Annotated in this window: 59 protein-coding genes, 1 tRNA gene and 4 pseudogenes (1 of these 64 running past the window's edge); 22 read left to right on the forward strand and 42 right to left on the reverse strand. The window is 70.5% G+C overall.

What is annotated here, in order from left to right; all coding sequences use genetic code 11:
• Nucleotides 1-27: 27 nt before the first annotated feature.
• Nucleotides 28-342, reverse strand: a pseudogene (locus QMZ92_RS36030) (GNAT family N-acetyltransferase); the annotation flags it as partial.
• 43 nt (nucleotides 343-385) lie between these two features.
• Between QMZ92_RS36030 and QMZ92_RS16075 the strand changes: the two are divergent.
• Nucleotides 386-937, forward strand: a pseudogene (locus QMZ92_RS16075) (aldo/keto reductase); the annotation flags it as partial.
• Between the two features lie 33 nt (nucleotides 938-970).
• Here QMZ92_RS16075 and QMZ92_RS16080 read toward each other — a convergent pair.
• The 6 genes from QMZ92_RS16080 to QMZ92_RS16105 all read right to left on the reverse strand — a co-directional run bounded on the left by QMZ92_RS16080 (nucleotide 971) and on the right by QMZ92_RS16105 (nucleotide 7968).
• Nucleotides 971-2173 (reverse strand): acyltransferase family protein, encoded by a 1203-nt coding sequence (locus tag QMZ92_RS16080; protein WP_283298062.1) that lies wholly within the window; start codon nucleotides 2171-2173, stop codon nucleotides 971-973.
• Nucleotides 2170-3285 carry an alpha/beta hydrolase gene (locus QMZ92_RS16085; protein ID WP_283298063.1) on the reverse strand — a complete coding sequence of 372 codons (1116 nt, stop codon included), beginning with the start codon at nucleotides 3283-3285 and terminating at the stop codon, nucleotides 2170-2172. The genes QMZ92_RS16080 and QMZ92_RS16085 overlap by 4 nt, the downstream gene beginning before the upstream one ends.
• Nucleotides 3286-3499: 214 nt before the next feature.
• The gene (locus tag QMZ92_RS16090) at nucleotides 3500-4180 is read right to left on the reverse strand and encodes a response regulator (RefSeq protein ID WP_283298064.1); all 681 of its coding nucleotides are present in this window, start codon (nucleotides 4178-4180) and stop codon (nucleotides 3500-3502) included.
• Nucleotides 4177-5616, reverse strand: a complete 1440-nt coding sequence (locus tag QMZ92_RS16095; RefSeq protein ID WP_283298065.1) for a sensor histidine kinase — start codon at nucleotides 5614-5616, stop codon at nucleotides 4177-4179. Before QMZ92_RS16095 ends, QMZ92_RS16090 begins: the two co-directional genes overlap by 4 nt.
• A gap of 172 nt (nucleotides 5617-5788) precedes the next feature.
• Nucleotides 5789-6670, reverse strand: coding sequence for a DUF4429 domain-containing protein (locus QMZ92_RS16100; protein WP_283298066.1), 882 nt, complete (start codon nucleotides 6668-6670; stop codon nucleotides 5789-5791).
• Between the two features lie 86 nt (nucleotides 6671-6756).
• A complete protein-coding gene (locus QMZ92_RS16105) occupies nucleotides 6757-7968 on the reverse strand; it encodes an alpha/beta hydrolase (protein ID WP_283298067.1) in 1212 nt (403 codons plus the stop codon).
• 403 nt (nucleotides 7969-8371) lie between these two features.
• Here QMZ92_RS16105 and QMZ92_RS16110 point away from each other — a divergent pair, with 403 nt between their 5' ends.
• Nucleotides 8372-8812 (forward strand): hypothetical protein, encoded by a 441-nt coding sequence (locus QMZ92_RS16110; RefSeq protein ID WP_349307730.1) that lies wholly within the window; start codon nucleotides 8372-8374, stop codon nucleotides 8810-8812.
• Nucleotides 8813-9095: 283 nt separating this feature from the next.
• Nucleotides 9096-9548, forward strand: a complete 453-nt coding sequence (locus tag QMZ92_RS16115; protein WP_283298156.1) for a peptidase inhibitor family I36 protein — start codon at nucleotides 9096-9098, stop codon at nucleotides 9546-9548.
• On the opposite strand, the gene QMZ92_RS16120 is transcribed toward QMZ92_RS16115, so the two are convergent.
• On the reverse strand, nucleotides 9529-10335 hold the full coding sequence (locus tag QMZ92_RS16120; RefSeq protein ID WP_283298068.1) for a potassium channel family protein: 807 nt from the start codon (nucleotides 10333-10335) through the stop codon (nucleotides 9529-9531). The two genes, QMZ92_RS16115 and QMZ92_RS16120, sit on opposite strands and share 20 nt — an antisense overlap.
• Nucleotides 10336-10604: 269 nt before the next feature.
• Nucleotides 10605-13352 (reverse strand): pyruvate dehydrogenase (acetyl-transferring), homodimeric type, encoded by a 2748-nt coding sequence (aceE, locus tag QMZ92_RS16125; RefSeq protein WP_283298069.1) that lies wholly within the window; start codon nucleotides 13350-13352, stop codon nucleotides 10605-10607.
• 338 nt (nucleotides 13353-13690) lie between these two features.
• Between aceE and QMZ92_RS16130 the strand changes: the two genes are divergently transcribed.
• From QMZ92_RS16130 to QMZ92_RS16155, 6 genes are all read left to right on the forward strand, one after another.
• A complete protein-coding gene (locus QMZ92_RS16130) occupies nucleotides 13691-14119 on the forward strand; it encodes a DUF3052 domain-containing protein (protein WP_138055493.1) in 429 nt (142 codons plus the stop codon).
• Nucleotides 14120-14264: 145 nt separating this feature from the next.
• On the forward strand, nucleotides 14265-14723 hold the full coding sequence (locus QMZ92_RS16135) for a peroxiredoxin (protein ID WP_283298070.1): 459 nt from the start codon (nucleotides 14265-14267) through the stop codon (nucleotides 14721-14723).
• A gap of 133 nt (nucleotides 14724-14856) precedes the next feature.
• Nucleotides 14857-15432: a TerD family protein gene (locus tag QMZ92_RS16140; RefSeq protein WP_138055495.1), complete on the forward strand. Its 576-nt coding sequence runs from the start codon at nucleotides 14857-14859 to the stop codon at nucleotides 15430-15432.
• Between the two features lie 89 nt (nucleotides 15433-15521).
• A complete protein-coding gene (locus QMZ92_RS16145; protein WP_283298071.1) occupies nucleotides 15522-16097 on the forward strand; it encodes a TerD family protein in 576 nt (191 codons plus the stop codon).
• 160 nt (nucleotides 16098-16257) lie between these two features.
• On the forward strand, nucleotides 16258-17394 hold the full coding sequence (locus QMZ92_RS16150) for a DUF475 domain-containing protein (RefSeq protein WP_283298072.1): 1137 nt from the start codon (nucleotides 16258-16260) through the stop codon (nucleotides 17392-17394).
• Between the two features lie 153 nt (nucleotides 17395-17547).
• Nucleotides 17548-18285, forward strand: coding sequence for a TerD family protein (locus QMZ92_RS16155; protein WP_283298073.1), 738 nt, complete (start codon nucleotides 17548-17550; stop codon nucleotides 18283-18285).
• 170 nt (nucleotides 18286-18455) lie between these two features.
• Here the strand turns inward: QMZ92_RS16155 and QMZ92_RS16160 are convergent, their stop codons facing one another.
• On the reverse strand, nucleotides 18456-19334 hold the full coding sequence (locus tag QMZ92_RS16160; RefSeq protein WP_283298074.1) for a TerD family protein: 879 nt from the start codon (nucleotides 19332-19334) through the stop codon (nucleotides 18456-18458).
• A gap of 329 nt (nucleotides 19335-19663) precedes the next feature.
• Here QMZ92_RS16160 and QMZ92_RS16165 point away from each other — a divergent pair, with 329 nt between their 5' ends.
• The 4 genes and pseudogenes from QMZ92_RS16165 to QMZ92_RS16180 all read left to right on the forward strand — a co-directional run.
• Nucleotides 19664-20827, forward strand: a complete 1164-nt coding sequence (locus QMZ92_RS16165) for an HpcH/HpaI aldolase/citrate lyase family protein (protein ID WP_283298075.1) — start codon at nucleotides 19664-19666, stop codon at nucleotides 20825-20827.
• Nucleotides 20827-23637: a phosphoribosyltransferase gene (locus QMZ92_RS16170; RefSeq protein ID WP_283298076.1), complete on the forward strand. Its 2811-nt coding sequence runs from the start codon at nucleotides 20827-20829 to the stop codon at nucleotides 23635-23637. Before QMZ92_RS16165 ends, QMZ92_RS16170 begins: the two co-directional genes overlap by 1 nt.
• A pseudogene (locus QMZ92_RS16175) lies at nucleotides 23634-24425 on the forward strand (HAD family hydrolase); the annotation flags it as partial. The gene QMZ92_RS16170 and the pseudogene QMZ92_RS16175, both read left to right, overlap by 4 nt.
• A 339-nt stretch (nucleotides 24426-24764) precedes the next feature.
• Nucleotides 24765-24941: pseudogene (locus QMZ92_RS16180) on the forward strand (LuxR C-terminal-related transcriptional regulator); the annotation flags it as partial.
• Between the two features lie 189 nt (nucleotides 24942-25130).
• On the opposite strand, the gene QMZ92_RS16185 reads toward QMZ92_RS16180, so the two are convergent.
• The 3 genes from QMZ92_RS16185 to QMZ92_RS16195 all read right to left on the reverse strand — a co-directional run bounded on the left by QMZ92_RS16185 (nucleotide 25131) and on the right by QMZ92_RS16195 (nucleotide 27679).
• Nucleotides 25131-25346, reverse strand: coding sequence for an FmdB family zinc ribbon protein (locus QMZ92_RS16185; RefSeq protein ID WP_283298077.1), 216 nt, complete (start codon nucleotides 25344-25346; stop codon nucleotides 25131-25133).
• Between the two features lie 21 nt (nucleotides 25347-25367).
• Nucleotides 25368-25955, reverse strand: a complete 588-nt coding sequence (locus QMZ92_RS16190; protein ID WP_283298078.1) for a DUF4383 domain-containing protein — start codon at nucleotides 25953-25955, stop codon at nucleotides 25368-25370.
• 353 nt (nucleotides 25956-26308) lie between these two features.
• The gene (locus QMZ92_RS16195) at nucleotides 26309-27679 is read right to left on the reverse strand and encodes a hypothetical protein (protein ID WP_502962066.1); all 1371 of its coding nucleotides are present in this window, start codon (nucleotides 27677-27679) and stop codon (nucleotides 26309-26311) included.
• A gap of 475 nt (nucleotides 27680-28154) precedes the next feature.
• Here QMZ92_RS16195 and QMZ92_RS16200 point away from each other — a divergent pair.
• The 4 genes from QMZ92_RS16200 to QMZ92_RS16215 all read left to right on the forward strand — a co-directional run bounded on the left by QMZ92_RS16200 (nucleotide 28155) and on the right by QMZ92_RS16215 (nucleotide 30184).
• A tRNA-Val gene (locus QMZ92_RS16200) sits at nucleotides 28155-28226 on the forward strand.
• A gap of 501 nt (nucleotides 28227-28727) precedes the next feature.
• Nucleotides 28728-28955, forward strand: a complete 228-nt coding sequence (locus QMZ92_RS16205) for a helix-turn-helix domain-containing protein (protein ID WP_283298080.1) — start codon at nucleotides 28728-28730, stop codon at nucleotides 28953-28955.
• Between the two features lie 204 nt (nucleotides 28956-29159).
• Nucleotides 29160-29573, forward strand: a complete 414-nt coding sequence (locus QMZ92_RS16210; protein ID WP_283298081.1) for an XRE family transcriptional regulator — start codon at nucleotides 29160-29162, stop codon at nucleotides 29571-29573.
• Nucleotides 29574-29734: 161 nt separating this feature from the next.
• The gene (locus tag QMZ92_RS16215; protein ID WP_283298082.1) at nucleotides 29735-30184 is read left to right on the forward strand and encodes a hypothetical protein; all 450 of its coding nucleotides are present in this window, start codon (nucleotides 29735-29737) and stop codon (nucleotides 30182-30184) included.
• Between the two features lie 46 nt (nucleotides 30185-30230).
• Here the strand turns inward: QMZ92_RS16215 and QMZ92_RS16220 are convergent, their stop codons facing one another.
• Nucleotides 30231-30455: a hypothetical protein gene (locus tag QMZ92_RS16220; RefSeq protein WP_283298083.1), complete on the reverse strand. Its 225-nt coding sequence runs from the start codon at nucleotides 30453-30455 to the stop codon at nucleotides 30231-30233.
• Between the two features lie 139 nt (nucleotides 30456-30594).
• Between QMZ92_RS16220 and QMZ92_RS16225 the strand changes: the two genes are divergently transcribed.
• Together QMZ92_RS16225 and QMZ92_RS16230 are read left to right on the forward strand one after the other, a co-directional pair.
• Complete coding sequence (locus QMZ92_RS16225) at nucleotides 30595-30849, forward strand: GntR family transcriptional regulator (RefSeq protein ID WP_283298084.1); 255 nt, start codon at nucleotides 30595-30597, stop codon at nucleotides 30847-30849.
• A 9-nt stretch (nucleotides 30850-30858) separates the two neighbouring features.
• Nucleotides 30859-31026: a hypothetical protein gene (locus tag QMZ92_RS16230; RefSeq protein ID WP_283298085.1), complete on the forward strand. Its 168-nt coding sequence runs from the start codon at nucleotides 30859-30861 to the stop codon at nucleotides 31024-31026.
• Nucleotides 31027-31062: 36 nt separating this feature from the next.
• On the opposite strand, the gene QMZ92_RS16235 is transcribed toward QMZ92_RS16230, so the two are convergent.
• Complete coding sequence (locus QMZ92_RS16235) at nucleotides 31063-31275, reverse strand: hypothetical protein (protein WP_283298086.1); 213 nt, start codon at nucleotides 31273-31275, stop codon at nucleotides 31063-31065.
• 67 nt (nucleotides 31276-31342) lie between these two features.
• On the opposite strand from QMZ92_RS16235, the gene QMZ92_RS16240 reads away from it, so the two are divergent.
• Nucleotides 31343-31534 (forward strand): hypothetical protein, encoded by a 192-nt coding sequence (locus QMZ92_RS16240; protein ID WP_283298087.1) that lies wholly within the window; start codon nucleotides 31343-31345, stop codon nucleotides 31532-31534.
• Here the strand turns inward: QMZ92_RS16240 and QMZ92_RS16245 are convergent.
• Entirely contained in the window at nucleotides 31518-31745 is a 228-nt protein-coding gene (locus tag QMZ92_RS16245; protein WP_283298088.1) for a hypothetical protein, read from the reverse strand. The two genes, QMZ92_RS16240 and QMZ92_RS16245, sit on opposite strands and share 17 nt — an antisense overlap.
• Before the next feature lie 315 nt (nucleotides 31746-32060).
• Here QMZ92_RS16245 and QMZ92_RS16250 point away from each other — a divergent pair, with 315 nt between their 5' ends.
• Complete coding sequence (locus tag QMZ92_RS16250; RefSeq protein WP_283298089.1) at nucleotides 32061-32492, forward strand: excalibur calcium-binding domain-containing protein; 432 nt, start codon at nucleotides 32061-32063, stop codon at nucleotides 32490-32492.
• A gap of 99 nt (nucleotides 32493-32591) precedes the next feature.
• Here QMZ92_RS16250 and QMZ92_RS16255 read toward each other — a convergent pair whose 3' ends face one another.
• Nucleotides 32592-33623: a tyrosine-type recombinase/integrase gene (locus tag QMZ92_RS16255; protein WP_283298090.1), complete on the reverse strand. Its 1032-nt coding sequence runs from the start codon at nucleotides 33621-33623 to the stop codon at nucleotides 32592-32594.
• Entirely contained in the window at nucleotides 33620-34018 is a 399-nt protein-coding gene (locus tag QMZ92_RS16260; protein ID WP_283298091.1) for a DUF6197 family protein, read from the reverse strand. Before QMZ92_RS16260 ends, QMZ92_RS16255 begins: the two co-directional genes overlap by 4 nt.
• A 139-nt stretch (nucleotides 34019-34157) precedes the next feature.
• On the opposite strand from QMZ92_RS16260, the gene QMZ92_RS16265 reads away from it, so the two are divergent.
• Nucleotides 34158-34448, forward strand: a complete 291-nt coding sequence (locus QMZ92_RS16265) for a hypothetical protein (protein WP_283298092.1) — start codon at nucleotides 34158-34160, stop codon at nucleotides 34446-34448.
• 48 nt (nucleotides 34449-34496) lie between these two features.
• Here the strand turns inward: QMZ92_RS16265 and QMZ92_RS16270 are convergent, their stop codons facing one another.
• The 24 genes from QMZ92_RS16270 to QMZ92_RS16385 form a co-directional block, all read right to left on the reverse strand.
• A complete protein-coding gene (locus tag QMZ92_RS16270) occupies nucleotides 34497-34631 on the reverse strand; it encodes a hypothetical protein (protein ID WP_283298093.1) in 135 nt (44 codons plus the stop codon).
• Between the two features lie 661 nt (nucleotides 34632-35292).
• Nucleotides 35293-35640: a hypothetical protein gene (locus tag QMZ92_RS16275; RefSeq protein ID WP_283298094.1), complete on the reverse strand. Its 348-nt coding sequence runs from the start codon at nucleotides 35638-35640 to the stop codon at nucleotides 35293-35295.
• 13 nt (nucleotides 35641-35653) lie between these two features.
• Nucleotides 35654-36001: a hypothetical protein gene (locus QMZ92_RS16280; RefSeq protein ID WP_283298095.1), complete on the reverse strand. Its 348-nt coding sequence runs from the start codon at nucleotides 35999-36001 to the stop codon at nucleotides 35654-35656.
• A 23-nt stretch (nucleotides 36002-36024) separates the two neighbouring features.
• On the reverse strand, nucleotides 36025-36984 hold the full coding sequence (locus tag QMZ92_RS16285; RefSeq protein ID WP_283298096.1) for a peptidoglycan recognition protein family protein: 960 nt from the start codon (nucleotides 36982-36984) through the stop codon (nucleotides 36025-36027).
• A gap of 19 nt (nucleotides 36985-37003) precedes the next feature.
• A complete protein-coding gene (locus tag QMZ92_RS16290) occupies nucleotides 37004-38338 on the reverse strand; it encodes a D-glucuronyl C5-epimerase family protein (protein WP_283298097.1) in 1335 nt (444 codons plus the stop codon).
• A gap of 147 nt (nucleotides 38339-38485) precedes the next feature.
• On the reverse strand, nucleotides 38486-39001 hold the full coding sequence (locus tag QMZ92_RS16295) for a hypothetical protein (RefSeq protein ID WP_283298098.1): 516 nt from the start codon (nucleotides 38999-39001) through the stop codon (nucleotides 38486-38488).
• Between the two features lie 4 nt (nucleotides 39002-39005).
• Entirely contained in the window at nucleotides 39006-39515 is a 510-nt protein-coding gene (locus QMZ92_RS16300) for a hypothetical protein (protein WP_283298099.1), read from the reverse strand.
• 12 nt (nucleotides 39516-39527) lie between these two features.
• Nucleotides 39528-41843 (reverse strand): phage head spike fiber domain-containing protein, encoded by a 2316-nt coding sequence (locus tag QMZ92_RS16305; protein WP_283298100.1) that lies wholly within the window; start codon nucleotides 41841-41843, stop codon nucleotides 39528-39530.
• Nucleotides 41844-41846: 3 nt separating this feature from the next.
• Complete coding sequence (locus tag QMZ92_RS16310; RefSeq protein ID WP_283298101.1) at nucleotides 41847-44279, reverse strand: hypothetical protein; 2433 nt, start codon at nucleotides 44277-44279, stop codon at nucleotides 41847-41849.
• Nucleotides 44280-44556: 277 nt separating this feature from the next.
• The gene (locus tag QMZ92_RS16315) at nucleotides 44557-45099 is read right to left on the reverse strand and encodes a hypothetical protein (protein WP_283298102.1); all 543 of its coding nucleotides are present in this window, start codon (nucleotides 45097-45099) and stop codon (nucleotides 44557-44559) included.
• A gap of 9 nt (nucleotides 45100-45108) precedes the next feature.
• Nucleotides 45109-45624 (reverse strand): hypothetical protein, encoded by a 516-nt coding sequence (locus tag QMZ92_RS16320; protein ID WP_283298103.1) that lies wholly within the window; start codon nucleotides 45622-45624, stop codon nucleotides 45109-45111.
• A 6-nt stretch (nucleotides 45625-45630) separates the two neighbouring features.
• A complete protein-coding gene (locus QMZ92_RS16325) occupies nucleotides 45631-46617 on the reverse strand; it encodes a phage tail tube protein (RefSeq protein WP_283298104.1) in 987 nt (328 codons plus the stop codon).
• Nucleotides 46617-46835, reverse strand: coding sequence for a hypothetical protein (locus tag QMZ92_RS16330; protein ID WP_283298105.1), 219 nt, complete (start codon nucleotides 46833-46835; stop codon nucleotides 46617-46619). Before QMZ92_RS16330 ends, QMZ92_RS16325 begins: the two co-directional genes overlap by 1 nt.
• A 29-nt stretch (nucleotides 46836-46864) precedes the next feature.
• Nucleotides 46865-47332 (reverse strand): hypothetical protein, encoded by a 468-nt coding sequence (locus QMZ92_RS16335; protein ID WP_283298106.1) that lies wholly within the window; start codon nucleotides 47330-47332, stop codon nucleotides 46865-46867.
• Nucleotides 47332-48129 carry a head-tail connector protein gene (locus QMZ92_RS16340; RefSeq protein WP_283298107.1) on the reverse strand — a complete coding sequence of 266 codons (798 nt, stop codon included), beginning with the start codon at nucleotides 48127-48129 and terminating at the stop codon, nucleotides 47332-47334. Before QMZ92_RS16340 ends, QMZ92_RS16335 begins: the two co-directional genes overlap by 1 nt.
• A gap of 22 nt (nucleotides 48130-48151) precedes the next feature.
• Nucleotides 48152-48799, reverse strand: a complete 648-nt coding sequence (locus QMZ92_RS16345; RefSeq protein WP_283298108.1) for a DUF1349 domain-containing protein — start codon at nucleotides 48797-48799, stop codon at nucleotides 48152-48154.
• Nucleotides 48800-48810: 11 nt separating this feature from the next.
• Complete coding sequence (locus QMZ92_RS16350) at nucleotides 48811-49092, reverse strand: hypothetical protein (protein WP_283298109.1); 282 nt, start codon at nucleotides 49090-49092, stop codon at nucleotides 48811-48813.
• A gap of 11 nt (nucleotides 49093-49103) precedes the next feature.
• Nucleotides 49104-49535: a hypothetical protein gene (locus tag QMZ92_RS16355; protein ID WP_283298110.1), complete on the reverse strand. Its 432-nt coding sequence runs from the start codon at nucleotides 49533-49535 to the stop codon at nucleotides 49104-49106.
• Between the two features lie 71 nt (nucleotides 49536-49606).
• On the reverse strand, nucleotides 49607-50872 hold the full coding sequence (locus tag QMZ92_RS16360; protein WP_283298111.1) for a phage major capsid protein: 1266 nt from the start codon (nucleotides 50870-50872) through the stop codon (nucleotides 49607-49609).
• Between the two features lie 10 nt (nucleotides 50873-50882).
• Nucleotides 50883-52046, reverse strand: a complete 1164-nt coding sequence (locus tag QMZ92_RS16365) for an HK97 family phage prohead protease (protein ID WP_283298112.1) — start codon at nucleotides 52044-52046, stop codon at nucleotides 50883-50885.
• A complete protein-coding gene (locus tag QMZ92_RS16370) occupies nucleotides 52046-53470 on the reverse strand; it encodes a phage portal protein (RefSeq protein WP_283298113.1) in 1425 nt (474 codons plus the stop codon). The genes QMZ92_RS16365 and QMZ92_RS16370 overlap by 1 nt, the downstream gene beginning before the upstream one ends.
• Complete coding sequence (locus tag QMZ92_RS16375; RefSeq protein WP_283298114.1) at nucleotides 53470-53688, reverse strand: roadblock/LC7 domain-containing protein; 219 nt, start codon at nucleotides 53686-53688, stop codon at nucleotides 53470-53472. Before QMZ92_RS16375 ends, QMZ92_RS16370 begins: the two co-directional genes overlap by 1 nt.
• Nucleotides 53675-53908, reverse strand: coding sequence for a hypothetical protein (locus QMZ92_RS16380; protein ID WP_283298115.1), 234 nt, complete (start codon nucleotides 53906-53908; stop codon nucleotides 53675-53677). Before QMZ92_RS16380 ends, QMZ92_RS16375 begins: the two co-directional genes overlap by 14 nt.
• Before the next feature lie 11 nt (nucleotides 53909-53919).
• A protein-coding gene (locus tag QMZ92_RS16385; protein WP_283298116.1) for a terminase large subunit domain-containing protein crosses the window boundary here: on the reverse strand, nucleotides 53920-55357 show its 3' portion. 80 nt of this gene lie beyond the right edge of the window; only the last 1438 of its 1518 coding nucleotides appear in the window; its start codon lies beyond the right edge, outside the window; it ends in the stop codon at nucleotides 53920-53922.

Below are 55357 nucleotides of genomic sequence, written 5' to 3' on the forward strand. Positions count from 1 at the left end.
GAGCAGTCCCTCCACGCACGCGCGCGAGTGGTCTCGGCGGCGCCGGTCGGGATCGGTGGCGACACCGAAGACGTAGCCGGTCCTGCCGGTGGGATCGGCAGGACCTCCGATGCGGTGCTCGATCGTGCCGACGGCACAGGCCGCGAGCCCTCCGGGGCGCTCGACCACGAAGGCGGCCATGTCCCCCTCGGGGTCGGCCGGACGCCTGCGCAGGGTCTCGACGGCGGCGGGTTGCCGGCCCGCGTCGGAGGAGTCGTGCCGCTCCGTCGACCCGAGCATGACGGAGCGGAGGCGTACGAGTTCTTCGGCGTCGGCGGGGAGCGCGAGGCGTGCGAGGCTCATGCAGGGAGGCCGGCGCCGTGCCGCGAAAGCCCGTCCGGGCGCCCGTCATCTCGGCCTCAGCGAGGTGACCGGCGCGGAACTGCGCGAGGCGCACGCCGTCCACCCCGTCGCCGCGCTGCAGTCGGAGTGGTCCCTCTTCAGCCGCTCCGTCGAGCAGAGCGCGGTGGGCGCGGCGGCCGAGCTGGGCGTGGCGCTGGTGCCGTACTCTCCCCTCGGCCGCGGTTTCCTGACCGGCTCGTTCGCGAACGCCGCCGAGCTCTCGGAGAACGACTTCCGGCGCCACCAGCCGCGGTTCACCGGTGACGCGGCCGCGGTGAACGCGGCGCTGCTGGAGCCCGTCCGCAGGATCGCGGCCGCTCACGGCGCGACACCGGCGCAGATCGCCCTGGCCTGGGTCCAGCAGCGGGCCGCCGTCCACGGCCTCCCGGTCGTCCCCATCCCGGGCACCCGCAGGCGCGGCCGCCTGGAGGAGAACGCCGCGGCCACGCGGATCACGCTCACACAGGACGAACTGGCGCTGCTGGAGCCGATGGCGGGACGGGTGGTGGGGGACAGGTACCCGGACATGTCCTCGACGTCGGACTCCCGCGAGTAGCGCGCTCGCGCGGGCCGGGTCCGGCCCGACCGCCTACGTCAGGCCCAGGGCGAACGCCGTGAAGCCCAGCGCGAGGACCCCGGCCGTCGCGCGGCGGGCGGCGCTCGCATCGCGCCACGGAGGCTCGAAGACCCGTGCGTACCGGCCGATCACGCCCAGCAGCACGGCGAACACCGGCAGCCAGGCGGTGCGCGCGGCCACCCAGCCCAGTGGGTCGGGCGCCGTCGTCAGCCCGGGGACCGCCCCCGCGTACGACGCCGGTACCGCGGCGGCCAGCATCGCGCTCTGGTGCCAGCAGAGGATCGTCATCGCCGAGAGGTTGACGACCACGACCGGCGCCCACAGCGCGGGCCGCGCCAGCAGCCGGCCGAGGCGTTCGCGGAGGAGGATCGCCGCGCCGCTCTGCGCCGCGGCGAGGGCGAGGACGAGCAGGGACGGCGGATGGGAGTTGGTGCGGGCCTCGCCGGGAACGCCGACCATCGACGCCGGGTAGTGGAAGACGGCGAGCAGCACGGCGAACAGGACCACCCCGCCCGCCGCCAGCAGCAACGCGCCGCGCCGGCCGATGCGCCCCTCGCCCCAGGAGACGCCGAGTTGGTAGGCGAAGAGCCAGCCGGGGAGGACGTTCAGCACGCTCAGCCAGGACGGCACGGCGTCGGCGTACGGCCCGTACCGCAGGAGGTCGACGGCGGCGACGGACAGCAGCAGAGGTGCGGCGGCCCAGCCGCCGAGGCGCCGGGCGGCCCGTGCGCAGAGCGGCGTGAGAGCGGTGACGACGACGTACACGCCCACGAACCACAGCGGTTGCACGACGAGCGTCGCCCCGGTCCGCAGGGTTTCCTCCGGCACGCCCGCCGCCGTCAGCACCGCGATCAGCGCCGCCCACACGGCGGTCACGCCCAGCACGGGGCGTCCGAGCCGAGCCACGCGGCCCTTCAGCCATGCGGCGGTACCGCCCGGACGGCGGCGGTAGGAGAGGGCCGACGCGTAGCCGCCCACCAGGAAGAAGATCCCCAGCATCTGCAGCACCCAGCTGACGGGCGCGAACGCGCCGAAGGCCGACAGCGGGCTCGCGTTGTGGAGCGCGCCGTCCGCGTCGAGGACGAAGCCCCCGAGCATCCAGTGCCCGGTCGGCACCGCCAGCAGGGCGAGGGCGCGCAGTCCGTCGATCGCGCGGTCGCGGTGGTGGGGAGTCGACGCCTCGACCTTCGCGACGAGCGGGGCGAGCGCCCTCATCGGGCTTCTCCCCGGGCGATCGAGGCGAACGCGCGCAGCGACGAGGTGCCGGGCGCGAAGTAGCCGGCGTGGCCGGGGGTGTCGTCGGCCGGTACCCGCCGGGCGCCGAACTCCGGTGCGGTGGGGTCGGTTCCGTGGCCGAGGCCGGCGAACGCGACGTTCGGCACCTTGGAGATCCAGTCGGACGGGGCCTTGGCGGCCCAGACACGCGCGCCGGTGTGCAGGTCGGCGACGCTGCCCGCGCGCATCCCGGGCGAGCCGAGCACGACGACGTCCGTGGCGCCGGCCCGTTCCGCGGCGAGGCCGCAGACGACGGATCCGTAGCTGTGGCAGAACAGGGCGGGCCGGACCGTGCCGGCCGCGGCGATGCCGCGGGTGAACCCCGCCAGCCGCTCGGCCCCGGCCTCGGCCAGGTCTCCGGTGGCGGCGTCGAGGCCCACCCCGACGGGAGTGGTGTAACCGGCCCAGGCGATCACGGCGACGCTCCCCGCACGCTCGTTCCCGGCGCCCTCGCTCCCCACGCCTTCGTTCCCGGCGCGGTCGTCCGTGCCGCCGCTCCCCGTGGCGCCGTGCGGGGGGACGTTCCCGGCGGCGTCCCCGTCGCTGTCGTTCGCCGCCTCGTACAGCGACCGGGCCATCTCGCGCGTACGGTCGAAGGTTCCGGCGTCGATGTCCGAGCCCGGGACGACGACGGCGACACGGCGGGCGCCGGGGAGGTCCCCGAAGACCTCGGCGAGCTGGCCGCGGCCACGCGGGTCGTACGCGAGGATCTGCCGGCCGTCCGTACCGGCCCCCAGCGCAAGGGCGTTGGCCCGGTACCGCAGGGGGACCGGCGCGCCGTCCAGATTGCCGACCACCAACGGGTGCCGCTCAACCAGTCGTTGCTTCTGGGTCTCCGTCAGACCGGCGAAGAACAACGCGACTTCACGCGGCGTTGCGCTGCCGGGGTCGGGCAGGGCGCGGCCGAGTGAGCGGTCCGCCCGCCATTCCGCCGTACCCGGCGGCGGCCCGGTGACGGGTGTCCGGGCGGTGCCCGACACCCACCCCGCCGTTCCGGTGACGACGGCCGTCGCGACCGCCGCTGCGACCAGAGTCCTCCTGAACCGTCGCATGTTCCCCTCTTCCTCGTCCGTCCTGCCGACGGCGAGCAAGGTAGGGACGGGGAGGGCGGGGGAGCGTCACACCCGGGAGCCAACTCCGGGGTGATACCGGGGTACTCCGGAGTGGTACCGGGGTAGGGGGACGGGACGGGACGGGACGGGCGCGCGTCGGCGACGGATGCCGGCCGGACCGCAGCGAGGCGCGCCGCCCCGCGGTCCCGTGCGGCTACCGGTCGCCCGGTGTCACCAGCCCCGACTCGTAGGCGAAGACCACCGCTTGGGCGCGGTCGCGCAGCCCGAGCTTCGACAGCACCCGGCCGACGTGGGTCTTGACCGTCTGCTCGGCGAGGACGAGCCGGCCGGCGATCTCCTGGTTGGACAGCCCGCGGGCGATCAGCTCCAGGACCTCCGTCTCGCGCGGGGTGAGCCCGGCCAGCCGCAGCGAGGCGCCGTCCTTGCGGGGAGCGGGGCGCTGGGCCGCGAAGTCGGCGATGAGCCGACGGGTCACGGACGGCGCCAGCAGCGCCTCGCCCGCCGCCACCACCCGGACCGCGGAGATCAGATCAGCCGGCGGGGCGTCCTTCAGCAGGAAGCCGGACGCGCCCGCGCGCAGCGCCTCGTAGACGTAGTCGTCCACGTCGAAGGTGGTCAGCATCAGCACCTTCGGCACCCGCACCACGCCCCGCGGCGGGGCCAGGATCTCGCGGGCCGCGGCGAGCCCGTCCAGCTCCGGCATCCGTACGTCCATCAGGACCACGTCGGGGAGCGCGGCGCGGGCGACCTCGACGCCCCGGCGGCCGTCCGGGGCCTCGCCGACGACGTCGATGTCCGACTGCGCGGCCAGCAGCGCGGCGAATCCCGCGCGCACCATGGCCTGGTCGTCGACGATGATCACGCGGATGGTCAACGGGATTCCTTCTCGGTCGTGCCGCCGGTGCCGGTCGTGTCGCCGGTGCCGGTCGTCCCGGGCGGGCTCGCGGGCGCCAGGGGCATGCGGGCGGCGACCCGGAAGCCGCCGTCCGGCAGCGGCCCGGTGTCCAGGGTGCCGCCGGTCAACCGTACGCGTTCGCGCATCCCGACCAGCCCGTGTCCGGTCCCGGAGGTCTCCAGCGGTGAAACGGGTTCCGCGGCGGGGCCGTTGACGACGAGCACCGTGAGATGGGCGCCGTCCGCGCCGACCGACACCCGCGTCGCCGCACCGGGCGCGTGCCGTACCACGTTCGCCAGTGCCTCCTGCACGATGCGGTACGCGGACAGGTCCAGGGCCTGCGGTACGTCGCCCAGGTCCGCCGGGAGCGACAGTTCGGCCGGCACCCCGGCCCGAACCGTCGCCTCCACCAGCTGCTGCAGCCGGCCGAGGCCCGGCTGCGGGGCGCGCTCGCCCTCGGAGCCCTCGCTGCGCAGCACCGCGAGCAGCCGCCTCATCTCGGTCAGGGACTCCCGTGCTCCGGCCGCGATGGTGGCGAACTCCTCCTGGGCGGCACCGGGCAGTCCGCCGATCCGGTACGGTGCCGAGTCGGCCTGCACGGTGATCACCGACATGTGGTGGGCGACCACGTCGTGCAGTTCGCGGGCGATGCGGGCCCGTTCCTCCAGCAGGGTGCGCCGGGCTCGCTCCGCCTCGCTGATGGTCTCCTGCTCGGCGAGTCTGCGCTGCACCTCGCCGCGGGTCCGGAGGGTGTCGGCGACCAGCAGGACGATGCCGCCCAGCACGAACAGCAGTACGTGGACGCCGTCGCTGAGCCGCTGCGAGACCAGCTCGAAGAGGAAGCCCGCCGCGCCCGTCACCAGCCAGACGGCCACGAGGGTGCGGCGGCGTTCGCGCAGCCCCAGGCACAGCATCAGCAGCAGGTAGCCGACGACGGTCATCGGCGGCCACGGCCAGCTCCTTCCCTCCGTGCCGTCCGCGCCCAGCAGGACGATCGCACCGAGCACATCGGCGGCGAGGACGATCCACCAGGCCTGCAGCGGCCGGGTCACGGCCAGCAGCAGTGGCGCGGTCTGAGCCGTGGCAAGGGCTCCGGCGACGGCGCCGCCCAGCCGGTAGTCCTGGGCCAGGACGTTGATCGTGACGGGCAGCAGGGAGCTCACGGCGGCCACCCCCAGCACGTGGGGCAGCCACTGCCGGAAGCGCGAGGACGTCCCCGGCGGCGGGAGACCGGACGACGGGGCGGGCGTGGTCAGCGCGGTGCCGACCGTACGCAGCGACTCCCGCGCGGCGGAGCGGACGTGCCGGGCGGCAGCCGAGCGGGCGGCGTCGCGCAGCAGGGTCCGTGGCCGGGACGCCCTGGCCGGGCCCGGCTGGGGACCGCCGTTCTCGGCGGCGGGGGGCGTGGTGGTCATGGCCGCTTCAGCGTAGGCATTCCGGAGAGCCGCCGCGTCATATCTGAGGGCCGGGCGGGATGTCATACCCCGGTATGACATCCCGCGGTGCGCCGGCCTGTTGCCTGTTGCCCGGTCCGGCCCGGTGCGCCGGTCCGTCGTCCCGCGGTGCCGACGGCCCGGCGCGGTGGCTCTACAGCTCCGCCAGGAGCTCGGCCTTCTTGGAGCGGAACTCCTCGTCCGTCACCAGCCCCGCGTTGTGCAGTTCGCCGAGGTGCCGTATCCGCTCCGCGACGCCCGCCGGGTCGCGCGGGGGCGCGGTTGCGGCCGGCAGCGCGGGCGCGGCCTCGCGGACCGCCTCCAGGACCGCCGCCGCGAACGGCAGCGACTCGTGCACCGGTCCGTAGCCCAGGCCGAAGACGACCGCTGCCGGGTCCTGGTCGGCCCGCGCGGGCCGGGCCCCGGCCCCGCCCGGACCGGCGCCCGGGGTGCCACCGCGGAGCAGCAGGCGCAGATAGCCGTCGAAGACCTCGGGGGAGCGCCACTCGACCCCGGCCAGCTCCGACACGGAGTAGGTCTGGTCGCCGGCCTTCCACTTCGCGGAGGAGGCACCCGTCCAGGACCAGCGGAAGGACACCTTGTCCCCGTCGAACACGGCCTTGCCGTCGTACGCCTTGAACTGGAGCGGTGCGCCGACGGACGAGACCAGGTACCGGGCGGGGGGCCCGGTGTCCGGGCCGGGCAGGACGGCGCGCAGTTCGTCGGCGTAGTACTCGGCCAGCGTCTCGAGTTCGGCGGGCAGCACCAGCCGGTACGGGTCCGCGCCCTCCTTCAGTTGGCCCGCCGCCGCGTCCATCAGCGGATCGGCGCCCGGTCTCGGCACCGCGTGCAGCACCACGGTGCCGCGTTTGCCCGGGGAGAGGGTCACCGACTCGATCGCTTCGAGGGGGACGTGCCGTTCGTCCAGCACCTGGAACAGCTTTGGCGTACCGCGGTTCCCCCGGGTGAAGCGGATGAGCACGGAGTCGGGTTCGAACTCCCAGGTGGCTTGAATTCCGGCCAGCACATCACCCATGCGCATCATCGTATGCGGCGTGCGCCCGCGCGTCGCCCCCGCAAACAAGACGGTCATATGCACCGCGCCACAGTGCTCTACGCGCGTCAGGTCACGTCCGCGCCGTAAATTCCACTGCGGCACGCGGAGTTGCCGCCGGAGCAGGTGACCGTCCGGTACGAACCGACGCCTATCTCGGCGAAGTTGCTGAGGCTCTCCGTACCCGGCTCGAAATAGCCGGTGTGGCCGGCCGCTCCCGCCGAGGACAGCACCCGTGCCCCGAAGTCGGGGGTCATCGGGTCGGCGCCGTGGCCGAGCCCGCCGACCTCCAGGTACGGCACGTCCTCGATCCAGTCGTCGCTGTCCCGCATCGCCCACACGCGCGCGTCCGTGCCCAACTGGGCCGCGGTCCCGGCCCGCATGCCGGGGCTGCCGGCGACCGCCATGTCGCGGACCCGGTCGGGCAGTTCACGCGCGGCGACCCCGCACACCACCGAGCCGTAACTGTGGCAGAAAAGCGATACCTCGGCCCGGCCGGGCAGCGCCTCCGTCAGGGCGACCAGGCGGTTCGCTCCGTTCGCGGCGAGCCGGCCGGTGGAGGCGTCCAGCCCGACGCCCGCGGGTGAGGTGTAGTCGGCCCAGGCGATGACGGCCGTTCGCACGGAGGGCGCGGCGACGCGCTCGGCCCGGTAGAGCGCCTGCGCCATGCCCACCGGGGCCGAGTACTTGCGCTTGCTCCGCTCGAAGGTCAGTACGTTGGTGTCGACGCCGGGGACGACCACGGAGACCCGCTGCGCCCGGTCGAGATCGCCGAAGACCTCGGCGACCCTGCCCTTCCCGGTCGGGTCGAAGGCGAGGATCCGACGGCCGGGGCGCAGCAGCGACTCGTACCGGTGCATGCGCCGGCCCGCCTCCTGGCGCCCGTCGGCGGAGAGCCGGCTGTCTCGCATCCGCCACTTCTCCACCCGGCGCGCCTCGGCCAGCGCGATCCGGTTGGCGTGGTAGCGCAGCGTCACCGGGGCGCCGTTGAGATTGCCCACGAGGAGCGGGTGGCGCTCCGCCAGCGAGGCCGCCTGCCCGGCGCCGAGGGAGGAGAAGAAACCGGCCAGGACGCCGGGGGACGACTCCGGGTCCGGCAGTGCGCGATGCCCGACACGGTCCTGTTGCCATGCGGCGAGCGCGGTCGTCCGAGCGTCGACGGGGCCGCGTTGGTGCCGCACAGCGGTCCAGCCGGTGGTCGCCAGCAGCACGAACACGACGGCGAGAGCAAGGAGGGCGCGCCAGACGTTCGGTGTGGGGGAGGAGTCGAAAGCAGTCACTGAGCGAACAGCCTAGGGGGAGCCCGGGGGCGCTCACGGCGACCGTGAGAGAGATCACGCGTCTGGGGGCAGATGACCGGCGTACGACTACTCCGTGTGTGCGCCGGGCTCACTTTCCGGTGCGCCGGCGGCGTCGGACCCGTCCGGCCGGTCCGTCGGCGGCGCGCGTCGGCGTAGTGCGGCCGGCCCCCTCCGCGGCGTCCGGGCGGGTCCGCTCCGTCCGCTCCGCGGGGGCGCGGCCGGCGGCCGCGCGCCGGTCCGCGGCGAGAGCTGACCCTCGGCCTGGTCGTCCTCGGGGACCACCGCGCCGAGAACGCCCCGCGGTCCTTCGGCGTCCCCGGCATCGCGCCGCTGTCCGGCGCGATGCTCGGCATGACCACTCTTTCGGCGGACACCGGTGCCGGTGCCGGTCTGGCCGGCGCTCCTCGGTCCCGGCCTGGCCCCGGTCATGGTCGGCGCCACCGAGGTCGTCGCCGGCAACGCCCCGCTGGAGCTCTCCGGTGTCTCGCCGGCGGTCTCCAGCAGGCCGCCGTGCAGGTCGCGCGGCAGTCTCGGCACGGCCGTGCCGGGCGCGGTGATGTCGGCCAAGGCCGGCTCGGACTTCGCGGAGAACTGGGCGGACGCCGAGCTGCCGCCGCTGCCGCCCGATCATCTCGGCCTGGCCGAGCAGGCGGTCGAGGTCGGCATGGCCCCGCTTGCGCCCGGCACCCCGCAGCCGGTCGCGGCGCAGATCACCGAGGTCACCCACGACACGTCCGTCTCGGGCGTGGGCACGGCCTTCACCGTCGCCGGCATCGTCGCGGTCGTGGCCGCCGCGGTGGCGCTCTTCACCCAAGCCCGGTGAGGGCGCGGAGGTGGGTGCGGGCGCGGCCCACGTCTGCCCCTGTGCCCGCGCACCGTGGGTGGCGTCAACTCCCCGGGCACGACAGCCCCGCCGGACCGTTCCGGCGGGGCTGTCGCCTATCCGGATGAACCGGTCCGGCGGGTCTTCCGGGCCGCCCGCGCCACCGGTCAGGGTGCGGACAGGTGATCCGCGACGGGGAACCGGACGGACGGCCCGGCGGGCTCGGACGGTCGCGGACTCCGCACGGGCATCTGCCGACACACCGACACGGGGGTTGATCCTCATGCGTACGACCGTCCTCACCACCGGGGCCCTGGCCGCCCTGTGCCTGCTCGCACCGGCGTCCGCGGCCCACCCGGCCTCGTCGGCCCCTCCGGCGTCCGAGGCCTTGTCTGCCTCGCCGGTCTCCCCGGCACCGGCGGTGCGGCCCGGCCGGGCCGCACCGCCGCCGCGCCTCGGCAGCTGTGCGCCCGGTGAGCTCTGCCTGTGGGCGAAACCGGGCTTCGCCGGGGCGCGCCACGTCCATGAACTGTCCGGGACCGACATCGAGTCCTGCGTCCCACTCCCGGCGGGTGGCGGAGCCCAGGCCCTCGCCAACCGCACCGGCCGCCCCGTCACCGCCTACCAGTCTGCGGAGTGCGCGGAGACCGGTGAGTTCGACACGTACCCGGGCGGCGGGACCTGGGTGCCGCAGACCCCGTACCGGGTCCGGGCGTTCAAGGTGTGGGAGAACTAGGAGACCTGGCAGAACCCGCGGCTCCGGGCGGCGGTACGGCGGGCCGCTCGGGTACGGCCACCGGGTCGGCCGACAGCCGGGACACCTCCGCCCGCAGCTCCCTGACCTCCTGGGTCAGGGCTTCCAGGAGGGCCGTCTGGCGGCGCTCCTGGGCGTCGTCGCGCTCGAAGCGGGAGATGAACCAGGCCGCGATGTTGGCGGTCACGACACCGAGCAGGGCGATCCCCGACAGCATGAGCCCGACCGCGAGCACCCGCCCCAGACCCGTCGTGGGCGCGAGGTCGCCGTAGCCGACGGTCGTCATCGTGGTGAACGACCACCACACGGCGTCACCCAGCGTCCGGATGTTCCCCCCGGGCGCGTCCCGCTCGGCGGCCAGAACGGCGAGCGAGCCGAACATCATCAGCCCGGTCACCGCTCCGGCCACGTACGTGGTGAGCGTGATCTGCGGGGCCATCCGGGCCCGCCGCCCGACCAGGAGGAGCGTGGAGACCACGCGCAGCAGCCGCAGCGGCTGCACCAGTGGCAGGAGCACCGCGAGCAGGTCCAGCGGATGCCTCCGCACGAAGAGCCACTTGTAGGGAGCCAGCCACAGCCGTACCAGGTAGTCCGCGGCGAAGGCGCTCCACACGGTCCACTCGACGACCTGGCAGCCCCGGTGGACCCACGCGGGGGCGTCCGGCAGCACGATCGGCACCGCGTACGCCACTCCGAACACCACGGCGAGAACCAGCAGCGGGCCCTGGGTGTGGGCCTCCCAGCGCACCTGCGCCGTTCGTTCCTTCATGCCCGGAATCGTAGGCGGGTGCGGAGGGAGCCCTCCCCCGCACCCGCCACGGCCGAGCGTGCGGGCCGCCTGCCTGGTGCCTCATCAGGCGACGTTCGCCCCGTCGCGGCGCGGGCACGGCGACTCGCGGCGTTGCCGAATCATCCGAGTGGGCCCACCACGAGGTCGATCCGGCGCCTTGCGCTCCTTCCCCCCGGCCCGGAGGGCCGAGGGGAGACCCCGTGCTGCGGACGCCGCTCCCTGACGGGCAGACCCTGCCTGACGCGGCGCTAGGCGTCGCCGCCCGCGGCACCCGGGTCGGCCGCCGACACGTCCAGCAGCTGGTAGCGGTCCACGGCCTGCTTCAGCGCCGAGCGGTCGACCTTGCCCTCCTGGGCGAGCTCGGTGAGGACCGCCAGCACGATCGACTGGGCGTCGATGTGGAAGTACCGGCGGGCCGCGCCCCGGGTGTCGGCGAAGCCGAAGCCGTCCGCACCCAGCGAGGTGTAGCGGCCGGGCACCCAGCGCGCGATCTGGTCCGGAACGGAACGCATCCAGTCGGACACGGCCACGAACGGTCCCTCGGTGCCGCCGAGCTTCTGCGTCACATACGGGACGCGCTGCTCCTCCTCGGGGTGGAGCAGGTTGTACTCATCGGTCGCCACGGCCTCGCGCCGCAGCTCGTTCCAGGAGGTCGCCGACCAGACCCCGGCCCTGACGTTCCAGTCCTCGGCGAGGATCCGCTGGGCCTCCAGGGCCCACGGGACGGCGACACCGGACGCCATGATCTGTGCCGGGATCTGCCCCGCCTCGCCCTCCCTGAAGCGGTGGAGGCCCTTGAGGATGCCCTCCACGTCGACGTTCTCGGGTTCCGCCGGGTGCTGGATGGGCTCGTTGTAGACGGTCAGGTAGTAGAAGACGTCCTCACCGTGCGGGTGCTCGGCGTCTCCGCCGTACATCCGGCGCAGGCCGTCCTGGACGATGTGCGCGATCTCGAAGCCGAACGCCGGGTCGTACGCGACGCAGGCCGGGTTCGTGGAGGCCAGCAGCTGGGAGTGGCCGTCCGCGTGCTGCAGACCCTCACCGGTCAGGGTCGTGCGCCCGGCGGTCGCGCCGAGAACGAATCCACGCGAGAGCTGATCGGCCATCTGCCAGAACTGATCGCCGGTCCGCTGGAAGCCGAACATCGAGTAGAAGACGTAGACCGGGATCAGCGGCTCGCCGTGGGTGGCGTAGGCGGAGCCGGCCGCGATCAGCGAGGCGGTGCAGCCCGCCTCCGAGATGCCGTCGTGCAGCATCTGCCCGGTCGGCGACTCCTTGTAGGCGAGGAGCAGCTCACGGTCCACGGCCTCGTACTGCTGGCCGAGCGGGTTGTAGATCTTCGCGCTCGGGAAGAACGAGTCCATGCCGAACGTGCGGTACTCGTCCGGCGCGATCAGCACGAACCGCTTGCCGATCTCCTTGTCCCGCATGAGGTCCTTCAGCAGCCGCACGAACGCCATGGTGGTGGCGATCGACTGCTGGCCGGAACCCTTCTTCACGGCCGCGTACGTCTTGTCGTCCGGCAGGGCCAACGGCTGGGACCGCACGACGCGGGTCGGGACGTACCCGCCCAGGCCCTTGCGGCGGTCGTGCATGTACTGGATCTCCTCCGAGTCGCGGCCCGGGTGGTAGTACGGCGGCAGGCCGGACTCCAGCTCGCCGTCGCTGATCGGGAGGTGCAGCCGGTCGCGGAAGCCCTTGAGATCGTCGACCGTCAGCTTCTTCATCTGGTGGGTCGCGTTGCGGCCCTCGAAGTTCGGGCCCAGCGTCCAGCCCTTGACCGTCTGGGCCAGGATCACCGTCGGCTGGCCCTTGTGGGCGCGGGCCGCGGAGTAGGCGGCGAAGATCTTCCGGTGGTCGTGGCCGCCGCGGCCCAGGTGGAGGATCTGGGCGTCGGTCATGTTCTCGACCATCGCGCGCAGCCGATGGTCCTCGCCGAAGAAGTGCCTCCGGATGTAGTCGCCGGTCTCCGTGGCGTACGTCTGGAACTGACCGTCCGGCGTCGTGTTCAGCTTGTTGACCAGGATGCCGTCGCGGTCCCGCGCGAGCAGCGGGTCCCAGGTGCGGTCCCAGATCAGCTTGATCACGTTCCAGCCGGCGCCGCGGAAGATCGACTCCAGCTCCTGGATGATCTTGCCGTTGCCGCGCACCGGGCCGTCGAGTCGCTGCAGGTTGCAGTTGACCACGAACGTCAGGTTGTCCAGGCCCTCACGGGCGGCGATCGACAGCTGGCCGAGCGACTCCGGCTCGTCCATCTCGCCGTCGCCGAGGAACGCCCACACGTGCGAGCGCGAGGTGTCGGCGATCCCGCGCGCCTCCATGTAGCGGTTCATCCGCGCCTGGTAGATCGCGCCGATCGGGCCGAGGCCCATCGAGACGGTCGGGAACTCCCAGAAGTCCGGCATCAGCCGCGGGTGCGGGTACGACGAGAGCCCGTTGGGGAACTTCGACTTCTCCTGGCGGAAGGCGTCGAGCTGGGTCTCGTTCAGTCGGTCCAGCAGGAACGCGCGGGCGTAGACGCCGGGCGAGGCGTGGCCCTGGAAGAAGATCTGGTCGCCGCCGTCGCCCTCGTCCTTGCCGCGGAAGAAGTGGTTGAAGCCCACGTCGTAGAGGGACGCGGAGGAGGCGAAGGTGGCGATGTGGCCGCCGACGCCGATCCCGGGGCGCTGGGCGCGGGAGACCATCACCGCGGCGTTCCAGCGGGTGGCGTTCAGGATCTTCCGCTCGATCTCCTCGTTTCCGGGGAAGAACGGCTCGTCCTTGGTCGCGATGGTGTTCACGTAGTCCGTGCTGCGCATCTCGGGCACGGCCACGCGCTTCTCGCGGGCCCGCTCGATCAGTCGCAGCATGAGGTAGCGGGCCCGCTCACGGCCGCGCTCGTCGACGGCGGCGTCGAGCGAGTCGAGCCACTCCTGGGTCTCCTCCGGATCGAAGTCCGGGACCTGGCTCGGAAGGCCGCCAATGATGATCGGGTTGCGATCTGATCCGGAAGCCACGCTGTTCCTTCGCTGGTCGGTTGGTATGTGGTTACGCGTTCCCCATCGTGTACCCCCGGGGAGCAAAACGTCATCTCTACCGAACGGTAACCAACCGGCCCCGATTGGCGAACCGTGGGCGCGGAAGCGTACAAAGGGTGCGAAGGGGTGAGTCCGACTCACCAGGGCTGACGGAAGCCCGTCCCGGAGTTGGGGCGACACGGCCGTAAACGTCACCGTTTCGGCGGTCTCGGCGGCCGGGTACTTGCGCGATCCGTCCCGCCCGTGTGGACTACGGCCAATGCCTCGCGTACGCGCGCGGCTGAAGCATTTTCCGAAACAAGATCAGGAGGCAAGCCGTGAGCGCGACCGCGGACCACGCGGAGGAGCGGACCAACCCGGCGGCGAGGCTGGGGTTCGAGCCCGGACAGGTGGTCCAGGAGATCGGCTACGACGACGACGTCGAGCACGAGCTCCGCGAGGGCATCGAATCCGCAATCGGCCAGGAAATCGTCGACGAGGACTACGACGACGTCGCTGACGTCGTGCTGCTGTGGTTCCGCGACGAGGACGGCGACCTTACGGACGCGCTCGTGGACGCCATCGGCCTCGTCGACGAGGGCGGACTCGTCTGGCTCATGACGCCGAAGACCGGCCGTGACGGCTACGTCGAGCCCAGTGACATCAATGAGGCCTCGCAGACCGCCGGCCTCTCGCAGACCAAGAGCATCAACGCGGGCAAGGACTGGACCGGCAGCAGGCTGGCCACGCCCAAGGCCAAGCGCTGATCCACAGCCGACCAGGGTCCCCGCCGGCCGACGCCGGCGGGGACCCTGTGCGTAGGCTGGGGCATCCAGCGGACCGGAGCCGCGGCGGCCCACGGCCGAGGCGGTGCTCCGGCGCCGAAGCGGCCAACGAAGGGATGCACCAGTCATGGCGATCGAGGTCGGCACCAAGGCCCCGGACTTCGAACTGAAGGACAACCACGGGCGGACCGTGACCCTCTCCGAGTTCCGCGGTGAGAAGAACGTGGTGCTGCTCTTCTACCCCTTCGCCTTCACCGGGGTGTGCACGGGCGAGCTCTGCGCGCTCCGCGACGAGCTGCCGAAGTTCGTCAACGACGACACCCAGTTGCTCGCCGTCTCCAACGACTCCATCCACACCCTGCGCGTCTTCGCCGAGCAGGAGGGCCTCGAGTACCCGCTGCTGTCGGACTTCTGGCCGCACGGCGCGACCTCGCGCGCGTACGGCGTCTTCGACGAGGACAAGGGCTGCGCGGTGCGCGGCACGTTCGTCATCGACAAGGAGGGCGTGGTGCGCTGGACCGTCGTCAACGGCCTGCCCGACGCCCGCGACCTGAACGACTACGTCAAGGCACTGGACACCCTGTGACGGCCGTCGACACCCTGTGATCCTTCGGGCCGACCACCTGTCTCGCCCGGGAACCGGTCACTAGGATCCAGTCGTTGATCCGAATGCCAACGCACGACGGGGGCGCTGCCCCTGAAACCACATGGGAGGACTCGTGGGAGTCAGCCTCAGCAAGGGCGGCAACGTCTCGCTGACCAAGGCCGCCCCCAACCTGACCGCGGTCACCGTCGGTCTGGGCTGGGACGTCCGCACCACCACCGGCACCGACTTCGACCTCGACGCCAGCGCCCTGCTGACGAACGCCGAGGGCAAGGTCGGGGCCGACGGCAACTTCGTGTTCTTCAACAACCTGAAGAGCCCCGACGGCTCGGTGGAGCACACCGGTGACAACCTCACCGGTGAGGGCGAGGGCGACGACGAGCAGATCAAGGTCAATCTGGCCGGGGTCCCCGCCGACGTCCAGAAGATCGTTTTCCCGGTGTCGATCTACGACGCCGAGACCCGTCAGCAGTCCTTCGGCCAGGTCCGCAACGCCTTCATCCGCGTGGTGAACCAGGCCAACGGCGAGGAGCTCGCCCGGTACGACCTGAGCGAGGACGCCTCGACCGAGACCGCCATGGTCTTCGGTGAGCTGTACCGCAACGGCGCGGAGTGGAAGTTCCGTGCCATCGGCCAGGGCTACGCCTCCGGTCTGCGCGGCATCGCGCAGGACTTCGGCGTCAACGTCTGAGCCGAGATCAACCGAAGTGTCCGGCGCCGCACACACCGTGCGGCGCCGGACGCGCCTGTAGTTCCGTACGTTCAGGGGAGGACACCGACATGGGCGTCACGCTCGCCAAGGGAGGCAATGTCTCCCTCTCCAAGGCCGCACCGAACCTCACCCAGGTCCTCGTGGGGCTCGGCTGGGACGCGCGCTCCACCACCGGAGCGCCCTTCGACCTCGACGCCAGCGCACTGCTCTGCCAGTCGGGCCGGGTGCTGGGCGACGAGTTCTTCGTCTTCTACAACAATCTGACGAGCCCGGAGGGTTCCGTCACACACACCGGGGACAACCTCACGGGCGAGGGTGACGGGGACGACGAGTCCCTGATCGTCGACCTGACGAAGGTGCCGGCGCACTGCGACAAGATCATCTTTCCGGTCTCGATCCATGAGGCGGACAACCGCGGCCAGGCGTTCGGCCAGGTCAGCAACGCCTTCATCCGAGTGGTGAACCAGGCCGACGGCCAGGAGCTCGCCCGGTACGACCTGAGTGAGGACGCCTCCACCGAAACGGCGATGATCTTCGGCGAGCTCTACCGGTACGGGGGCGAGTGGAAGTTCCGGGCGGTGGGCCAGGGGTACGCGTCGGGGCTCCGGGGCATCGCTCTAGACTTCGGGGTCAACGTTTCCTAAAGCGCTGCTCCGGCTTGGTCAAAAACGGGGGTAGGCGGTCCTGGGACCCTCACGGGATCCGGGAGCCCGCCCCCGGGGCGATGCAGCGCGAAGCCGCGTGCGGCGCGGGGGGAATCCCGCCGTCGGCGGGGGAGCTCCGTACACAACGATTGGGTAGCCAGTGGTACTGAAAACCTTCGGCTGGTCGTTCGCAGTCACTGCGCTCGGCCTGGTCGCTGCGGTGTTCTACGGGGGCTGGACGGCCTTCGGGCTCGTCGCGATCCTGTCCGTCCTGGAGGTCTCGCTCTCCTTCGACAACGCGGTGGTCAACGCCGGCGTGCTGAAGAAGATGAGCGAGTTCTGGCAGAAGATCTTCCTCACCATCGGCATCCTGATCGCCGTCTTCGGCATGCGGCTGGTGTTCCCCGTCGTGATCGTCTCGATCACGGCGCAGCTCGGCCCCATCGAGGCGATCGACCTCGCCCTGAACGACCACGCCCGCTACGAGGAACTGGTCACCGACGCCCACCCCGCCATCGCGGCGTTCGGCGGCATGTTCCTGCTCATGATCTTCCTCGACTTCGTCTTCCAGGACCGGGACATCAAGTGGCTCGCCTGGCTGGAGCGGCCCCTGGCCAAGCTGGGCAAGATCGACATGCTGGCGGCCTGTGTCGCACTGATCATCCTGCTGATCACCGCCACCACCTTCGCCGTCCACGCCCACCAGTACGGTGGGGTGTACGTCGACAAGTCGTCCACGGTGCTGCTCGCCGGCGTCGCCGGGCTCATCACGTACATGGTCGTGGGCGGTCTCTCCGGGTTCTTCGAGGACAAGCTCGAAGAGGAGGAGGAGCGCGAGCACGAGGCCGAGGAGGAGGCCAAGCGGGCCGGGAAGCCGGTCTCGGCCGCCAAGCTCGTCGGCAAGGCCGCGTTCTTCATGTTCATGTACCTCGAGGTGCTGGACGCGTCCTTCTCCTTCGACGGCGTCATCGGCGCCTTCGCGGTCAGCAACGACCCGGTCGTCATCGCGCTCGGCCTCGGCATCGGCGCCATGTACGTCCGGTCCCTCACGGTCTACCTGGTCCGCCAGGGCACCCTCGACGACTACGTCTACCTCGAGCACGGCGCCCACTACGCGATCGGCGCGCTGGCCGCGATCCTGCTGATCACCATCCAGTACGAGGTCCCCGAGGTCGTCACCGGCCTCATCGGTGTGGCCCTGATCGCCTGGTCCTTCTGGTCCTCCGTGCGGCGCAACCAGCGCCTGAAGGACCACGAGGAGAAGGAAGAAGAGGTACTCGCGGCAGAGGAAGTGTGACACCGCGGGGTTTGAGGAACGCTCTCAGCGGGGCGGCCGGGAGGCACATGGTCTCCGGGCCGCCCCGCGCGGCTGCCGGGCCCCCGCGGCACGGGGCCGCGCGGTGTATCCGGACCGGCTCCGGGAGGGGGCCGGCGCAGTCAGGGGTGGGACATGGCGTTCTGGGACGGTTTGTGGCGCGGCAGGGCAGCGCAGTTCGACTCGGGCAGCGCCTCGACCAACTCCATCCAGCTGACCAGGCGGCGCCCGCAGGTCTCGCTCTCCAAGCAGAGCGCCGCCACAGGCAACCTCCGCGTCAACCTCTCCTGGCGGATGCGGACCTCCGACATCGAGGGCCGGTCGCGGCAGAGCGGCCGGCTGCTGCGCAATCCGTCGAAGCTCTTCCGTCCCGAAGTGGTCCAGGCGCACACCCAGGGCGTCGTCAACGTCGACCTCGACCTCGGCTGCCTGTACGAGATGACGGACGGCAGCAAGGGCGTGGTGCAGCCGCTCGGCAGCCTCTTCGGCAGCCTGAACGAGCCGCCGTACGTCCGCCTCAGCGGTGACGACCGGTTCGGCGCACCCTCCGGGGAGACGCTGTTCGTCAACCTGGACCACCGGGAGTCGATCAGGCGCCTGCTGTTCTTCGTCTACATCTACGACAGCACTCCCGCGTTCGACCGCACGCACGCCAAGGTGACGCTCTATCCCAGCAACGGACCGCGGGTGGAGATCGAACTGGACGAGCGCGCCCCGCAGGCCCGCTCGTGCGCCGTGTTCATGGTCGAGAACGTCAAGGGCGAGCTGGTCGTGCGCCGCGAGGTGAAGTTCGTGTACGGCTTCCAGGCCGAGCTGGACCGGCTGTACGGCTGGGGCCTGCAGTGGGGTCGCGGCTACAAGACCAAGGCCTGAGGCTCCCCTGCCCGCCCACGGGTCGCGGTCCCCGTCCGGGCGCGGGCCGCCGACGGGCGAACGGCCCTGGGCGCGGCAGGACGAACGGCCCGGGGCCGGCGCACGCCGCTGACGGACGAACGTTCCGCGGAGGGCGCGGACCAGTGCCGGAGGCGTTCCCGCCGGACGGGCTACTCCCGGATGAACTGCGGCCCCATCGGAGGCAGCCGGAAGTCCGGGTCCGGCGCGGGCCCCGCTGCGGCGGCTGGCTGCGGGTAGCCGTACGCGGGCTGTGCGGCGGGCGACGCCGGCTGGGGGTAGCCGTACGCCGGCTGCGTCGCGGGGGAGTCCGGCTGGGGGTAGCCGTACGCGGGCCGCGTCGCGGGGGAGTCCGGCTGGGGGTAGCCGTACGACGGCTCGGCCTGCGGCTGCGCCTCCGTCCGGGCCGGGTCCTGGTTCTCCGCCGCCGGTTCGGGAGCGNGGTTCTCCGCCGCCGGTTCGGGAGCGGAAGCGGCGGCGGTCGGCTCGCTGTCGTCCACCGAGATGCCGAAGGCCGTGGCCAGGCCGATCAGCCCGGTCGGATAGCCCTGCCCCACCGCGCGGAACTTCCACCCGTCGCCGCGCCGGTAGAGCTCGCCGCAGATGACCGCGGTCTCCTCGCCCGTCTCCGCCCGGACGTCGAACACGGCGAGCGGCTCGCCGTCCGGCGCCGCCGCGTCGTACAGCATGATCCGCAGGTCCGGCACCCCGGAGAACGTGCCCCCGTCGGACGACGCCGCGAGCACCACCTGGTCCACGGAGGCGTCGAGCGAGCCGACGTCCGCCTGGACCGTGTCGGTGAGCCCCTCGGCGGTGCGCTTCTTGGGCAGCAGCCGCACGAACCCGGAAGGGTGCCGGGGCTGGTTGTAGAAGACGAAGTCCTCGTCGGCACGCACACGGCCGTCGGCGCCCAGCAGCAGGGCGGAGGCGTCCACGTCGGGGACTCCGGCACCGGGGGTCCAGCGCAGCACCGCCCGGACCGAGGCCGCGCCGAGCGGAACGTTGGAACCCTTCAGCATCGCGTGCGTCATGCCCGTCATCCTGCCCTCCCGCGCCCCGTGCGGACAACGCGGGGCCGACTCCCGGGCACCGTACGCGTTCGCACGGCCCGCTCAGGCCTGCTCAGGCCCGCTCACCCGCTCAGGCCTCTGGGGCACCACCTGCTGCACCCGTGGCACCGTGCGGACAACGAGGGAACGGCCGGGCATGCGCCGCGGCGGCGGAGGGCAGTCTGAGTCGGGGACCGAAGTGCACGAGTTACCTCGAGTTCATACGGCCGGGGAACTCGCGACACCTGTCCCTACGTACTATTACCGGCCACCCAAACCACAGGGCCGCACAAGCAGTACGGGGGATTCAGATGCGTCATTTCGGGCATATCCCGGCCACTGCCCGGAAGGAGCTGTTCCATCAGGAGCCTGCGGAATTCGACGCCGGCTCCCCCGCACGCATGCTCTCCATGGCGCTCGGCGCCACGCTCTACAGCCCCGCGACCCGGCCGCGACTCGCGGACGACGTGCTCAAGCAGGCCGCGCGCGGAGTGGTCTCCATGGTCCTCTGCCTGGAGGATTCCATCGACGACGCCGACGTCCCCGCCGCCGAGGAGAACCTCGTCCGCCAGTTCGCCGATCTCGACGAGCGCGGGGTCGAGCCCCCGCTGCTGTTCGTCCGGGTCCGCGAGCCCGGCCAGATCGAGCACCTCGCGCGGCGTCTCGGCGGGTCGAGCCGACTCCTGACCGGATTTGTACTTCCCAAATTCACCGAGGAGCGAGGCGGCCCCTTCCTGGAGGCGGCCACCGCCGCCGAATCCGTGATCGGCCGCACGCTCTATGTGATGCCGGTGCTCGAATCACCCGAGCTCCTTCACCTGGAGACCCGGTACGAGACCCTGACCGGCATCGCCCGCTCCGTCCGGCACCACCGGAACCGGATTCTCGCCCTCCGTCTCGGCGTCACCGACTTCTGCTCCGCCTACGGGCTGCGCCGCTCGCCCGACATGACGGCCTACGACGTCAAGATCGTCGCCAACGTCATCGCGGACGTCGTCAACGTCCTGGGCCGCTCCGACGGCACCGGCTTCACCATCACCGGACCGGTCTGGGAGTACTTCCGACTCCAGGAGCGCATGTTCAAGCCGCAGCTGCGCCGCAGCCCCTTCATGGAGCTGCGGGCCGAGAAGCTGCGCACGGCACTGATCGAGCACGACCTCGACGGACTGCTCCGCGAGATCGAGCTGGACCGCGCCAACGGGCTCCTCGGCAAGACCTGCATCCACCCCTCCCATGTGCTGCCCGTCCACGCTCTGTCGGTGGTCAGCCACGAAGAGTTCAGCGACGCGCAGGACATCCTCCGCCCCGAGCGGGGAGGGGGCGGAGTGATGCGTTCGGCCTACACGAACAAGATGAACGAGGTGAAGCCGCACCGCGCCTGGGCGGAGCGCACGCTCCAGCGCGCCGAGGCCTTCGGCGTCGCCCGGGAGGACGTCGGCTTCGTGGAGCTGCTGACCGCGGGTCTGGCAGGCTGATGAAGGAGGAAGACGAAGCAGTGGAGTGGTCGGGAAGCTGGGTCTCCCAGCGACTGGGCGTGGAGCTCGTCGGCGACGACGGGCTGAAGGAGCTGCTCGGCCTCGCGCTGCGGCGCAACCCGAAGCGCGCCCATCTGCTGGTGTCGCACGTGCTCGGCAAGCACGTGCCGCAGAAGCCGTCCGTCGTGTACGGCCACGGGTACGAGCTCGGAGTCCGCGTCCGCGAACTGCTGGGCCGCGAGGAGGCCGCGCGGGCCGTCGTCCTCGGGTACGCGGAGACGGCGACGGGCCTCGGCCACTCGGTGGCCGACGGCCTGGCCCTCGCCCCGTACCTCCACTCCACCCGCCGCCCCGTCGACGGCATCGACCCGGCCGGCGGCTTCGAGGAGTCCCACTCCCACGCCACCTCGCACCTGCTGCTGCCCGAGGACCCGAAGCTCCTGGCCGGCGAAGGGCCGCTGGTCCTCGTGGACGACGAGTTCTCCACCGGCAACACCGTCCTGAACACCATCCGCGACCTCCACGCCCGCCACCCGCGCGGCCGGTACGTGATCGTCGCCCTCGTCGACATGCGCTCGGCCCGGGACCTGGGCCGGCTGGACGCCTTCGCGAAGGAGATCGACGCCCGCATCGACCTGGTGGCGCACGCCGGCGGCACGGTCCGCCTGCCCGACGGCGTCCTCGAGAAGGGCCAGGCCCTGGTCGCGGCCCACGAGACCGCGAGCACGGCTTCCGCACCCGGCGGCAGCGGCGGTGCGCCCGGCGGCAGGCCGGACGCCGCGGCACCCCCCGTGGCGACATACCGCTCCCCTGCGGCACCGGAAGCGCCGGAAGCGCCGGAAGGCACCGACCGAGCCGACGGTGTGGACGGCACGCGGAGCGCGGACCGCGTGGACGGCACCGACGGAGCCGCGCTTGACGAGGTACGGCGCGAGGGCGAGCCAGTCGTCGACCGGGGCGGCCCGGACCGCGCGGACCGTGCCGAGCGCGCGACCGGCCCCACCGCGCACAGCCGGTACGGGCCGTACGCCCCGCACGTCGTACGCGTCGACCTGGACTGGCCCTCGGGAGTCCCCGACGGCGGCCGGCACGGCTTCACGCCCGCGCACCGCGTCGAACTGGAGGCCGCCCTGCCGGCCATGGCGCACCGCGTCGCCGAAGCCCTGGGCGACGGCCGCCCGCCGGAGACCGCCGGAGCCCCGAAACGCACGGCCGGGGCCGTCGCACCGCCGCGGACGGACGGCGCCCCGCAGGTCCTCGTCCTCGGCTTCGAGGAGCTGATGTACGCGCCGCTGCGGCTCGCGCTCGAACTGGAGCGGGCCGGCGCCGCATGCGAGGTGCGCTACTCGACGACCACGCGGTCCCCCGTGCTCGCCGTCGACGACCCCGGCTATGCGATACGGACCCGGCTGGTCTTCCCCGCCCACGACGAACCGGCCGACGGCCCGGGCGAGCGGTACGCCTACAACGTCGCCGGCGGGGGCTTCGACGCGGTCGTCGCCGTCGTGGACTCGGCCGCCGACACGGCCGCACTGCACGCCCCGGACGGACTGCTCGCACAACTCGCCGCGCACGTACCGCACGTCGTGCTCGCCGTCGTCCCCAGCTACGTACCCGCTCCCGAGAGGGAACCCATGCCGCCCGAGCCGCTCCGCGGACCCGAGTTCTCCTCCTACGCGCCCGACGAGGTCGGCTGGCTGCTCCAGGACCTCTCGGACGTCGAACTCGAGGCGCCCACCGAGGAGCGCGAGGAGGCGATACAGAGCGGTGGCGCGCACTACGCCGAGTCACTGCCCGTCGAGTACCAGCCCAGCGACGCGTACCAGGCGCTGTTCCACGCCGCCCTGGAGACCTCCGCCGCCCGGATCGCCCGCGCCGTCGGCGCCGTCACCGACACCGTCCTCGCCGAGCACCCGCAGCGCCACCGGCCCGGTACGCACCCCCGAGAGAGCCGCCCCGTCCTGGTCTCGCTGGCCCGCGCCGGCACACCCGTCGGAGTGCTGATGCGCCGCTGGGCCCGGCACCGCCACGGCCTCGACCTGCCCCACTACGCCGTCTCGATCGTCCGCGGCCGCGGCATCGACGCCAACGCGCTGCGCTGGCTCGCCGCCCACCACCACCCGGCCGACGTGGTGTTCGTCGACGGCTGGACCGGCAAGGGCGCCATCACACGCGAACTGGCCGCCGCACTCGGTGAGTTCGACGGCTTCGTCCCCGAGATCGCGGTGCTCGCCGACCCCGGCGGCTGCGTCCGCACCTACGGCACCCGCGAGGACTTCCTCATCCCCTCCGCCTGCCTCAACTCCACGGTGTCCGGGCTGGTCTCGCGCACCGTCCTGCGCACCGACCTGGTCGGGCCGCACGACTTCCACGGCGCCAAGTACTACCGCGAACTGGCCGCTGCCGATGTGTCCGGCCTCTTCCTCGACACCGTCGAGGCGCGATTCGACGAGGTGGCCGACGCCGTCGACACCGACGTGAAGGAACTGCTCTCCGCGGACCGCGCCCCGACCTGGGCCGGCTGGGCGGCGGTGGAGCGGATCAGCGAGGAGTACGGCATCCACGACGTCAACCTCGTCAAGCCCGGCGTCGGCGAGACCACCCGCGTCCTGCTCCGCCGAGTCCCCTGGAAGATCCTCGCCAAGCGCGGCGCGGGCGCCGACCTGGACCACGTACGCCTGCTCGCCGAACAGCGCGGCGTCCCCGTCGAGGAGACCGACGACCTGCCCTACAGCTGCGTCGGCCTGATCCACCCCCGGTTCACACGCGGCGCCACCGGCGCCGACGGAAAGGCGGTGGCGGCGCAGTGACCTCCCTGATCACCAGCGACCTCGACCGCACGCTCATCTACTCGGCGGCCGCCCTGCAGCTCACCGTCCCCGACGCCAGGGCGCCCCGGCTGCTGTGCGTCGAGGTGTACGAGAGCAAGCCGCTGTCGTACATGACGGAGGCCGCCGCCGCGCTGCTCACCGAACTCGCGCACAACGCCGTCTTCGTACCGACGACGACCCGCACCCGCGAGCAGTACGCCAGGATCCGGCTCCCCGGCCCCGACCCCCGGTACGCGATCTGCGCCAACGGCGGCCATCTGCTGGTCGACGGCGAGTCCGACCGCGACTGGCAGCGCGTGGTCGCCGGCAGGCTCGCCGACGAGTGCGCCCCGCTCGCCGAGATCCGCGCCCATCTGCTCGCGGCCGCGGACCCGGCCTGGCTGCTGAAGGAGCGGGTCGCCGAGGACCTCTTCGCCTACCTGGTCGTGGAGCGTTCGCTGCTCCCGGACGGCTGGACCCGGGAACTCTCCGCCTGGGCGGAGACGAAGGGCTGGACGGTCTCCCTGCAGGGCCGCAAGATCTACGCCGTGCCGAAGCCGCTCACCAAGAGCGCGGCCGTCCGCGAACTGGCGCGGCGCACCGGAGCCGAGCGCGTCCTCGCGGCCGGCGACTCCCTCCTCGACGCCGATCTGCTGCTGGCGGCGGACCACGCCTGGCGCCCGGGCCACGGTGAACTCGCGGACACCGACTGGGCGGCGCGGCATGTCACGGCGCTCGCCGAGCGGGGGGTCGAGGCGGGCGAGGAGATCCTGCGCCGGTTCACCGCGACGGTCACGGACGCGGCGGGGTACGCGGCCCGAGCCGCCGCGGGGGACGTGGTGGGGGACGTGGTCGGGAGGGTGCGTACGGTTCCGGGAGGGAAGGCCGAGGGCGCCGGGGCAGCGGAGGGCACCGGGAGTGGCGAGGGAGCCGCTGGGGCGGCCGGAGGCGCGTCCGCGGAGGCCACGGTCACGGTACGGACGACGGTACCTGCACCCGGCGGAGCGGACTCGCCGACCGCGCTGTAGGCGGGGAGCGGGGAGCGGGGAGCGGTGAGGCGGGCGGTTCGGGGACCGGGGGCCGGGGTCGCCCGCCGGGATCGGCTCCGGGGTCGGACGGTCGTGCGGCTCGGCGAGATGGCGCAGGGGCACACGAACGCAGCGATCGCGGCCCGACTCCATGTGTCGCTGAGCGCGGTCGAGAAGCACATCAACGCGATCTTCGGCAAGCTGGGTCTGACGGGGGAGTCGGCGGCGGGATACAGCCGTCGGGTGCTGGCGGTACTGCGCTACCTGGACACCTGAGGGCGTGCGCGCCCCGGCCGGGCACCGGCAAGGGCACACCGGCACCGGCATCGGAGCGGCGGCCTCGTACCGGGGGCCGCAGGTCCCTGGCACGGGGCTGAGTGCTCACATGGTTGGTGGCCGGTAGTCAGACGATGACAGATGACAAATTTCGTCATCTGTCATCTGGTGACTGTCAGTCGTGCGTCATCAGCCGCAGCAGCCGCCGCCGCAGCAGCCACCACCGCCACCGGCGGGTGCAGGGGCCGGCCCCGTGCTCGTCCCGCCCACGGCGACCGCCGACAGCAGCTTCACGGTGTCGTCATGCCCCGCAGGGCAGGACGCGGGAGCGGAGGACTCGGCCATGGGCCGACTCAGCTCGAAGGTGTCGTCGCAGGTGCGGCAGCGGTACTCGTATCGGGGCATGGGGACAGGTTAGCCCGGCCGTCAGCCCTGGCGACCGGCCTCCGGGAGCTCGCGAGCCCGCATCCGCTCGACACGTGCCTGCTCCTCCGTCGCCGCCTCGTCAGGGTGGCGGGCCTTCCAGTACGGGTTGTCGTGGGGGAGCGTGCTGCCCACCCGGCCGTACATCCCGAACCACATCAGCATGATCCCCACGACGAAGCTGAAGAGGACGTTCTGGATGCGGAAGTTGAGGAAGTTCGCACCGGTGTCCAGCAGGCCGAGGTTCACGAAGCCGCTGAGGATGAAGAGGATGCCCAGCACCATGTTCAGCGTGGAGGCGAAGTTCCCGCCGATGACCATGCCGACGAACAGCAGCAGTCCGACGCAGATGGACAGCACGCTCAGCGCGCCGTTGGTGTTCAGACCCGCGACGGTGTCGTTCCCCGTGTCGAAGAAGCCCAGGTTGTGCGTCAGCCCGAGGATCCCGAAGGCCAGCAGGATCAGGCCCATGAGTCCGGCGCCGTAGCGGTAGACCTGGTTGAGCCTGTGGTCCACGGGCAGATGCTCGTCCAGGGCGACGTGCAGGCCGCTGGGGTTCGGCGTGGCCTGCGACGAGTGCGTGGATGCCATTGCGGCCTCCTTTGGCCGTGCGTACCTCCATACAGGATCCGCCCGCTCCGGCACACGGACAAACGGGCGGCACAGGTGAGCGGGGCGGGGCGCTCCGGCCGCGTGCGGCGGTACGGACCGTTGTCCTCGGAAGGGCGCGTCCACCGAAGGCGGCGGTCGGCCGAGCCCGGGTGCGGCCCGTCGACGGAAGCTCCGACGGAGGGGCCCTTCCGGTGGCCTCAACCGCGTGGTCGAGGCCGCCGAAAAGCGGCGGGCGTACGCCCCTGCCCAAAGTCGGCGGGCGACGGATGCCGGACCAGCGGGCGACGGGGCGGCGCGGACGGACAGCGGCGGGCGGACCACTGCCGGCCGGGTCAGGCCGCCGATCCGCGCTCGCCGCGGATATGGGCCACGACGCGGGCCACACTCTGCCGTACCGCCTCCAGCTCGGCCAGGAAGTGCCAGTAGTCGGGGTGGCGCCCCTCGAGACCGGCGATCGCGCGATCGAGCCGGGCCACGGAGTCGTCCAGCGGGCGGGCATGTCGCGGATCGGGCGTGTTGCGTCCGGCCATGGCGAGGCGCTGGGCGTCGCGGATGGTGAACCGGGTGCGCTGGATCTCCTGCTCCGGGTCCTTGGCGACGGCGTCGAGACGCCGCAGCCGGTCACCGGCGGCCGAGACGGCCTCGTCAGTGCTGTTCAGCAGGGCCCGGACCGTGCCGAGCAGGGCCGTGGCATCGGGCCAGCGCTGCTCGTCGCGCGCCTTGGCCGCCTCCTTCAGCTTCTCCTCGGCCCGGCGTACGGTCTCCTTCGCCTCCGCGGGCACGGGTTGCAGGTCCTGCCAGCAGGCGGCGGTGAATCGGCGGCGCAGCTCGCTGAGGACGGGCTCGACACCCTCGGCGCGCGTGGTCAGGGCCTGAGCGCGGGTGCGGAGTGAGACCAGGCGCTTGTCGATCTCGGCCGCACGCTCCGGAAGCCGCTCGGCCTCGGCCCGAATCGCCTCGGCCTCCCTGACGACCCGGTCAGCGCGCTGCAGGGTCTCGGGCACGCCGTGGCGGCCGGCGCCCTCGTTGAGCCTGGTCAGCTCGGGGGCGAGGGCGGCGAGCCGGGCGGCGAGGTCGTCCGCGCGCACGCCCGAGGCGCGCACCGCGTCGAGGGCGTGGCTCGCGGCGAGCAGCGCCTGCCGGGCCCGCTCCACAGCGGGGGCGAGCCGGGCCAGCTGGGTCTCCGCCTTCTCGAGCAGCGGCCCGAGGCCCTGAGCGAACCGGTCCAGCTCACTCTTGACCCGTACCAGCTCGTCCTTGGCCCTGGTCAGCTCCGTGTGCGCGCGCACCGCCACCGACGGGTCCAGATCGTCCCGGTCGAGGTCGTGGGCGTCGACCGCGGTGATGTACGCGTGGCTGACGTCGTCGATCCGCCGCCCGAGCGCGGCGAACTCCTCGACGGCGCGCCGGGCACCGGGAGAGCTGTCCACAGCCGTGATCGTCTCGATGGTGATCCGCAGGTCGCGCTGGGCGGTGTCCAGTTCGTAGAAAGCCGCGGCGGCAGCGTCCTTCGCGGCCTGGGCGTCCGCCCGCCGGCTCTCGCCACGACCTCCGAACCAACGCCGTGTCCCGCCTCCCGCGAATGCGAAGGGCAGCGAGGCGACCACCAACGGCAAGGGCAACAACACCAGGGCGGCCACATCCCGCACGACACCCGCTCTTGCCTTCGCTCCTGCGTGCGGCCGTGCGTGTGTCGCCGTCACATCCCTCTCCCGTGCCGTGTCCGCCCTGCCGGTTCATTCTCCCACTGGGTAAGGACGAACACACGGGCCTGTCAGTTCACGCTTCAGGTGACAATCCCGCAGGCACCTGAGCGGAGGCGAACGACGCGGCCGGGGAGCCGCGCCCGCTGTGACGCCGTGCCCGCGAAGCCCCGCGCACCCGTGTGTCTCGCACGCTGGTGGAGCCCGGAGCACCTCCTCGCCGCGTGCCGCGTGGAGTACGTGCCGACGGGGCCGCGTGCCGTGCGGGGCGCCGAACGGTGGCACGACCCCCGCGCGAACGAACCGCGGCGACTCCTGTCCACGCCCGCCCGAGAGCCGCCCTAACGGCTGGCAGCAGGCCCCACCCGCGGCTGCCTCCCGACCGGTCCTCGGGCTCTCGCCCACCACCGAGGATCCCTTGTGATCTGGTTTGCGGCACCCACCCCGGGTCCATGTAGGCTGTTGCCTCATTCTCGGGTGCGTAGCTCAGGGGTAGAGCGCTGCTCTTACAAAGCAGATGTCGGCGGTTCGAAACCGTCCGCGCCCACGCTTTTGACCAGGCGACTGGTCGGTAAAGGCCCAGGTCAGAGCGCATGCTCCGCCTGGGCCTTACGTGTTTCACTACACCCTAACTAGGGTCTGGCTACTCTCGAACCCAGCCTCACTACAGCAGCGCGCCTCCTAAATACCTCCCAACGGATCATGAGCGGATGGGCAGGTGAGGGCGTATATAGCGGCGACCCCCCTCCGCGGTCTGGAGGGGGGTCGCCTTGTGCCGGGGGGCGCTGGCTACGGGGCCGAATCCAAAGCAGCGGCCCCCGGCACGTTCCTGGGGGATGACCGTCTCCTTGCCGAACTCGGAGGGGTCAACCGGCTATTCACCCAAAGAGGTGAACAGGCGTTCGATTTCCGCAAACTGCACCCAGCCTCGCGGCTCATGCCGTCGCGCCGCGGGGGTGAGGGTCTCGCTCGCCTCAGCATTCCTTGATCGAATAATGCCTCAAATCTGCTGCTGACTTACGATCTTGATCTGGCTGAGCGTTCTGGAGTGCCAGCCGACCAGCCTCAGTGGATCCTCGACGCCCGCCGGCAGATCGGCCTACGCGTCCGTGATGCCCGCATGTACGCCGATCTCACGCAGGAGAAGCTGGCGCACCGCACTGGCATCGATCGCTCCACTATCCAGCGCATCGAAGCGGGTGGAGAGATCAAGGTCAGCCACCTCCTTCTCATTGCCCGCGAACTGCGAGTCCAGTCGCGCGACTTGATGCCATAGGCGGGCCGCCCGGCATGGGGGCCACTTTCGTGGACACATGCAGCGTGCCAGGCTCACTACTCCGTGTCTATATTTCTGGCCAGTTCGCATGCAGATTTCCAGCCGCCGCGTCGCACCCCTGGTCAAGCATGGCCAAGAACATGGACACTGCTGGTGCCGGGCTGCCCCCGGCAGTCGCAGCACCCCACAGGCAGGACCGCGCCGATGACCGACAGGACAACACCTCCCCCCACCTCGACCGAGAGAACCGACCTCGCCGACCTCGTGCGTGACCGCATGGCCGAGCTCGGCATCGGGCTCCGGCCCCTCGCCGCCGCCAGCATCGACCCGGAGAACCCGGCCGGCGGCCCACTCTGGACACGCCCCACGCTCCAGAACTTCCTGGGCGACAGAAAGAGGATCAAGGCCCCCGGGCCTGCCGAACTGCGCGCACTTGCGGCCGCGCTCCAGCTGCCGCTCCGCGACGTCCAGGACGCCGCCGCGGCACAGTTCTTCGGCATGGACGCCCTGTACTCGCCCGACGAGTCGGTGCGCGCCATGGTGCGCAATTTCGAGGCCCTGGGTCCGGAGGACCGCCAGAAGGTCATCGCGCTCATGGAGCGATTCCGGAACGGCTGAGGCGCCCGAACCTGACGCGCTGACAGGTTTGCGCTCTACCTGGCGGAACACTCGGGGCCGATGCATGATGTGGCTTCGCCCGCGCATGGGATTCAACATTCCGGTTGCTCGTGGGATCGAATGTGTGTGCGATCTGCGATGTAGCTGGGGGGAGCAGCGCCTTGAAACCACAAGCGATCATCAAGGTTCGATACCGGTTCGCGGAACCCGGCGAACTGTCGGCCGGCCGCGTCGCCGACATCCGGCCAGGCTCCGAGCCCGACAGTGTCCACGCCATCGTCGAGCCCGGAGAGGCCACACAGGAACTCCTCGACGAACTCACCGAACTCCAGACATCCCAGATGAGGAGCGGGCAGTGGTACCGGCTGCCCGACACCGCCGAGAACCGCATCCATCCCCGCCGCGTCCTCAGTGCCGGCTGGCGCCTCACGCCCGCGGAAGAGCTGCCCGACGGCAGCCTCTGCCTGTCGGTGGAGGCGCCGGGCCGCCACACGTGGCACGTCCAGGAGGGGCATGCCAGCCCGCTAGTGGCAGCACAGTTCACCTGGCTGATCACCAGGATGGTGCGGAACGAGATCTGGATCCAGGAGAGGGGAACGGGCGCCGAGTAGGCGCCGTTGCCGCCCGCCGCGGTCCGCCGAACGCGGCGGGCGGCGGTCATGGGGTGGCGGCCTTCGCCGTGCGGTAGGCCTGCCGCAGGGAGGCCGCCTCATCGCAGTCGACGTTCGTCGCGCGGCACGGCTGGCACGCCTCGGTGTGGGCGATGAATGCACGGTAGGCGGCGAGGAGGGCAAGCTGCCCGGCGTCGGCGTGGGCACGTAGGGCGCGCTCGAGTGGCCGGCCGTCTGGGTTCTTGGTGCTGGTGGCTCTATCCTCCGGCATGGCGATGCTCCCTGAAGCGTTGCCCGCGCCCCGGGGCCGTTCGCGCGGCCGCCGGGGTCCTTCCTTACTGGGGTATACCGCAGTACACCGCACTTTACTGCGGTCGCGCGGTATACGGCAGTTACCTAGCGTCAACTGCATGAGTGTGGATCTTGACCGGACGCGGCCGGTGTGGAAGCAAATCGCCGCGATCGTCGCGGGTCGGATCGAGGACGGCACCTACCCGGTCGGCACGCGGGTTCCCTCCGTCGTCGAGCTGTCCGCCGAGTTCGAGGTGGCGTCGTCGACGGCGCAGAAGGTCATGGCCTGGTTGAAGTCGGATGGCCTGGTGCGCAGCGAGGTTGGGCTCGGGACGTTCGTCGCGGACCGGCCGGCTGACGGTGGCTCCCGATAGCCTGACGGCATGACAGGGGTGGGGTGGTCTGCGGCCGAGGTGAATGCGGAGATCCGGGCGCTGTGGCCGCCTGGTGCGGACGCGCCGGTGGACCGGGACGCCTATCACCGGCTGCTGGTGGAGTGGGCGCGCGCGGTCGAGCGGGAGCGGCAGGCCGGGCAGCGGCTGGCGGCGTAGACCTACATGCGCGCGCATGTAGGTCTACTGGTAGGTCTAGCCGCGCTCGTAGCGGTGGCCGCAGGACATGCAGCGCGGGCGTCCGGTGTAGCCGGTGACGACTCCTTCCTTGGTCATGCAGACAGCGCCGTTCGGTGCGGTGTTATCCCCGTCGAGGACGAACCACGTCTCGCCGCAGCTGCAGGTTGCTCCGTCGTAGGCGGGCTGGGCAGCCTCGGGCCTACGGTCATCCAGGTTGGTGATGTCCATGCATTCAGAGTCGACTACGCGCAGTGCCGCCCCCAAGGGGAACCGGTGAGGAAAGTAGACTCCCGGCGTGGCTGTTGAACTTTCACCCGAGCTGGTCGAGCTGGAGACGCGCGCCTGGCAGGAGATCCAGGCCGGACAGCTGACGACCGAAACGGCAGAGGCCGTACACGCCGCAGTCGTCGCACACGCCGAAGCGACAGGGCAGGACCGGCTCGCTGTAGAGACCGAGCTGAAGCGGACCGTCAGACACCCGGAGTAGTTGACGCCTCTGGGTCGATCAGGTCCGGCAGCTCCTCGCCGTGGCAGACGCCGAGCGCGCATCCGCCGCCGAGGTCGTGGTGCTGTCGCTGCTTCTCCGCCAGCTCGTGGGCGTACCCGTTCATGAGCTCGGTCGCTTCGTTCGCGTCGACGCCGTTCTCGACGAGGCGCCGGAACAGCTTGTACGAGGGTGCGTTCACGTCGACGGCCACGTCTTCCTCCGGGGTTCGTCCCGCCCGTCGGTCGCTGTCCCCGTGGGGCCGGCGGGCGGGTCCGAGTGCCGCGCCCAGCCAGAGGCGCGAATGGGATGCGGCCCAGCCAGTGTCGCACGAGGGGCTGACAGCGGGCAGTTGGACGTGGCGCCGACAACGAGCGATCGGGCTTGACGACAAACGACCACAACGGAACGCTACCCGCCGGTCACGTCACGTTTCCGTCACCGCGACCGTAAACCCTCCCGCCCCACCACAACGCGACCACTACCGTCCACCACACCAACCCACCCGAAGACACCGAAAGGCGCCCTCTTGACCCCGCTCCACAAGGCCACCGCCGTCGCCATCAGCGCCCTCGCGCTCGCCGCCCTTCCCACCGTCGCCATGGCGGACCAGCCCTTCAAAAACTGCACCGAGGCCTACAGCCAGGGCTACGCCAACATCCCCAAGGACCACCCGCGCTACGGGCCGCACCTGGACCGCGACAAGGACGGCATCGGCTGCGACAAGCCGCCGGCCGACTTCACCCCCGCCACCGAGGGCGAGAGCGGGCAGGCCGAGGCTGAGAGCGGACAGGCCGAAGCCGAGAAGACGGCTTCGGACACTTCGGGCACTGACGAGACGTCACTCGCCGAAACCGGCGGGACCAGCACCACCCCGTGGATCGCGGCCGGCGGCGCGGCCGTCGTCCTCGCCGGAGGCGGCCTGGTGGCCTTCAACCGCAAGCGCCGAGTGTCCAGCTAGTGCGGTAGGCGCTCGTCTCAGGAGAGCGACGAAAGGCCCCTCCCGAAGGAGGGGCCTTTGCCGTGCAGGCGTTGAACGCGACCAGCGCATAACGTTCCCTTACTCGCTGCCTTCCAGCTGGAGCCTCTCGGCCAGCTTGGACGCAAGGGCGTAGGCGGGGTGGTTGTCGAGCTGGCGCCGGCGGCGGTTGTAGCGCTGGGTGGTGCGCGGGTCGGAGTGGCTGACGGCGTCTTGGACGTCTTGGAGCGGCACCCCGTTGGCGAGGTTGTCGGTGATGAACTGGTGCCGCAACGTGTGGGGCTTGATCGTGGCGGCTTGGGGGATGTCGGCGCGGCGGGCGAGGACTCGGAGGTGCTTCCACACTTCGGGCTGTGTCCAGCGGCGACCGGACTCGGTGGCGAACAGGGGGCCGTCAGTGCGGTCGCCGAGGTAGGAGAGGAGCGCGTCGAGGGCGAGCGGCGGGACGGGCGCGGGTCGCTTCTTGCCGCCCTTCTGGGTGAGGGGCAGGGTGCGGTGTCCCCGGTCGTAGCCGAGCTGGTCGGCGTTGAGGGAGAGGAGTTCGTCGACGCGGGCGCCGGTGAGGTAGAGGAGCATGACGAGGGCGTAGGAGCGGGGCGCCCAGTCGCGCGCGGTTTCGACTAGCCGCATCGTCTCCTGCTCGGTCATGCCCTCGGTTGGCGAGTAGTCGGGGTCGACATAGGGACGGTTGACGGCGGCGAACGGGTCGGAGTCGACGGCCTGAAGCCGGGCGGCGTAGGTGTAGAAGCTCCCGGCCGCCGCGAGGGCCTGCGCCTGCGTCGTCTCCGCCGGAGGCCGCCCGTTCCTCGTCGGCGTCTTGGCGAGGTGCTTGGCGTAGGCGTCGGCGAGCGGCAGCTTCGCCTGAAACGGGTGGATCTCCGCCGAGCGGGCGTACTCCTCCCACGCCTTGAACGTGCGGACGTAGGCCCGCCGCGTGTGCCGGGACTTCTGCCGCGCCACCCAGCCGCCCGCGATGGTGGGCAGCGGGTCGCCGTCGCCGTAGAACTCGGCGAGGTGGTCGGCGAGTGCGCGGGCTTCGTCGGGCCAGTCGTCGCGGGGGTCGTGCCGGTCGGTCGACAGCTCCGCCGACTGGCGCGGGACGAGGGCGGTCACGATGAAAGCCTGATGTCCAGGGCGGCCACACGGATGGTCGACACGGCACTCTCGGCCGTCTGGAACTCGCCCCAGATGGCGACCACGTGTGGCTCCCATGCCTTCTGTCCTGCTTGCCGCCATCCGGGCGCAACCAACTCTCCTCGCGCACAGTGCACGGCGAGACGGTGAAGCGCCTCAAAGCAGGCCGCATGGAAGTCGTCCCACAGGGACCTGTTCTCGCGCGTTCGCCAGTCCGGACGGGTCTTGCTGCGCGCCCAATCCCATGCTCCGATCACGGTAGGCGGCACCGCGACGCCTCTATCGTGATGTGGATCAGTCCCGTGATAGAGGCCCACTTCTTCGATCCTTTGGGCCATCAATTCCAAGATCTGCTCTGGATGCGGCGCTTCCATGACACTCCTTTCAGGTATGGGATAACTGTCATTATCAACCATAGAGTTGGGTGATCGCCAGCACTTCAGCACCTTCGCTACGTGTGGGTTATCGAGGGCTGGGGGTGCGTTGTCGGGCCCGCCCCTAGACTCCTGTGTCATGACTACGTACAACGGGCAGGCGACCCTGATCACCGAGAGCGGTGCAGAGATCAGCGTCGTCGCAAGCCTTCGGAACCAGCAGACGGCGATCGACGGATGGAGCGGCACCCTCACCATGCCGTCGGCGGCGCGGACGCCGGAACTGCTGAACTTGCTCAAGGGGCGCCTGCTACTCAGCACGGGGCGGGAGGCCGGGTTCGATCGTCCGAACACCTCCGACTGGATGGGGTCTCCTGCCGGATCCTTCCGTATCAATATCGTGGGCAACGACGGAGACGTGCCCTTCTGACCCCGAGCACAGCAAGAGGCCCCCACCGCCGGAGCGGTGGGGGCTCTGTCATTCCTCCGGCACCGGGTCCGGTGGGGGCTGTGGTTGTTCGGGGGCGTGGCCCATGTCGACGAGCGTCCCCAGGTCCGCGGCAGACTCATCCACCCGCCGCTGCACAGGACGCTCCGACGGGAGTTCGCTCATGGGAGCCTCCTGTATGCGGCGGTAACGGCAAACGCGCTGAGACCGAGGAGTCTGCGGCTCTCGGACGGCTCGGGCTGCGGCGCCCCGTCGCGGCGGCACACCAGCGCGTCGGGGTCGTTCTTCGGCGGCTGGAGACTGTACCCGTCCGGGCAGGTCTGCCCGTCGCGGCCGTCCTCGCCGTCTTCGCCCGCAGGCCCACGCTCACCTCGAGGCCCTGCCGGTCCCGGTTCGCCTTGCGGTCCGGGAGGTCCGGCCGGGCCGGCTTCCCCGTCGGAACCATCGGCGCCCGGTGATCCGGGTACGCCGGTCTGCCCGACACCGTCCGTACCGTCGGCGCCTGGGGAACCGGATGGGCCGGGCGGCCCGGTGGGGCCAGCCTCGCCAGGCGGCCCGGACGGACCCGGCTCCCCGCGCTCTCCCGGCGGGCCAGACGGACCGACCTCGCCGCGACTGCCCGGCTTCCCCGCCACGGGCGTGCCGCCCAGCTCCTGCACCTGCTGGGCCAGAGCGTCGCGTGCCTCATTCGCCGTCTTGAGGTCGTGCGCCAGGCCCTGCATGGTGATGACCAGCCACGCGAACGCGGCCAGACCGACTGCGACCGCCACAGCGAACGCCACGTCCGAGCGCCGGCGGTGCGCTGGTGTGGTGCGCTGGTGTCGTGTCACGCTCCCGCCCCCTGCGTGTTCATGTAGACGGTGAGGAGTAGCAGGAGCACGGGCGCGACGAGGGCGGTGAAGATGAGGCGCCGGTCAGAGGCGCGACGGTCGGCGATCCGCTGGGTTTCCTCACGTCGCTGCCGCGCCTCCTGTGCCCGTTCCTCCTCGATGCCCTTGACTCGCTCGAGGATCTGCCTGATCGCTTCGTCGCGGGCTTGCTGCTCGAGCTGGTACCGCTCCATGGAGACTTTGCTGTCGAGCCGTGTGCCCAGCTCCCGGAAGTCCTCCTTCAGATCTTGGCGGACGTCTTCGAGGCGTCTCATCACCTCGCCGAGAGTCGGGTCGTTCGGCACGTGCTAACTCCACTCAGACGCTCGTCGGCTTGGCCGGGGCGGGGGTGGGTGACACCTGCCCGCGGGTGACGAGTGCGAGGACGGCGAGCACTGCAGCGTTGAGGGCGCCGACGGTTTCGGGTGCGGTCTCGAGCCCGTAGGCGGCGAGGAGGGCGACTCCGGCGGCGACGAGTCCGGTGAACGCGGCCGGTGCGACGGGGCGGGTCACGGCGGCGGTGGCTGCGGCGAACACCGCGCTGATGACGGCGACGATCGCACCCGCCTGCTCCGCGCTGAGGCCGAAGTTGAAGCTGACGATCAGCGACAGGGCGGCGGAGATGACGGCGATCAAGAGCGCCGGTTCACGTCCGAAGATCTTCATGGTGGTTCCTTCTCTGGTGAGGGTCAGGCGGCCCAGTACAGGCCGGAGGCGACACGGTGGAGGAGCTTGACCGGGGCGCCGTCGGGGGTGAGGGCGCGGACCTCGAAGCGGAGGTGCCGGTCGGCGGGGATCTGCCCGACGAGGGTGAACTGGTGCCCGCCGCCGCCCCGGTGCCGGGTGGGCAGGTAGCCGGAGGGGTTCTGGCCCTGCGTGTCGGTCAGGTAGAACCGGCCCTCCACCACGGTGCCGTCGGGGGCGTCCTCGAACAGCAGGTGGACGAGGGTGTCATGCCGGCGCGGGCCGGTGTGCAGGATCGGGTCGTTGAACGCCAGGCCCGTCCACTGGGCGCCGATGGGCACGTCGATCGGGTTCGCTTCGTCCAGCAGCTGCGGCATGTCGCCGTCCTCCTCGGACTGCTCGGCCGGCGCCGGCGCCGGCTGGGTGGGGGCGGGCTTGTTGGTGGCGCGGCGCACGATCTCCGGGAATACGACCTCCCGGAACTGCTTCACGCGGGCGTCGCCGGGGCAGGCGGTGCCGGACACCGCCCAGGCGGAGTGCAGGCGGTGGTAGCCGTATCCGGGGTCGTCGGCGGTGCGGCAGATCCGGAGGGGGATGTCGTGCCGCTGGTGCAGCCACACCCCGAGCCGGACCAGCTGCTCGACCTGCGCATCGGTCCACGGGTCCGACGCCTTCGTGTTCGACGCGGTCTCGATGGACACGGCACCGCTGCCGTCCGGGCGCCGGTTCGCGCCGGCGTTCGCGTCGGCCCGGGTCTCGGTGCCGATGTACTGGGCCAGGTCGCCCTCGTAGCCGAGACCGAAATGGGACTCGAGGTTCGTCGAGTCCCGCCAGTATTCGTAGGTGCGCTTCGCCGTCCACGGCGCGACGATGCTGTGGACGATGAACTGCGTCGGCCGGATCGCCGGCTGGCTGTCGCTCTCCGGTTGCAGCTCCATCTTGGTGGCGGCCGGATACCAGGCCATGGCACTCCTCGGGGGCGGGTCAGCCGATGGCGGGCTGGGTGTCGATGGTGACCGCGGCTGCGGGCACCCAGTAGCCGGTGAGTCCCCCGGCGGTGATCTGGAAGCAGGGCCTGCCGTTGACGATGGCCCGCCGGTCGGAGGGCGCGTTCGACGGGTTGACGAAACTGACGGTCTTGACGCTGGTCACGTCGCCGTTGGCCGCGACCTTGTACGTGTCGACGGGCACGCTGCCGCCCGGGAACGTCACCGTGCGGTCCGGCCGGAACAGCGTCGGCAGGAACGTCCCTCGCAGGTACGCCTTGGCCCAGTTCTCGCCGACCCACCAGCCCGTGTACGCCCCGGCGGAGATCAGGTAGTAGATGCCGCGGCCCTGGATCCGGCGCCGCATCGACGCGGGGGCCTGCGTGTCGCTGGAGAACGTCACGCTCTTCGACTCGAGGAGCGCGTCACCCTTGCCCGACACCCATGAGCCGTTCGCCGCGGTGTCGAACCGGTACAGCGCGTGCGTGCCGGACTCGAACTGGATCGTGCCGGACACGCCGGGGGCCGGGTAGTCGTCGACGAGGCGCTCGGTGTCGTCGGCGAAGTCCGGGGAGCCGGTCTGCCAGTGCAGCTGCGTGAACAGGTTGATGTGGTGCTGGTGGTAGGTCGGTGCGGGGATGCGGTGCGTCTGGCAGTAGTAGGAGTGCCAGCGCTGATTGCGCAGCAGCGGGAAGTAGCGGGCCATGGTGGTCGCCGCCGCGTCGTACAGGTCCGCCGCGGTCTGGGAGCCGGTCGCCTCCCAGTAGTCCCACAGCCCGAACATCGCGAAGACCATGCCGTTGTACGTGTAGTCGCCCGCGCCGTGGACCGCGCCCGGGTACTCCTGGATCCAGTAGTAGCCGGCCGAGTCGACGTTCGCGCACCACGGGTCGCCTTCGGTGACGAGTTGCAGCGACGCGAGGGCCCCGTCCGCCGCGGCCATATAGGCGGCCTGGTCCTGTGCGCACACCTCGGCCAGTCCGGCGAGCTGCACGAACAGGCTGATCACTTCGCCTTGTGCCATGCCGGAGTACCAGGGCGCGTCGTAGTCGACACCCGAGTGCACGCTGTGGGTGAAGTCGAAGCCGTAGGGGAACCACCAGGCGCCGCGGGCCTCCACGTGCTGGGCTATGAGCCGGTCGGCCTGCGCCCGCGCCCGCGTCAGGAACACCGCCTTCCGTGCCGGGTCGGTCTCAGTGCGGTAGCTGGTGATACAGCCGAGGCCGAACTGGGCCTGCCCGACGGGGTGGTCGTAGCCGACCGTCCCGCCACCCGGGTAGTACAGGTACTCGCCCTGCGCGTTCAGCCGGTACGCCCCCGTCGACGGGGACACGTTCGCCCACGCGACAGGCCGGTCACGCCACGGCCGCATCGACTCAGGCAGACCAGTGACGAGCCGGTAGCCGGCCAGATTCATGAGCCCTCCGGGCATGAGAAAACCCCGGGCCAGTACGGTCCCGGGGCAGCGGTGTGGGTGTGGTCAGGTGGTGCGGCGGGCGACGATGTGCGATCCGGCCACCACCGTGGTGGCCGTGGCGCTGGAGGCGTTCTGCGCCCACCGCAGCTGAACCGTTCCGGCGGTGCCGGCGGTCACCACGTACAGGATCTCCTCGACGAAGGACAACTGGCCGGTGGAGAACACGCCGTAGTTGATCTCCGTGGTGAAGTTGTCCGTGAGGCCGCTGGCTCTGGTGGTCGTGTCCGCTGTCGACGTCGCCGACGACACGGCCGGGCCACGGGAGAACCGCTGCCCGGTGCAGCCTGACGGAAGGGTCCAAGCGCACTTGAAGTCGGCGGCCGCGCTGCCGTTGACGGCCAACCTGACGATGATCTCGTACTCGGAGTTCGCGAGAACGCTGACGAGGAGGTGGTTGTCGTTCTGCAGCGTCGTCGAGCTGGTGACGGACTCGTCGCTGGTTTTGTGGACGTAGTCGACGTCCGCGATCAGGGCATTGAACTGGTCGCGGATCTCCGCGTTCATCAGTGCGGCGGTCACGGTCTCACCAACCACCCACGTTCTCGGGGTTGCCAGGGGCACCAGGCTCACCTCCCTCGTTCGGCGCGTCGCGCTCGGCTTGCTCCTTCGGCGACAACGCACCGCGCGACCGCGGCCTGTTCCAGGCGGTGTCGTCCTCGGCCCACCAGAACCGGCGGGCCTTGTTCGGCTCGGCCGCCACCAGCTGCTCGACGGCGGCCACGTCGTCGGGGAACCGGAGCGGCGCCCAGCCGTCGGGCTGGCAGTCCACGCACCAGAACCGCGGGTCGGCCGGGGAGACGACCTGCGCGGACTGGCACAGCGGGCACTGGGCCAGCCACCGACCGGCGTCCACCCGGGCGAGCAGCAGCACGTCGGGCTGCCACCCCTCGGGCCTGGGGAGGCCGCGTTTCTCCGCGTTCTCCAGGTAGGCGATGACCCGCTCTGCCGGTGGGATCAGGTCCCACGCGTCCGGTCGGAGCGGCGGCGGCGGGGCGTAGAAGTCCTCCGCGGTCGACACGGTCGGTACGGCCACCTGTTCCCCCTCTCAGTAGGCCAGGCGTGTGGTCTGGTCGAGCTGGCTGTAGGTGGAGCTGTTCAGGACCCACACGGCGTCGGTCTCCGCCCGGCTGACGTGGAAGCTGATGTAGTGCTGCCGGGTGCGGATGATCTCGGTGTAGCCCTCGATGGTGACGGTGGCGCTCGAGGCGGCTGCCTCCCCGGGCAGGCCGGTCACCGCAAGCGCCGTGGAGACGTCCGCGTCGAGCAGCGCCCGGTAGGTGGCGAGCGGCAGCGTGTAGGCGTCGACCGGGACCTGTCGCATCTCCGGCGGCGGGTCGGCGAACCGGTTGACCAGCCACTGCAGGGCGTCGGCGACTTCGTTGTCCGTCTCCTTGACCAGCGTCAGCGACTTCGGGTACGGCCCGTAGGCGTCGATGCTGTCCTGGTTCGAAACCCGCTGGGTTGCCCCGCCCGGCCTGGTGCCGGTGGCGATGTTCACCAGCTTCTGGTCGTCGTCGTCGAACCGGACCTGGTCGGTGTCGAGGTCGGCGTGTGCCAGGCTGATGGCCGGGCTGGGGTTGTAGCGGACATCGCGGGACTGGAGGATCACGGTGCCGCTCGCCCGGTCGGCGATGAGGATGCCGCCCTCCGCCGCGGCCACGTCCTGTAGATGCTGCAGGGCGGAGGTGCCGAGGCCGGCCTGGGAGCCGATGCCGCCGAACGTGCCGCCCGTCGCCGACACCGTGGCGCCGACGTAGGACGCGATCCGAGCCGCCCGAGCGGCGCCGGTCTCGCCGATGTGCAGAGTGCTGCCCGTGGTGTAGTGGCCGACGTACTGGGCGATGTCCCCGCTCGGGCCGGGGGCGTAGAACGCCAGGTGGGACAGCTGCCCGTTCCACATGCGGCCGTTGACCCACGATCCGACCGTGAGGTGCCGGAGCCGGTACATCAGGTCCACGCCGACGGCGTAGTCGACACCGTCGACCCACACCGTGCCCGCTTCCTCGTCGTAGACGAAGTGGTGCTGAGCCCCGTCGGCGAGGTTCCCGGTCGACGGCGCTGACGAGGTGAGGGCCTCGCCGGTGCGGGTGGACTGGATCTGGAACAGGCCGGACCCGTTCAGCGAGAACACGATCTGGTACCGGTTGTCGGTGGACGTCAGTCCGCAGATGACACGGTTGTTGGTGCTGGTGGAGAACCAGCCTTCGACGAAGATGAACGCCGACGACGACCGGGTCTCGAAGGTCTGGCCGAGGTCGCCGGTCAGGTACTTGCCGTTGCTCGCGTCGGGCGGGGTCAGCGTCAGCGCGCCCTGCCCGTCCGGGCCGGCGTCCGCGCCGCCGCCGAACGACAGCTCGCCGCCCGTGCCGAATGAGGCTGCGGCCAGCGTGCCGGCGGTGGTGCCTGACAGGTCACCGGCCGCGCTGCTGTCGTCCGCCTCGGTCAGCGGGTAGTAGCCCAGCGGGCCGTCGAGGAGAACCTCCTGGGACAGCATCGTCTCCAGCGACCCCCGGCTGAGGGTCTTGAACACGTCCGTCGCGGTGATGGCGGCGGTGGCGTGCAGGCCGGACCACTGGGTCGGCCAGCCGTTGACCCCGCCGAAGAACCTGGGGTGGAACTGGGCTCCGTCCGGATCGAACGCCGTCGCGGTGGCGCCCTCCTCGAGCTGGACCGCGTCCACGTAGGCGATGTCCCCAGCACCGGTCGGGGTCTGCGGGTTGATCCGCAGCTGCAGGCTCGGCTCGGTCGCGACGAACGTGACGGTGACCCGCTCCCACGCGTCATTCGTGGTCGAGTACGAGCCGAACGCGAAATCCGTACCCGTACTGCGTGTGGCCAGCTTGAGCCGAACGGCCTGGTCCCCGGCAGGGACACGCACATACGCCGACGCGGTGTAGGTGGTGCCGACGTCCAGACCGTACACGTCGGTGCGGACCGACTGCGACGACACCGCGCCCCAGGTGCAGCGCATCGCGCCGGTGCCGTGCTGGACCGGGCTGGTTACTCGCGCGATGGCGGGGGTGCCTGATGACGACCAGCCGGACGTGTCCGTCTCAAAGCCGGTGTTGGTGATCAGGTTCTTCGCGGTGGTGATCTCCCGCACCCGCAAGGGCACGCCCTTGCGGACGTCCGGGTAGTACGGCGAAGAGGCCCGCCCGGCGGTCAGCGCACCGTCCTCGTTGTCCAGCGTGAGCGAGCACGTGGAGGGCTGCGTCTCCGACTGCTCGTTCTCCGTGCCGCGGTTGCTGATGCTGACGCCGCGGACCATGTCGGCCCGCCCCGTCACCTCGGTCCACGTGATCGACGCGACCGGGGTGGTGACCGTCGAACCGAACCCGAGCTCCACCACCAGCCGCGCCATCCCCTACCCCCTCTCGAAGCTGAGCGGCCCGCCGCCGTTATTCCGCTTGAACGTGGTCAGCACCCGCTCAACCTCACGGCCGGCGGCCATCGCGTCGATCGGCCCGGCGATCGTGACCGGGGCGTGGATGATGACCGTCCGCCCGCCACCGCCACCGGTCATCGCCGAGGCCCTCGGCGGGGGCACTGCCGCCATACCGGGGTTGAACTGGCCAGCGTTGATGGCCCGCAGCAGCGGCAGATACCGCTTGGTCTGCCTGGCGTTGACGACGAACTCGTTGTCGGACAGCCGTGTCGGGATGCTGTCCGACGTCTCCGTACCAGGGCCCCGCACCAGACCGCCGCGCGACCTCCAAAGCGGCTTCTGTACACGCTCCTCCACCGTCCGCAGCACCGTGGTGATGTACGTGGTGGCAATCTTTCCGTTGATCGTGTTCATGCGCCGGTGGGCTTCAGCGACGGCGTCCTTCAGCTGGTTGATCTCCGCACGGATCTTGCCCTGCTTGTCGAGGGGTGCGTTCTTCAGGCGAGCCTGGGCGTCTTTCAGCTTCGCCTTCAGGTCGTCCGAATTTGCCTTGAGCCGGGCCGTCTTGTCCGGCGTGCGCAGGATCTGATCCGCCAGCGCCTTGGCCTGCGCCCGTGTCAGACCCATGCCCCGGGCAGACTTCTCCAGCTCACCGCGACCGCGCTGGTAGACCTTCATCGCGGCTTCCCACGACCCGGTCTCCGTGTACTTGGCCTCAACGGCCTTCATCGTCGTAGCAGCGATGGCGTCAAGGGCCGCATTGTTCGCACGGCCCTTCTCGGTGTTCTCGTCGAGAGTCCGCCCGTTCTGCTTGATCGCCGCGGTTGCCGCGTCGATGGCGGACTCCATCGCACGCACGTCACCGCGGGACTGGAGCACCGTCTGATTGAGGGCGTGCACCGACTGCTGAAGCCCGGTAACTCCCTGCCTCAGGGCGTTGAGCTTCCCCTGCGTGGCCACGGCCTGCTCGCCGAACGCGCCCATCGCGCGGGCCGCGATCTCCTGCTCTAGCTTGGCGCCCGCTACAGCGTTCTTGTACTGCGGGAACATGGCCGCGGCTTCGGCGGCTGTAGCGCCGTTCGCGCGCAGAATGGCCGTGAAGTCGGCGACGTTCGCCGCAGCTTCGTCGGCGTAGCCGCTGGACACCAGGTCGGCGAGGGCCTGGTCGAGGCCCGCGAAGTCTTCCTTCGTCGCAGCGAACCCCTCGGCACCGCGAGTGAGATCGTCGAACTTTCCCGCCAGGTAGTCGGCCGCCGGGCCCATGTTGGAGAGCGCGATCCACGGCTCGGCGGCCTTCAGCCCCTCGGACTCGACGCGCAACTGCCGGAACTTCTCCCCCATTCCGGCCAGGGTGCCGAACGTGCTCTTCAGTTCGCCGCCGAACTTGCCGGTGAGAGCCAGCTCCTTCAGTGACGTGCTCAGCCGGTCGACATCCGGCGGCGCGCCGCGCGCCTTCTTCGCCAGTTCGTCCACGGCCATCGCCGCGATACCGAGAACGGCGAGGCCAGCACCGGCCTTCTGCAGGACCGTGAACCGCTGCGTCAGCCCGGACACCGCAGCGCTCACCCCGCCGAAGCGGGCCGAGCGGATGAACGCGGCGACGTGCCCCGTCGCGGCCGCGGCCGCAGTCCCGACGAACGCGAACGCCGCGCCGCCGAGCTTGATGAGCTTGAACGCGACGGCGACCTGCAGCAGCGTCGTCACGAGCCCAGACGGCACCGCGGCAGCCAGCTGCGTCAAAGCATTGACGACCTCGAGCATGCCGACACCGACGTCTGCGCCAGCAATGAGCAGGTTGGCCAGGGACTCACCGATATTCCTCAGCGTGTCGGCGACCAGCGGCCCGTTCTGCCGGGCGTAAGCCATGAACTCGCTCAATCCGCCCTCAACCTTGCCCGAGTCGAGGTTCTCAATCAGGCGGACGATGCCGCTGTTCACGCGCGCCAGGGAGCCGCGGGAGAAGTCGCTGAACTTGGCCACGAGCCGGTCAAAGCCGGGCGACTCCATGCCGCCGGCCAGGAGCGTCACCATCCGGTCCAGCTCCGCGCTCGTGCCCCTCACCAAAGGTGTCAGCTTCGGCAGCAGGTTCCCCGCCAGCGCGAGACCCTTGGTGAACGGCGCCATCGTGTCGGCGGCGAGGCTGTCGCTCCACTCCTTGTACTCGTCCTTGAGGACGGACAGGGCGGCGGCCGCGCTGCGGGTGGCGGGCGGCAGCTTCATCATCTGCCGCGCGTACTCCATCTGCGCCTCGACCGCGTCGGCCGAGCGGGCTCCGGACTCCTCCACGGCGTCGGCGTACTCTTCCTCCGCCTCGACGGCCTCGCCCATCGCCTTGATCTGCGGGCCCAGCGCCGCGGCGTACACGCCCACCGCGACACCAGCGGCCGCCGTCGCCGCCACGAGCGGGGCCATCGCCGCAGCCGCGGGGATGGCGGCCGGCGCGAGGGACAGCACCGACTTGCCCAGATGCTCCATCGCCTGGGAGCCCTTGTCGTCAACCTCGCCCAGGCGACGCTGCAGCCGGATCGCAGCGTCCCCAGCCTGGTTGAGGACACGGGACAGTCGGTCGCGGCCGTCCAGGATGAACGTCAGGCTGCTGCTCGCCATCACTCACCCCCAGCAGATGCGGCTCGCGCTTCGGCGAGGTGACGGTCGAGCGCGTCAACCAGGACGTCGAAGTCCTCGATGCTCAACTGGTCGACATCGGCTGCTCGGTAGCCGAGGACGCTGCCGAAGAGGAAGAGGTATTGGGCTCGGACGACGTCGATGTCTGGGTCTCGTCGCCGTTCTCGCCGTTCGACTGGGAGTCGCGCTCGCCTTTTGGGTTGGCGAGCATTTCCTCGATCATCCGCTCGGCGTGCTCACGGTCGAAGGCCGCGTTCGGGAGACCGGACAGCGCGGCGCGAATGTCGTCGACTGTGTCGTCGGATGATGCCGCGGCGATAGCCATGGCGCCCTCGATCCAGTGGACGACCTCGTCCTTGTCGAGACGCATGTAGAGGTCGCCGATCAGTGGGTCGAAGTCGCCAAACCGGAGGGTCGGCACGCCGCGCTTCTTGATGACCCAGGCCACGACGCGCAAGCACTCGAGGTCCTCGTCGCGGATGCCCTGCTCGATCTCGGCCCACTTGCGGTCGATGGTGCGCTGGGCAATGGACGTCTCGGACACGCGCAGCGTCCTGGCGTCGAAGTGCTCGGTCTCCCCGTCCTTCGGGTCGTACACGATGAACACGGGCGTCTCCTAGCTCAGGGAGTTGCGGACGTCGGCAAGGACCCGTGCGACCTCGGACCGTATACGGGGCTGGTGCTTCTGGACGGTCTTGTCCCACCACAGTGGGGTGGTCCACTGGTTCGCCCAGCGCTTTCGGTTGCCGAACACCGGGTGCCGAATGCGGCCGTTCGCGCTGTTCATGACCCACGGCATGTTCTTCAAGTCCGGCGGCAGCTTGGACTTGTCGGCATACAGGCGAGCGCCCGGATTGCCGCCGGTCCGGACCGAGAGACTGACAGCGCGGGCGACCGTGTCCCGCAGCGGCCGAGACGTCGGCGACGGACCGCCCCGCTTCCCGGCCTTACGAGGCTCAGAACGGATCGGCAGGGTGCGGATGGTCTGCTGCATGTCCGCCTTGAGCGGCTCCGCAGCCCGGCGGATACGGCGGGCGAAGTTCGCCTTCAACCGGGAGCCGCCCGCCGCTTTCAGGCGGCGGGACAGCTCGAGGAGCTGCCCCGTCCCGACGACCTGAACAGTGCGCGCCATGGCAGATCAGAGCGCGGTGTCGGTGGAGATGTACTCGATACGCGGCTGGTTCGTCCCGTCGTAGGTCCCGGTGAAGCTGATGGTCGGCCTGACGACGTCGAAGCCCTCCACGGTCGGCGGGGCCTCGTCGATATGGATCGCGGGCAGCACGATGCGGAAGGTCTCGTTGTACGTCGTCTCGATCTGCGGGCCGACGAACTCCCACACCAGACTGGTTGCCGCATCCGACGTGTGGAGGTCGTCCAGCGTGGTCGCGACGTAGTCCATCTCGATCGACCCGGTGATCTTCACTTGGTCGTTCGCGATCGGTTCCTTCTTCAGACCCGACTGACCGGCATAGAAACGGTCCGTGGCCTGCGGGCGCTCGAACTTCACCGACACCTTGCGGATGCCGTCCAGCGCCGTCTCCGACGAGTACGTGCCCGCCTTGACCGCCATCTGCCCGAAGTGGAACGGCGACATCGACGCGTAGCTGGCTGTCGCCAGAGTCTCCGACTCCGAGCAGTCCTTGCCGTCGATCTCGAACGTCGCCATCAGCATGCCGGCGATGTCGCACGAGAACTCCGCCGCAACGACCTTGCAGCCCACGAAGCTCTTGTCCGTCACCGTCCCCGTGGTGAGCGGCACACCCTTTTGGATTGTCAGTGCCTTGCCGATGGTGTCGGTCAGGGTGTGCGTCTGGAGGTAGGCGGTCGTCGTCTCCTGCTGTACCGGCGTCACCGACGTGCCCATGAGCGCCTGCAGCAGCAGGCCCATGTTCTTGTTGGTGACTTCGAGGTCGATCGACCCCGACACTTCCTCCTGCGTCACGACACGACGCGACGACAGCGGCAGCAGCCGGCCCGCAGCGATGCCAGCGCTCTGCGCGGTCGTCTTCTTGAGGACCAGCGACTCTTTGGTGAACTCGATGAACTTCGTCGGCGACACGAACGTGCCGTAGGTCGACTCGGCGGCGATGCCGAGCTGGGCGCCGAGACCCGATCCGATCGCCATCAGACGTCACTCCCCTTCGACGCGGGCTTCGCCGCCGCCGTCTTCTTCGCCGGCCGGGAAGCCCCCGGCTCCTCGACCGACTCCCATGTCTGCGGCTGGCAGACGTAGCCGTCGAACCGGGCGTCCGGCACCTCGACGACCTCGTCGGGCTGCACGGCCCGACCACCCAGCTCCGGCACGGTGACCGGCTCCGGGCCGATGAAGCGCACACGCGCCATGGCAGAACTCCTCACGAAAGGGGTGATGGTCAGATACGGGCCCGGCAGGAGACGCTGAATGCGATGACTGCCCGGACGCCGTCAGTGGTGTTGGCCTGGCGCAGCGACGCGTTGGTCAGGTGCGCCCACAGGACCGCGCCGTTCAGGGTCGGCGCTGCCGGACTGGCGCCACTCGCACGGATCGCGTCCTCGACCACGGCGAGCAACTCGAAGGCCCGCGTCCGGCGGGCCGACACGTCCGAGTCGCCCGTCCATGTGTCGATCCAGCAGAGGATGTCGAAGTCCTCATCTCGGGTGCGGGCGCCCGCAGCGTTGAAGTCCTGCGCCATCTGGACGGACTCTTCGGCGCCCTCCTGATAGCCGACCGCAACGTAGTCCTGCGCGGATTGGTCGCCCACCGGCGGCCCATCCAAGACCTGCACATCAGCCAGATCCGGGGCGGCGCGCAAGACCGCCACGAGCGCATCGATCGCGCCGGGTACCGCGGAGGTCGCCATCAGCCCACCCCCGGCGGCAGACGATGCGGCTCCAGCAACTGCAGCGCACGGTTCGGCACCGCATAGCCCCAACCGGCGATCGGCTCCGACACGTCGAAGTCGCCGGTGCCGAGCTGTGGCCGGCCTGGCCCCTGCTGGGTGCGCCACAAGTGCTGCAGGATGATGCGCGCTGCGGCCGTCATGGCCGCAGGCACGATCCGCCGCCCGGCCGTGTACGTGACCTCAAGTGGCCCGAGGAAGGAGCTTCCGTTGAGACGGCGCACGATCCCGGTGACCGTGTCGACGTCCAGGTCCCCGACGGTGTACGACGTCCCCCCGGTGAGCACAGGTTCCACGGACGTGAGTGCCAGGACTGGCGTCTGCCGCAAAGCCAGCAGGCGCGTGTAGCGGACGTCGTGCTGCTCGGTGACCGTGCGGACCACGACCGGGCCGCAGAGACCCTCGATGCCCGCGGTCACTGCCTCGATCCAGCCGCGGACCTCATCGTCGTCTGTCGTCGTGGTGAGGTTCAGGTGCCGCTTCGCGTCGGCCAGAGACAGGATCCCCGGCGGAGTCGCCTCGCGGACATCGAAGCTGTCGGTATACGCCCCGGCATTGAGGCCGGTCGCCACCCAGCGGACCGTGTGACGGCCCGCCTGCACCGTGGCGTAGTCGTAGGCGTAGATGCCGGTCGACGTCGGCGTCACCGGCGACACCGACACGGTGGTCGCATCCGGCAGGGTGATGGTCAGCGCCATCGCCCCGGCGTTCGCCAGAGTCCCGCTGGAGTCCTTCACCTGGGTGCCGAGCGGCACCACCGCCCCGAGATCGAACGGCATCTCACCCTCCGATCAACGAGGACCCGGTGCGGGCATACGACCGCGGGCCGGCAGCATCCCGGCTCGACACCGTCAGCCCGCCGGGCCGGGAGACATTCAGGTTGTCTGCCTCGGCGAAGTCGTCGCCACCGGCGTCGCGGTGCGACTCCATCAGGAACGACAGGTTCGACTGGGCCACCCATGCGGGCGATGACGCGGTCCTCAACACCGTCCACGCAGCCCCGTCCGGCGAGGACTCCCAGAACAGGGAACCGCCAGCCTCACGCAGCCGCAGCCACGCGTGAGCGACCGCGTCATACGCCGGGAACAGAGCAGAGCCGTCGGCGTATCCGACCCGCAGATACAAGCCCATCGCGTTCTGAGCCCGGTCCACCAGGAACCCGGCATCAGTGCCGCCCACATCCGAGAGCACCAGCAGCGAGAACGATGCCGTCGACGCGCCGTCTGCCGCAGGCGGGTAAGCCCTCAACGCCACCTGCGACCACGACAGCGAGTACACCGACGCCGACCGGTATCCGGCGAACCCCGTCGTGCACGGAATACGGGCCCGGCCGCCGGACTCCACCGGATCCCCATACGACTGCGACCACAGGACCGGGTCGACGACACCGTCATCGAACCCGTCCTGCAGCATCCCGAAGCTGGGCACGGAAACCCCTCTCAGGCCGCGCCGACGCCCTTGTCGCCCGAAGGCCTTCGCGCCTTGTTGGCGCGTTGCGCCCTCTGCTTCGGCTCCGACTCAGCCTCCGCTTCCGGCGCCTCCTTGGCCCGTTCCGGCTCAGCCTTGACCGCGCCCAGCCGTACCGCCTCGGCGCGGGATACCTCGTCACCCGGGGCCGCCCACAGGAAACGCGACGCCGGGTCTCCCTCCTCCACGACCCGAGTACGGTCCTCAGTGAGGTACAGGTGTCGGTCGATGACGATCGTGCCGTCCTGGTCCATGTGCTCACCCTTCAGGTCTGGCTCGTCAGCTCGACGTATTCCACGAGCACGCTGAATTTGCCGGCCGTCAAGTCAGCCGTTCCCACAGTGGCGACGATCGACCGGGCCGCGGTCGTCTTGATCGGCGCCGTAGTGGCGGTGAAGTCGCCCCGCTTCGCACCGGTCGACGACCACGGTGCGCCGGAGATCGCGTCCGCAGCGTTGATGTCCGCCGCAGACTCGACCTTGATGGCCACTGTCGCCGCGCCGCCGGACGTCAGCGCAGTGTCGACGTGGATCAGCGCATCCGTGATGATCGCGGCGGAGGGGATGGTGTCGCCGCGCAGCGTGATATCCCCACTTGCGCCGCCGTCAGTGGCGAAGTCGTACAGACCGCGCGCATACTTCTTGCTTCCCATCGCACTGCCCGCGGTCATCTTCCGCGCGCCAGCAATGACACCCATAGGTCACTCCTTAGTGCCGCGTGGGGCCACCGGCAGAGGTGACCCCACGCGCGAAGAGGTTGAAGGCCGGCCTACAGCCCGGTGACTACTGCGAAGGCCGACGGGCGGTAGTGGATCAGGGCGACGCGGACGTCGGCGCGGAGCGCGAGCTTGCCCTCGACGAAGTACGACGAGTGCGAGTTGCTGACCTGCACGTCGACACCGCGGCGAACCGCCAGCTCCGAGAAGTTGGTGTAGTCGCCCAGTACGGCCTTCGTCGCGGTCGGTGCCGTGGTCTGGATCACCGGCACACCCCAGATGCGCTCTGGGCCTGCCTCCGACGGGTTGCCCCAGATGTACATGCCGTCCGCGGTCCGCAGCAGCCGCACAGATTCCCACTTCGACGGGCGGATGAAGACGTGGGACGGCTCAGCGAACCCAGTGTCACGGATCTGTCGCATCGCCTTGTAGATGGCGTCCGGGATCGGGTCTGCGCCCAGGGCCTGCGTGTTGATGCCCGAGACGTTCTCGGTGCCGCGCAGGTTCGGGGCGGTGCCGTTGCCGACGAGGCACTGTGAGTCGAGGCGCTGCTGCAGCAGGAACGGCAGCCGGTTCTCCACGTAGGAGCGTGCTCGCGCCTCGTCCTCGAAGACCTCGTCGGTGACCGGCAGGAACGTCGCGATCTTCCGAACCTCGCTGGACTTCTCCGTCAGCGCCAGCGCCGATTCACCGTAGGCGTTGCCCTCGGTCGCCTCCGCGGCCGCGTTCGTCAGCGTGGTCTCTTCCATGTACTTGACCGTGCTGAACCCGGTGGTGGTCTGCGGGATGACGTTGACCACGTGCGGGGCCGGACGGGTCGCCATGTACTCGATGCGGCCGGTGCGCGGGTCGAAGGGATCCCAGCCCGCGCCGCCACCGGCGCCGGTCTCGAACAAGGTCTTGAGCTCGATGTCGAGGGTGGCCGAGGGGCCCGCGCTGCCGCGGAACTCCTTCACCGCCACGGAGTCCATCAGCAGGTCGGCGAACGACTTGCGCTGCTGACCGCCCTTGGTCTCCCGGCCGGGCATTGAGCCCGGCTCCGAGCCACGCTCGGTGTGCTCCTCGTGCTGCTTCGCCTCCGCGGCAGCGCGCGCAACAACGAGGAGCTCGTCGACCTTCTTCTTGCAGTCATCGATCTCAGCGTTCAGCTTGCCGATCTCGGCAACCTTCGCTGCGGTATCACCCGCGATCGACTTCACCTTCGACATGTCGTAGTCGGGCCCAGCCTCGGTCAGGATGTCCGCGAGGCTCTTACGCCTGGCGTCAAGCTTGCCCTGCGCGTCCCTCAGTGCCGGGAACTCGACGATCTCTGCAGTCATGACTCTCCGTTCAGATTCCGTTGACGCGGGCGACAGCGGCCATGAGCGTCGAGGCGATCTCGTCCTCGCTCACGGTGGACTGGTCGTCCTCGATGGGGTGCTCAAGCAGGCGCTGCAGTCGCTTCAGGTCGTCGCCGATCCAAGACAGGAGATCGGCAGTGACGGGCGACATGCCCCTGCCCTTGCGCGCGCGGAGAGCCATGACTTCCGTTGCGCGGTCGATGAGGCCGGAGACGGACGCCATTACGTCGGCGGCTTCGTCTCCGAACCTGAGGTTCTTCCGTGCACCGCCGGGGGCCGCACGCAGCTCGGGCGGTTCCCTGTCGGCGTCCATCAGGTGCGCCGCCAGGTGCTTGTAGACGGACTCACGGTCCGCCTCGGGGATGTCAGCACCGCCGCGGGCCCCGTTAAGGGCCGCGATCCCCGCGATGCATGCGCGGATGTTCGCAGGCCCGCCGACACCGTGGTGGTGCGGGAACTTGTAGTTGCTCTTCGCCTCCGGGTCGCCGTCCGGATCCACCCAGGCATACACGGTCCGAAGCTGCGACGGCCGCGCGTCCTCCGGCAGCGCCGCTACCGTCCCCGTCGCGTCCCACGACCTGGAGACCACCTCGGTCTCATGACGCGGGATACCTCGCTTAACGGCGGGCACCCCTGCCACTGACCGGAGCGAACCCCCGTCGTCGGCATCCGAGTCGACGTCCGCACTGCGCCCCTTCGCCGACAGGGTGCGTGTCCCAATTCCAGCACCGAGCAAGACCGGCGACACCTCGTGCACTGTGACACGATCCAAGTAACGGACCTGCTGGCCCTTCTCTTCGCCGAAGCTGTACTCGTTGATGTCGAAGCCGTATGACCACTCCTGGAGGCCGGCCTCGGACAGCTCCTTGACGGTCTCGAAGGTGTCCCGCCCGTGGGTAGTGCTCATAAAGAACTGACCCTCAAGGATGGCCTTCTTGCCCTTGATTCGAATGACGCCCTTACCGACGGGGAGGAGGCCGTCCCACGACTTGTGGCCGTAGGCGCTGATCCGCACCGGGGCCCCATCAGTGAACGCACCATCGCGGGTGAAGTCTCCATCGTGGTCGCGCACGCCAAGCGTCGCGAACACCGCAGTGACCTCTCCCTTCGACTCGTCCTTGATCTCGACCCCGCGCAGGGTTTTGGTGTCCATCACTGCCCCTCCTCGGCGTCATCCGAGTCATCTGGTGAACCGCCTGAAGCGGTGGGTCTTCCGAACTGGTCAACGCCGGGCCTTTGAAGCTGCACGCTGTAGAGGCCGGTATGGGCCAGGAGGCTCCAGTCCTCAGCTCGCACCGCGGCCACCACGCTCCCCGGGGTGTAGCCGGCGTCCGTAAGCTGCCGAATCGTCGATGCCTGCTGCCGCTGAATCTCAGCCGCGTCCTTTCGGTCCTCCCGCAGGAACGCGATGTCGCGGCCGTCGTACCAAAGCTGCGCCCCGGCCGGCGGGGGCACCAGCACCTGCAGCGCCGCTGACGCCTGTCGCCACAGCGGACGGACCGTGCCATCCGCGAACCGACGCCGGGCCGCCGAGAAGTTACCCGCGTTCAGCGCCGAACCCTGCAGCCCCTCGGAGAACCCCACCCACGACGGCGGCACGCCAGCCGCAGATGCGATCCGCGACTCGCCCTTGCCTTGAGTCTGAGAGAACTCCAGCTGCCGGAAGTCGAAGGTGAGCGGGGTGACGTCCGCGCCACCGCCGAGGAACAGGGTCTTGTGCGCGTTCTCCGCGCCCTGGTGCGACGCCTTGAACCGGGCCACGAACTTGTCGAATGTCTCCGGGGTCGTCTCCCGGGCGAACTTCACCACCATCGACGGCAGAGCCGCATTCTGAAACACGCTGTCCTTGTGCGACGTGGCCGAATTGTCGGATTGAATCTCCCGCAATACCGGCGTCAGCCACGACATGCCACGGAACCTTGCGACAGGGTCGGGGATCGGCGAGAAGTGCGCCACCTCATCCGGCAGCAGCAACACCGCCTCGCCCGACGGTGAGCCCATGCCCGTCCTGGAAACCGACCGTGGCTCATACAGGTACCCGACGACCTTCGTGTCCAGCGCGTAGGGATCACCGGAGGCGGACGCGAGAACCAGAGTGACCCAGTCCGGACGCATCCGCACCACCCGCCGACCCGGCCCCGTAGCGGCCTTGCCCACCCGGCCTGCATCGTCCGCGGTCGTGGCGTAGAAGTTCCCCGCCAAGTCCGCATCCTGAATCATGCGGACCAGCAGCTCACCCGTCGTGCCGCCAGGCCATGGAGCCTCCAAGAGCGCCAAGTCCTGCGTGCCGAACAGGTCTCCAGGGCGACCGCCGCGGAACTGGCGCCATGTCAGACGCGCCTCGGAAAACACCATCTGCCGCGCCAGCATGCACGCGAACACCGGCCCATTTCGCTTATACGCGCCCTCGACGTAGCCCTCGAAGTCATTCTCAATCCGCTCGCGGTCCGGCATCGTCGTCGACAGCAACGAAGAACGCAGGCTGTCCAGCGACCAGAACGGCGACTGCGTGAACTCCTTACGGCCTCCTCGAGGCCCGCCGCGCGCGGCGGCGATCCGCTCCAACAGCGTCGCCATCAGCCGGACCCATCCTCACCGGGAGAGCCGGGCCGGTAGACGTCGATACCGTCCACTCCGGCGATCACGCAGAACATGACGTCCGGCATCCGCGCCCTCAGCTCCTGCAGCATCTGGTCCGCCTGCTCGGCCGTCGTACTGCTCGGCAGCCGGATCAGAACGTTGTCGCCTGGGCGGATCACTCTCGCCTCGCCCGCGATCGGCTCACCCTCGCCCATCAGGCACCGCCTCTCGCCGCGCCATGCCTTCCTGCCAGCCGACGCGTACCGCGGCGAAGGTCCATGCCACGACCGCCCACATCGCCCTGCAGACCTTCGCCGCCAGCCAGCCGAGCGCGAACAGCACCCCGGCCACCAGCGTCAACAGCGCCGGGCCGAACCGAATCTCACGAGCTTCCGCAGAGATCCGACCCACCGGAATCCGCTCAAGAACAGCCACCGCAACCCCTCCTAACCCCAGGACACAAGTGGCTCGACCGGGCCCTCCGGCTCTTCGACCTCGGCCGTCAGTCCCCACCTGGCGAGCGTCACGCCCACCAGCGGGCTGATGTCCACGCCCACACCGCGGCGAGCCCACGCCCAGGCCTCACCCAGATCCCGCTTCCTGGCGCCCGCCAGAGCCGTAGAGAGCGGCGCCTGGTCCAAGTGCACGACGTCACCGGACGTGACCGCGTCGTAGAACTGGCCCGTCGCCTGGGCGATCTCCCTCGTCTTCGGCTTCACCACCTCTACGCCGAGCGCACGCTCGAGGTCAGTCAGGAGCGACCCGGCCGGACTGCCCGCATCGACCACCCAGCAGCGAGGCGACCAACGTTCATGCAGGTCACGGGCACGCTCGACCACCCAGTCCGTACCAGGCCGATTGTCGACAACCTCGACATGCACCGCAGATCCGTTCAGGCCAGCCACGCAGATCGAAGCGTGCGACCGCTCCGGCGTCACGTCGATCGCGAACGCCACCGGATCCGACGGCTGACTGTCACCATCCGCGAGAGCCCGCCACACGTCCTCGCCGATCACCGACCACGTGTCCGCCGAATCCGACGGATAGTCGCCGACGCCGAGACGCTCCCGGTTGAAGATCGCCTCACCCATCGACAGCCGCTCCCGCTCCGTGTGAGCCAGCGACAGGCGGTAGCCGAGCGCCGGGTTGGCCTTCGCCACAGACAGTGGCGACCGCGGATCGTCGTGGTCCTGGCAGTCCCGACTGCACTCCGTCACATGCGGGTTGACCGACCACTCCATGTAAGCGAGCGACGGGTCCGGCTCGCCCGACTCCAGCGCGTCCAGCGCCCGTTGCCGCAGCCGGCCGAGCTGCATCGACTGCGGGCCGATCCCCGCGCTACCCAGGTACCAGATCTGCGGGTTCCTCACCGCGGCCATGGTGGGCATGAGCGCGCCCATCGCGTCATCGCCGAGGATCATCGCCTCGTCCAGTACATTCAGGTTGCCGGTGAAGCCGCGACCGGAGCCACCAGAGCGCGCCAGGAACCGGAGCCTGGCACCGTTCATCATCTCGACGGCTTCCTCGCCCGTCGTGCGCCGCACGTTCCGCACCCGCTTACGCAGCGCATCCGTGTTCATGATGAGCCGCTCGATCCGAAGGAACGCCTCCTTGGCGGTCTTGAACTCGTGCGCCGAGTGCAGGATCAACTGCTCACCCAGCAGGAACAGGCCGGCCAACTCACGGGCCTCGATGACGCCGCCCTTGCCGTTCTGGCGCGGGACGTTGACGCAGGTCTCGAACGCCGACCACGAGCCGTCAGGCTGCTCGCCCAAGCCGACGTGAAGGACGAACTTCTGCCACTCATCGAGGACCAGTCCGGCCTCAGCGGCGAGCTCAACGGCCTCCTGGCCGGAGGAGGAGGAGAACGGCGGGAACGTGCAG

Origin of the sequence: Streptomyces sp. HNM0645, assembly GCF_030056615.1 — a bacterium.
GTDB lineage: Bacteria > Actinomycetota > Actinomycetes > Streptomycetales > Streptomycetaceae > Streptomyces > Streptomyces marianii.

Coding starts and splice junctions, on each gene's coding strand:
- QMZ92_RS16305 (WP_283298100.1), bottom strand. CDS start 41,843: ATGGCGCGGCTGGTGGTGGAGCTCGGGTTCGGTTCGACGGTCACCACC.
- QMZ92_RS16120 (WP_283298068.1), bottom strand. CDS start 10,335: ATGAAGGAACGAACGGCGCAGGTGCGCTGGGAGGCCCACACCCAGGGC.
- QMZ92_RS16115 (WP_283298156.1), top strand. CDS start 9,096: ATGCGTACGACCGTCCTCACCACCGGGGCCCTGGCCGCCCTGTGCCTG.
- QMZ92_RS16285 (WP_283298096.1), bottom strand. CDS start 36,984: ATGGCCTGGTATCCGGCCGCCACCAAGATGGAGCTGCAACCGGAGAGC.
- QMZ92_RS16165 (WP_283298075.1), top strand. CDS start 19,664: ATGCGTCATTTCGGGCATATCCCGGCCACTGCCCGGAAGGAGCTGTTC.
- QMZ92_RS16085 (WP_283298063.1), bottom strand. CDS start 3,285: ATGCGACGGTTCAGGAGGACTCTGGTCGCAGCGGCGGTCGCGACGGCC.
- QMZ92_RS16330 (WP_283298105.1), bottom strand. CDS start 46,835: ATGGCGCGTGTGCGCTTCATCGGCCCGGAGCCGGTCACCGTGCCGGAG.
- QMZ92_RS16145 (WP_283298071.1), top strand. CDS start 15,522: ATGGGCGTCACGCTCGCCAAGGGAGGCAATGTCTCCCTCTCCAAGGCC.
- QMZ92_RS16185 (WP_283298077.1), bottom strand. CDS start 25,346: ATGCCCCGATACGAGTACCGCTGCCGCACCTGCGACGACACCTTCGAG.
- QMZ92_RS16225 (WP_283298084.1), top strand. CDS start 30,595: ATGAGTGTGGATCTTGACCGGACGCGGCCGGTGTGGAAGCAAATCGCC.
- QMZ92_RS16220 (WP_283298083.1), bottom strand. CDS start 30,455: ATGCCGGAGGATAGAGCCACCAGCACCAAGAACCCAGACGGCCGGCCA.
- QMZ92_RS16080 (WP_283298062.1), bottom strand. CDS start 2,173: ATGAGGGCGCTCGCCCCGCTCGTCGCGAAGGTCGAGGCGTCGACTCCC.
- QMZ92_RS16365 (WP_283298112.1), bottom strand. CDS start 52,046: ATGGACACCAAAACCCTGCGCGGGGTCGAGATCAAGGACGAGTCGAAG.
- QMZ92_RS16210 (WP_283298081.1), top strand. CDS start 29,160: ATGACCGACAGGACAACACCTCCCCCCACCTCGACCGAGAGAACCGAC.
- QMZ92_RS16230 (WP_283298085.1), top strand. CDS start 30,859: ATGACAGGGGTGGGGTGGTCTGCGGCCGAGGTGAATGCGGAGATCCGG.
- QMZ92_RS16135 (WP_283298070.1), top strand. CDS start 14,265: ATGGCGATCGAGGTCGGCACCAAGGCCCCGGACTTCGAACTGAAGGAC.
- QMZ92_RS16155 (WP_283298073.1), top strand. CDS start 17,548: ATGGCGTTCTGGGACGGTTTGTGGCGCGGCAGGGCAGCGCAGTTCGAC.
- QMZ92_RS16355 (WP_283298110.1), bottom strand. CDS start 49,535: ATGGGTGTCATTGCTGGCGCGCGGAAGATGACCGCGGGCAGTGCGATG.
- QMZ92_RS16280 (WP_283298095.1), bottom strand. CDS start 36,001: ATGAAGATCTTCGGACGTGAACCGGCGCTCTTGATCGCCGTCATCTCC.
- QMZ92_RS16320 (WP_283298103.1), bottom strand. CDS start 45,624: ATGGCGCGCACTGTTCAGGTCGTCGGGACGGGGCAGCTCCTCGAGCTG.
- QMZ92_RS16370 (WP_283298113.1), bottom strand. CDS start 53,470: ATGGCGACGCTGTTGGAGCGGATCGCCGCCGCGCGCGGCGGGCCTCGA.
- QMZ92_RS16095 (WP_283298065.1), bottom strand. CDS start 5,616: ATGACCACCACGCCCCCCGCCGCCGAGAACGGCGGTCCCCAGCCGGGC.
- QMZ92_RS16100 (WP_283298066.1), bottom strand. CDS start 6,670: ATGGGTGATGTGCTGGCCGGAATTCAAGCCACCTGGGAGTTCGAACCC.
- QMZ92_RS16190 (WP_283298078.1), bottom strand. CDS start 25,955: ATGGCATCCACGCACTCGTCGCAGGCCACGCCGAACCCCAGCGGCCTG.
- QMZ92_RS16310 (WP_283298101.1), bottom strand. CDS start 44,279: ATGGCCCCGCTCGTGGCGGCGACGGCGGCCGCTGGTGTCGCGGTGGGC.
- QMZ92_RS16335 (WP_283298106.1), bottom strand. CDS start 47,332: ATGGCGACCTCCGCGGTACCCGGCGCGATCGATGCGCTCGTGGCGGTC.
- QMZ92_RS16360 (WP_283298111.1), bottom strand. CDS start 50,872: ATGACTGCAGAGATCGTCGAGTTCCCGGCACTGAGGGACGCGCAGGGC.
- QMZ92_RS16350 (WP_283298109.1), bottom strand. CDS start 49,092: ATGGACCAGGACGGCACGATCGTCATCGACCGACACCTGTACCTCACT.
- QMZ92_RS16325 (WP_283298104.1), bottom strand. CDS start 46,617: ATGGCGATCGGATCGGGTCTCGGCGCCCAGCTCGGCATCGCCGCCGAG.
- QMZ92_RS16235 (WP_283298086.1), bottom strand. CDS start 31,275: ATGGACATCACCAACCTGGATGACCGTAGGCCCGAGGCTGCCCAGCCC.
- QMZ92_RS16170 (WP_283298076.1), top strand. CDS start 20,827: ATGAAGGAGGAAGACGAAGCAGTGGAGTGGTCGGGAAGCTGGGTCTCC.
- QMZ92_RS16270 (WP_283298093.1), bottom strand. CDS start 34,631: ATGAGCGAACTCCCGTCGGAGCGTCCTGTGCAGCGGCGGGTGGATGAG.
- QMZ92_RS16265 (WP_283298092.1), top strand. CDS start 34,158: ATGACTACGTACAACGGGCAGGCGACCCTGATCACCGAGAGCGGTGCA.
- QMZ92_RS16260 (WP_283298091.1), bottom strand. CDS start 34,018: ATGGAAGCGCCGCATCCAGAGCAGATCTTGGAATTGATGGCCCAAAGG.
- QMZ92_RS16375 (WP_283298114.1), bottom strand. CDS start 53,688: ATGGGCGAGGGTGAGCCGATCGCGGGCGAGGCGAGAGTGATCCGCCCA.